General features: G+C 44.8%; 49 protein-coding genes, 2 tRNA genes and 1 pseudogene (2 of these 52 cut by a window edge). 26 read left to right on the top strand and 26 right to left on the bottom strand.

Going from position 1 to position 57,671, the window contains the following annotated elements; all coding sequences use genetic code 11:
* A protein-coding gene (locus ICW03_RS07300; protein ID WP_215346910.1) for a hypothetical protein crosses the window boundary here: on the bottom strand, positions 1–459 show its beginning. 504 nt of this gene lie to the left of the window's left edge; only the first 459 of its 963 coding nucleotides appear in the window; it begins with the start codon at positions 457–459; its stop codon lies off the left edge, out of view.
* Positions 460–486: 27 nt separating this feature from the next.
* On the opposite strand from ICW03_RS07300, the gene ICW03_RS07295 reads away from it, so the two are divergent.
* The 11 genes from ICW03_RS07295 (at position 487) to ICW03_RS07245 (ending at position 14,391) form a co-directional block, all read left to right on the top strand.
* Positions 487–2,337 (top strand): type IV pili methyl-accepting chemotaxis transducer N-terminal domain-containing protein, encoded by a 1,851-nt coding sequence (locus ICW03_RS07295; RefSeq protein ID WP_215346908.1) that lies wholly within the window; start codon positions 487–489, stop codon positions 2,335–2,337.
* A gap of 27 nt (positions 2,338–2,364) precedes the next feature.
* Complete coding sequence (locus tag ICW03_RS07290; protein WP_082784113.1) at positions 2,365–3,030, top strand: response regulator; 666 nt, start codon at positions 2,365–2,367, stop codon at positions 3,028–3,030.
* Positions 3,031–3,156: 126 nt separating this feature from the next.
* On the top strand, positions 3,157–4,419 hold the full coding sequence (locus ICW03_RS07285) for a nitrate/nitrite transporter (protein ID WP_215346906.1): 1,263 nt from the start codon (positions 3,157–3,159) through the stop codon (positions 4,417–4,419).
* A gap of 24 nt (positions 4,420–4,443) precedes the next feature.
* A complete protein-coding gene (locus ICW03_RS07280) occupies positions 4,444–5,826 on the top strand; it encodes a NarK family nitrate/nitrite MFS transporter (protein WP_215346904.1) in 1,383 nt (460 codons plus the stop codon).
* Between the two features lie 19 nt (positions 5,827–5,845).
* Positions 5,846–9,619 (top strand): nitrate reductase subunit alpha, encoded by a 3,774-nt coding sequence (locus ICW03_RS07275; protein WP_215346902.1) that lies wholly within the window; start codon positions 5,846–5,848, stop codon positions 9,617–9,619.
* Between the two features lie 12 nt (positions 9,620–9,631).
* Complete coding sequence (gene narH / locus ICW03_RS07270) at positions 9,632–11,155, top strand: nitrate reductase subunit beta (protein ID WP_215346900.1); 1,524 nt, start codon at positions 9,632–9,634, stop codon at positions 11,153–11,155.
* Positions 11,156–11,164: 9 nt separating this feature from the next.
* On the top strand, positions 11,165–11,842 hold the full coding sequence (narJ, locus tag ICW03_RS07265) for a nitrate reductase molybdenum cofactor assembly chaperone (RefSeq protein ID WP_215346898.1): 678 nt from the start codon (positions 11,165–11,167) through the stop codon (positions 11,840–11,842).
* Positions 11,839–12,540, top strand: a complete 702-nt coding sequence (gene narI, locus ICW03_RS07260) for a respiratory nitrate reductase subunit gamma (protein ID WP_215346896.1) — start codon at positions 11,839–11,841, stop codon at positions 12,538–12,540. Before narJ ends, narI begins: the two co-directional genes overlap by 4 nt.
* Before the next feature lie 14 nt (positions 12,541–12,554).
* Positions 12,555–13,229 carry a carbonic anhydrase gene (locus ICW03_RS07255; RefSeq protein WP_215346894.1) on the top strand — a complete coding sequence of 225 codons (675 nt, stop codon included), beginning with the start codon at positions 12,555–12,557 and terminating at the stop codon, positions 13,227–13,229.
* Positions 13,219–13,809: a nitroreductase gene (locus ICW03_RS07250; RefSeq protein WP_251374372.1), complete on the top strand. Its 591-nt coding sequence runs from the start codon at positions 13,219–13,221 to the stop codon at positions 13,807–13,809. The genes ICW03_RS07255 and ICW03_RS07250 overlap by 11 nt, the downstream gene beginning before the upstream one ends.
* Before the next feature lie 39 nt (positions 13,810–13,848).
* Positions 13,849–14,391 (top strand): HPP family protein, encoded by a 543-nt coding sequence (locus tag ICW03_RS07245; RefSeq protein WP_215346892.1) that lies wholly within the window; start codon positions 13,849–13,851, stop codon positions 14,389–14,391.
* 1,007 nt (positions 14,392–15,398) lie between these two features.
* Here ICW03_RS07245 and ICW03_RS07240 read toward each other — a convergent pair.
* The 5 genes from ICW03_RS07240 to tsaE form a co-directional block, all read right to left on the bottom strand.
* A complete protein-coding gene (locus ICW03_RS07240; protein WP_215346889.1) occupies positions 15,399–15,590 on the bottom strand; it encodes a hypothetical protein in 192 nt (63 codons plus the stop codon).
* Between the two features lie 91 nt (positions 15,591–15,681).
* Positions 15,682–16,785, bottom strand: coding sequence for an HPP family protein (locus ICW03_RS07235; RefSeq protein WP_215346887.1), 1,104 nt, complete (start codon positions 16,783–16,785; stop codon positions 15,682–15,684).
* A gap of 301 nt (positions 16,786–17,086) precedes the next feature.
* A tRNA-Lys gene (locus ICW03_RS07230) sits at positions 17,087–17,162 on the bottom strand.
* Between the two features lie 87 nt (positions 17,163–17,249).
* Positions 17,250–18,608, bottom strand: coding sequence for an N-acetylmuramoyl-L-alanine amidase (locus ICW03_RS07225; RefSeq protein WP_251374371.1), 1,359 nt, complete (start codon positions 18,606–18,608; stop codon positions 17,250–17,252).
* Between the two features lie 9 nt (positions 18,609–18,617).
* Positions 18,618–19,157, bottom strand: coding sequence for a tRNA (adenosine(37)-N6)-threonylcarbamoyltransferase complex ATPase subunit type 1 TsaE (gene tsaE, locus ICW03_RS07220; RefSeq protein ID WP_215346885.1), 540 nt, complete (start codon positions 19,155–19,157; stop codon positions 18,618–18,620).
* Positions 19,158–19,200: 43 nt separating this feature from the next.
* Between tsaE and queG the strand changes: the two genes are divergently transcribed.
* Genes queG through ICW03_RS07205 form a run of 3 tightly spaced genes read left to right on the top strand, consistent with a single transcriptional unit; the run spans position 19,201 to position 21,478 of the window.
* Positions 19,201–20,298 carry a tRNA epoxyqueuosine(34) reductase QueG gene (gene queG / locus ICW03_RS07215; RefSeq protein WP_215346883.1) on the top strand — a complete coding sequence of 366 codons (1,098 nt, stop codon included), beginning with the start codon at positions 19,201–19,203 and terminating at the stop codon, positions 20,296–20,298.
* Positions 20,299–20,324: 26 nt separating this feature from the next.
* Positions 20,325–21,110 (top strand): AzlC family ABC transporter permease, encoded by a 786-nt coding sequence (locus tag ICW03_RS07210; protein WP_215346882.1) that lies wholly within the window; start codon positions 20,325–20,327, stop codon positions 21,108–21,110.
* Entirely contained in the window at positions 21,107–21,478 is a 372-nt protein-coding gene (locus tag ICW03_RS07205) for an AzlD domain-containing protein (protein ID WP_251374370.1), read from the top strand. Before ICW03_RS07210 ends, ICW03_RS07205 begins: the two co-directional genes overlap by 4 nt.
* Positions 21,479–21,482: 4 nt before the next feature.
* On the opposite strand, the gene ICW03_RS07200 is transcribed toward ICW03_RS07205, so the two are convergent.
* Complete coding sequence (locus ICW03_RS07200; protein WP_215346880.1) at positions 21,483–24,575, bottom strand: FAD-binding and (Fe-S)-binding domain-containing protein; 3,093 nt, start codon at positions 24,573–24,575, stop codon at positions 21,483–21,485.
* Positions 24,572–25,270, bottom strand: coding sequence for a GntR family transcriptional regulator (locus ICW03_RS07195; RefSeq protein WP_215346878.1), 699 nt, complete (start codon positions 25,268–25,270; stop codon positions 24,572–24,574). Before ICW03_RS07195 ends, ICW03_RS07200 begins: the two co-directional genes overlap by 4 nt.
* A 207-nt stretch (positions 25,271–25,477) precedes the next feature.
* Between ICW03_RS07195 and ICW03_RS07190 the strand changes: the two genes are divergently transcribed.
* From ICW03_RS07190 to ICW03_RS07180, 3 genes are all read left to right on the top strand, one after another.
* Positions 25,478–26,662 carry an alanine--glyoxylate aminotransferase family protein gene (locus ICW03_RS07190; RefSeq protein WP_215346876.1) on the top strand — a complete coding sequence of 395 codons (1,185 nt, stop codon included), beginning with the start codon at positions 25,478–25,480 and terminating at the stop codon, positions 26,660–26,662.
* A gap of 148 nt (positions 26,663–26,810) precedes the next feature.
* The gene (locus tag ICW03_RS07185) at positions 26,811–27,215 is read left to right on the top strand and encodes a heme-binding protein (protein WP_215350248.1); all 405 of its coding nucleotides are present in this window, start codon (positions 26,811–26,813) and stop codon (positions 27,213–27,215) included.
* 6 nt (positions 27,216–27,221) lie between these two features.
* A complete protein-coding gene (locus tag ICW03_RS07180; protein WP_215346874.1) occupies positions 27,222–28,661 on the top strand; it encodes a DEAD/DEAH box helicase in 1,440 nt (479 codons plus the stop codon).
* Between the two features lie 60 nt (positions 28,662–28,721).
* On the opposite strand, the gene gluQRS is transcribed toward ICW03_RS07180, so the two are convergent.
* Entirely contained in the window at positions 28,722–29,660 is a 939-nt protein-coding gene (gluQRS, locus tag ICW03_RS07175) for a tRNA glutamyl-Q(34) synthetase GluQRS (protein WP_371819863.1), read from the bottom strand.
* A gap of 15 nt (positions 29,661–29,675) precedes the next feature.
* Here gluQRS and dnaE point away from each other — a divergent pair, with 15 nt between their 5' ends.
* Positions 29,676–33,293, top strand: a complete 3,618-nt coding sequence (gene dnaE / locus ICW03_RS07170) for a DNA polymerase III subunit alpha (RefSeq protein ID WP_215346870.1) — start codon at positions 29,676–29,678, stop codon at positions 33,291–33,293.
* Positions 33,294–33,319: 26 nt separating this feature from the next.
* On the opposite strand, the gene ICW03_RS07165 is transcribed toward dnaE, so the two are convergent.
* The 3 genes from ICW03_RS07165 to ICW03_RS07155 are packed head-to-tail and all read right to left on the bottom strand — an operon-like array spanning position 33,320 to position 36,029.
* Positions 33,320–34,477, bottom strand: a complete 1,158-nt coding sequence (locus ICW03_RS07165; RefSeq protein WP_215346868.1) for a glycosyltransferase family 9 protein — start codon at positions 34,475–34,477, stop codon at positions 33,320–33,322.
* A 14-nt stretch (positions 34,478–34,491) separates the two neighbouring features.
* The gene (locus ICW03_RS07160) at positions 34,492–35,271 is read right to left on the bottom strand and encodes a glycosyltransferase family 2 protein (RefSeq protein WP_215346866.1); all 780 of its coding nucleotides are present in this window, start codon (positions 35,269–35,271) and stop codon (positions 34,492–34,494) included.
* Positions 35,268–36,029, bottom strand: coding sequence for a glycosyltransferase family 2 protein (locus tag ICW03_RS07155; RefSeq protein ID WP_215346864.1), 762 nt, complete (start codon positions 36,027–36,029; stop codon positions 35,268–35,270). Before ICW03_RS07155 ends, ICW03_RS07160 begins: the two co-directional genes overlap by 4 nt.
* 10 nt (positions 36,030–36,039) lie before the next feature.
* On the opposite strand from ICW03_RS07155, the gene msbA reads away from it, so the two are divergent.
* A complete protein-coding gene (msbA, locus tag ICW03_RS07150; RefSeq protein WP_215346862.1) occupies positions 36,040–37,803 on the top strand; it encodes a lipid A export permease/ATP-binding protein MsbA in 1,764 nt (587 codons plus the stop codon).
* A gap of 20 nt (positions 37,804–37,823) precedes the next feature.
* Here the strand turns inward: msbA and rng are convergent, their stop codons facing one another.
* From rng to ICW03_RS07110, 8 genes and pseudogenes are all read right to left on the bottom strand, one after another.
* Entirely contained in the window at positions 37,824–39,287 is a 1,464-nt protein-coding gene (rng, locus tag ICW03_RS07145) for a ribonuclease G (RefSeq protein WP_215346860.1), read from the bottom strand.
* On the bottom strand, positions 39,284–39,907 hold the full coding sequence (locus tag ICW03_RS07140) for a nucleoside triphosphate pyrophosphatase (protein WP_215350246.1): 624 nt from the start codon (positions 39,905–39,907) through the stop codon (positions 39,284–39,286). Before ICW03_RS07140 ends, rng begins: the two co-directional genes overlap by 4 nt.
* A 4-nt stretch (positions 39,908–39,911) precedes the next feature.
* Positions 39,912–40,355: a 23S rRNA (pseudouridine(1915)-N(3))-methyltransferase RlmH gene (rlmH, locus tag ICW03_RS07135; RefSeq protein WP_215346858.1), complete on the bottom strand. Its 444-nt coding sequence runs from the start codon at positions 40,353–40,355 to the stop codon at positions 39,912–39,914.
* A gap of 23 nt (positions 40,356–40,378) precedes the next feature.
* A pseudogene (rsfS, locus tag ICW03_RS07130) lies at positions 40,379–40,768 on the bottom strand (ribosome silencing factor); the annotation flags it as partial.
* 45 nt (positions 40,769–40,813) lie between these two features.
* Positions 40,814–41,503, bottom strand: a complete 690-nt coding sequence (nadD, locus tag ICW03_RS07125; protein WP_215346856.1) for a nicotinate (nicotinamide) nucleotide adenylyltransferase — start codon at positions 41,501–41,503, stop codon at positions 40,814–40,816.
* A 10-nt stretch (positions 41,504–41,513) separates the two neighbouring features.
* Entirely contained in the window at positions 41,514–42,425 is a 912-nt protein-coding gene (gene hemF / locus ICW03_RS07120; protein ID WP_215350244.1) for an oxygen-dependent coproporphyrinogen oxidase, read from the bottom strand.
* A gap of 44 nt (positions 42,426–42,469) precedes the next feature.
* Entirely contained in the window at positions 42,470–43,747 is a 1,278-nt protein-coding gene (purD, locus tag ICW03_RS07115; protein WP_215346854.1) for a phosphoribosylamine--glycine ligase, read from the bottom strand.
* A gap of 32 nt (positions 43,748–43,779) precedes the next feature.
* Positions 43,780–44,499, bottom strand: coding sequence for a YebC/PmpR family DNA-binding transcriptional regulator (locus tag ICW03_RS07110; RefSeq protein ID WP_215346852.1), 720 nt, complete (start codon positions 44,497–44,499; stop codon positions 43,780–43,782).
* A 152-nt stretch (positions 44,500–44,651) separates the two neighbouring features.
* Here ICW03_RS07110 and ICW03_RS07105 point away from each other — a divergent pair.
* A tRNA-Leu gene (locus tag ICW03_RS07105) sits at positions 44,652–44,736 on the top strand.
* A gap of 354 nt (positions 44,737–45,090) precedes the next feature.
* Here ICW03_RS07105 and ICW03_RS07100 read toward each other — a convergent pair.
* The 6 genes from ICW03_RS07100 to lptF form a co-directional block, all read right to left on the bottom strand.
* On the bottom strand, positions 45,091–46,062 hold the full coding sequence (locus ICW03_RS07100) for an amidohydrolase family protein (RefSeq protein WP_215346850.1): 972 nt from the start codon (positions 46,060–46,062) through the stop codon (positions 45,091–45,093).
* Positions 46,059–47,369: a lipopolysaccharide assembly protein LapB gene (locus tag ICW03_RS07095; RefSeq protein ID WP_215346848.1), complete on the bottom strand. Its 1,311-nt coding sequence runs from the start codon at positions 47,367–47,369 to the stop codon at positions 46,059–46,061. Before ICW03_RS07095 ends, ICW03_RS07100 begins: the two co-directional genes overlap by 4 nt.
* Positions 47,370–47,452: 83 nt before the next feature.
* The gene (locus ICW03_RS07090; RefSeq protein ID WP_215346846.1) at positions 47,453–48,400 is read right to left on the bottom strand and encodes an amidohydrolase family protein; all 948 of its coding nucleotides are present in this window, start codon (positions 48,398–48,400) and stop codon (positions 47,453–47,455) included.
* Between the two features lie 166 nt (positions 48,401–48,566).
* Positions 48,567–49,508 carry a CysB family HTH-type transcriptional regulator gene (locus ICW03_RS07085; RefSeq protein WP_068323897.1) on the bottom strand — a complete coding sequence of 314 codons (942 nt, stop codon included), beginning with the start codon at positions 49,506–49,508 and terminating at the stop codon, positions 48,567–48,569.
* A 62-nt stretch (positions 49,509–49,570) separates the two neighbouring features.
* Positions 49,571–50,725, bottom strand: coding sequence for an LPS export ABC transporter permease LptG (gene lptG / locus ICW03_RS07080; protein WP_215346844.1), 1,155 nt, complete (start codon positions 50,723–50,725; stop codon positions 49,571–49,573).
* A complete protein-coding gene (gene lptF / locus ICW03_RS07075; RefSeq protein ID WP_215346842.1) occupies positions 50,722–51,837 on the bottom strand; it encodes an LPS export ABC transporter permease LptF in 1,116 nt (371 codons plus the stop codon). Before lptF ends, lptG begins: the two co-directional genes overlap by 4 nt.
* A gap of 163 nt (positions 51,838–52,000) precedes the next feature.
* Between lptF and ICW03_RS07070 the strand changes: the two genes are divergently transcribed.
* The 6 genes from ICW03_RS07070 to ICW03_RS07045 all read left to right on the top strand — a co-directional run.
* On the top strand, positions 52,001–53,605 hold the full coding sequence (locus ICW03_RS07070) for a leucyl aminopeptidase (RefSeq protein ID WP_371819922.1): 1,605 nt from the start codon (positions 52,001–52,003) through the stop codon (positions 53,603–53,605).
* 30 nt (positions 53,606–53,635) lie between these two features.
* Positions 53,636–54,100, top strand: a complete 465-nt coding sequence (locus ICW03_RS07065) for a DNA polymerase III subunit chi (protein WP_215346839.1) — start codon at positions 53,636–53,638, stop codon at positions 54,098–54,100.
* A 5-nt stretch (positions 54,101–54,105) separates the two neighbouring features.
* Positions 54,106–54,894 (top strand): prolipoprotein diacylglyceryl transferase, encoded by a 789-nt coding sequence (gene lgt / locus ICW03_RS07060; RefSeq protein ID WP_215346836.1) that lies wholly within the window; start codon positions 54,106–54,108, stop codon positions 54,892–54,894.
* A 15-nt stretch (positions 54,895–54,909) separates the two neighbouring features.
* Positions 54,910–55,818, top strand: a complete 909-nt coding sequence (locus ICW03_RS07055) for a LysR family transcriptional regulator (RefSeq protein WP_215346834.1) — start codon at positions 54,910–54,912, stop codon at positions 55,816–55,818.
* A gap of 136 nt (positions 55,819–55,954) precedes the next feature.
* Entirely contained in the window at positions 55,955–57,259 is a 1,305-nt protein-coding gene (locus tag ICW03_RS07050) for a malonyl-CoA decarboxylase (protein ID WP_215346832.1), read from the top strand.
* Positions 57,260–57,423: 164 nt separating this feature from the next.
* Positions 57,424–57,671, top strand: partial view of a tripartite tricarboxylate transporter substrate binding protein gene (locus tag ICW03_RS07045; RefSeq protein ID WP_215346831.1) — the 5' end (the start) only. It continues 736 nt past the right edge of the window; the window shows 248 of its 984 coding nt (coding positions 1–248); the start codon lies at positions 57,424–57,426; the stop codon falls past the right edge of the window.

Below are 57,671 nucleotides of genomic sequence, written 5' to 3'. Positions count from 1 at the left end.
AATCGGCAGATAGAGTGCGGGTGTTACTTGATCGCTAGGCATATTACCCATGGACAGTAGGTAAACCACGCGCCAGGCAATGGTGACTTGGATGATGAGTGCAATCGCAGTTAAGGTGTATGCAAATGTTGCGTACTCTGGAAATCTAGGAAAGAGCAAAGCAATGGCAAGCATTGTGCTGATTGGAAAGTAGGCCATCATGGGGCCTAAAACGGGATTTAGAAACTTTTCTTTAATTGCCTTTGGGTAGAAAACCGCCTTAATGCTCCAGAGGGTTGCTAGAAAGCATAGAATAAAGAGGCCAAGACCCAGGAAAAAGCGCTCAATCCAAAAGGTTGAAATTGAGGTGACGTGGGAGTATTTGCTCCAGGTAAATGAAAGACTAAGTAACCCTAAGGACATTCCAAATAGTCCAGGGTGGAGGCGGTGAAGCCAATTAGGTTCTTTGTCTCTTTGCATGATCGCTTTTAGGTATAGTTTTATTAAATGATGAATAGAGAATTTACCCTAAAAAAGAAGCTAACGTTCATTGGCGCTGCGCTGTTGGTGCTGGCCATGATATCGATCAGCTTTACTTTATGGGTAACTTGGAAGCTAGAGGGTGGCGCTGCGGCAATTAATGAGGCTGGCCGTATGCGTATGCAAACATATCAATTGGCTCTTTTGGTCAGCGAAGGCAATAAAGAGGCAGCCTCTAAATTGATTAATAAGTTTGACGATAGCATTATCGCCCTGAAATATGGCGACCCATCAAGACCGCTTTTTGTACCCTGGAATAAAGTCAATCGAATTTATTTTGCCAATATCTCTAGTCAATGGAACGCCATTAAAGCAGATTTAGTGAGTAAAAAATCTGATAGTGTTTCGATTGCACAAGTTGATAATTTTGTCTCCAGTATTGATCGATTTGTTGGTTCAATCGAAGGTGAAGTAGATTACTGGACTAATCTGTTGCATTTATTTCAGTTTGCAATGTTAGCAACTTCACTCATTGCCACTTTATTAATTATGTATGTGGGGTACTCGGTTATTTTGGATCCCGTGGAAAAGTTACGCTTAGGTTTTGAGAGTGTTAAGTCCGGCAAACTCAATACCCGAGTAAAGATTGATGCTCAGGATGAATTTGGTGATTTGGCTACTGGGTTTAATTCAATGACTTCCACCATTAGTGATTTGTATGGTGGTCTTGAAGCTAAGGTGGCGGAGAAGACCTTGCACTTGCAAGAACGCCAAAATCGATTACAAGCTTTATATGATCTAAGTTCGTTTGTATCACGCGAAGATAACCTGGAAAAATTGGCCAAGGGATTTTCCGAGCGCATTATGAGCTTGAGTAATGCTTCTGCTATTGCCATTCGCTGGACTGATGAGGCGAACCGCCGATACTTTTTACTATCTGGCGCAAATCTTCCAAAAACAATTACACATGAAGAGCAGTGTGTAGTTTCAGGAGATTGCTATTGCGGCCAATCTACAGGCCTTAGTGAAGTTCAAGTCGTTACATTTAATCCCAAAACGGAAGCAGAGCGGCATTGTGTGCGAGCTGGCTATAAGACGCTCATTACTGTTCCGATTCTCTTTCAGCAAGATTTGCTAGGTGAGATCGATATTTTTTATTCTGATCCAACAGATTTGGATCAGGATCAAAAGTCATTGTTTGAAACACTTGCCCACCATCTGGCAGGAGCTATGGAGGCTGTGCGTATTAAAGCGATGGAAAAAGAAGCGGCAATATCTGAGGAACGGAGTCTTTTGGCAAGAGAGTTACATGACTCGATTGCCCAATCGTTAGCATTTCTGAAGTTACAAGTGGGCATGCTAAAGGATGAATTGGTTGAGCCGGCCACCACTAAAGCGAAGAAAATTCTTGGCGAGCTAGATGAAGGTTTGCGTGAAAGTTACAGCGATGTTCGGGAGTTGTTGTTGCACTTTAGAACAAGAACAAATACTGAGGATATTGAAACTGCAATTCGAACAACTTTGCAAAAATTTGAGCATCAATCAGACATTCATAGCGAATTAGAGATTCATGGGCAAGGCTTGCCTTTGGCGCCAGATGTTCAAATACAGGTAATGCATGTAATACAAGAAGCTTTATCAAATATCCGCAAGCATTCCAAGGCAAAAAATGTGAAGGTGGTTGTGAACCAGTCACCACAATGGATATTCCAAGTCATAGATGACGGCATTGGCTTTTCCCCGGATGAAATATCGATTGATAGCACGCACGTGGGTATGAGTATTATGAAAGAGCGAGCAATGAAGATTGGCGCTGATCTACAGGTTCAGGCTAATACTCCTGCTGGCGCTAAAGTACTGCTAACATTGCCAGCATAATTTGCCTAAGTGGAAAGGTGTGAGGGTATAAACGTGGAAAAGATTCATATACTGGTCGTTGATGACCATACCTTATTTAGGCGCGGCTTAATTGCTCTGCTTTCGCAGGCGCAAGATTTTGAGGTGATTGGAGAGGCCGGAGACGCCATTGAGGCTATTCGACTTTGCAAAACATTAAAGCCCGATGTTATTTTGTTAGACAACCATTTGCCAGGCGCAAGTGGTATTCAGTCTTTGCCAGACATTTTTCATGCATCCCCTGAGTCAACAGTGATGATGCTCACTGTTAGCGAGGATGAAGGGGATTTAATTCAGGCGCTGCAGAATGGAGCGCAGGGGTATTTGCTCAAAACTAGTGAAAAAGATGATCTACTGTTGGGTATCCGTAGGGCTTTTGCGGGTGAGTCTGTCATTAGTAAAGAGATGACGCACAAGCTCGTGAGCGCCTTTAAGACGAATAAAAAGACAGATGAGCGCCCAGCCAGTTCATCTTTATTGGCGAGTCTTTCCCCTCGAGAGCTTGAAACCGTAAAGCTCATTGCCACTGGGTCAAGTAATAAAGAAATCGCAAGAGAGCTGGGTATTGCTGAAACAACTGTAAAAATTCACGTTCAGCACGTACTTAGAAAACTCAATCTCTCATCGCGTGTCCAAGTTGCTGTTTTTGCGAGCGCAGAGGGCATTACTTCTTAAGTAGTAGTTCTTTAGAGCTATGTCTGTCTATAGACATAGTTCGACTGCTTTTCAAAAGTAGTCTTTTGGGGGATATGCTCGGCATCCTCTAGTTTTGATAATCACTCATGAGATTAGGGGATATTCATGAGTACGACTACCAAAACCAGCAATAAAGCTTATTCAGTCCTGATTGTGAGCACCTTGGCATTCACCGTATGTTTTATGGTGTGGATGATGTTTGGTGTTATTGGCATCCCAATCAAAAAAGCACTCAATCTAAATGCAACCCAATTTGGCTTATTAACGGCTACACCGATTCTGACTGGCTCATTAGTACGTGTGCCCTTAGGAATCTGGACTGATCGCTTCGGCGGTCGCATTGTGATGTTTATTTTGATGCTATCGACTGTTATCCCTATTTGGATGATGGCATATGCGACAGAGTATTGGCACTTTTTGACCATTGGATTATTTGTTGGTTTGGCTGGCGGATCGTTTTCAGTTGGAACGCCTTACGTTGCAAGATGGTTCCCAAAAAATCGTCAAGGCTTTGCAATGGGTGTATATGGCGCTGGTAATTCTGGCGCTGCAGTCAATAAGTTTGTTGCGCCAGCTCTAGTAGTGGCTTTTGGATGGGCAATGGTTCCCCAGGTTTATGCCGCTGTGATGCTCGGGATGGCAATTTTGTTTTGGATGTTTAGCGCGAGCGATCCATCACATTTGGTTTCAAGCAATATTTCTTTTAAAGATCAACTAAAAGCGCTTAAGGATCCGAAGGTACTTCGTTATTGCCAGTATTACAGCATTGTATTTGGTGGCTATGTTGGTTTAAGTCTTTGGATGGTGCAGTACTACGTTGGTGAGTTTGGTTTGGAAATTCGCACTGCAGCGTTATTGGCCGCTTGCTTTTCACTTCCAGGCGGAGTCTTAAGAGCAATTGGCGGCTGGCTTTCAGATAAGTATGGCGCTCACCAAGTGACTTGGTGGGTAATGTGGGTCAGTTGGGTTTGCCTCTTCCTTTTGTCTTATCCGCAAACTGATTTCACGATCCAAACAATCAATGGTCCACAGACCTATCACATTGGTTTAAACATCTACGCCTTCACAACCTTGATGGCGATATTAGGAGTGGCTTGGGCATTTGGTAAAGCCAGCGTTTTCAAATATATCGGTGATGACTATCCAAACAATATTGGAACCATTTCTGGAATTGTGGGTCTAGCAGGTGGATTGGGCGGGTTCATTTTGCCAATCATGTTTGGCGCAATTTTAGATATCACTGGTGTACGTTCTAGCGCATTCATGCTGATGTATGGAGTGGTATGGGTTTCATTGATTTGGATGTATTTGACTGAAGTTCGCAAGACTGAGGTGATGGGTGAGAAATCACTTAAATCCACCCAATAATCATTTAAGAGAGAAAGGCACAAAATGTCCTCTACAGTAATTACCCGTTGGGAACCAGAAAATAAAGATTTTTGGGAATCGACTGGAAAATCAATTGCAAAACGTAACTTGATTATTTCAATTCCGGCATTGACCTTAGCATTTGCTGTATGGATGGTGTGGTCAGTGGTGGTAGTAAACCTCCCGAATGTTGGATTTAAGTTTTCAACCAACCAACTTTTCTGGTTGGCATCATTGCCTGCGCTATGCGGCGCTACGTTACGCATTTTTTATTCGTTTGCCGTTCCTATTTTTGGTGGAAGGCGATGGACTGCCATTTCTACCGCATCGCTTTTGATTCCGGCAATAGGCATTGGGTTTGCAGTTCAAAGCACAGCAACTCCTTATGAGTTCTTTATTACTTTGGCATTACTGTGTGGTTTAGGCGGCGGCAATTTCGCATCTTCAATGGCAAACATTAGTTTTTTCTATCCGAAGGCTCAGAAGGGAACTGCGCTGGGATTAAATGCTGGCCTTGGCAACCTTGGTGTATCGATTGTTCAACTTGTTGTGCCACTGGTAATTACTGCTGGCGTCTTTGGGGCTTTAGGTGGTGAATCTCAAACTGTTATGAAAGCGGGTCAACCAATCCCTATGTGGTTGCAAAACGCCGGATTCATATGGGTGCCCTTTATTGCAGTTTCAGCCATTGCAGCATGGTTTGGCATGAATGACTTAGCGGAAGCAAAAGCTTCATTTGCTGATCAGGCTGTGATCTTTAAGCGTAAACATAATTGGCTAATGTGCTGGTTGTATTTAGGAACCTTCGGTTCTTTCATTGGCTATTCAGCTGGTTTTCCATTGTTAATTAAAAGTCAGTTTCCAGGTGTCAATGCATTGAGTTATGCCTGGCTTGGCCCTTTAGTGGGTGCTTTAGCGCGTCCATTCGGTGGTTGGCTTGCAGATAAATTAGGTGGCGCTCGCGTGACATTCTGGAATTTCATTGCAATGGGCGCTGGCGTTTTTGCCGTCTTGAATTTTTTACCTTCGCAAGGTGCTGGAGGTAATTTTTATGGATTTCTCATTGCGTTCATGCTGCTATTTGCTACATCAGGTATTGGGAATGGCTCAACATTTCGCATGATTCCAGTAATTTTCTTAACTGAGCGTCAGCGTGCCGCCGTAAATAGTCCAGCAGATAAAGAACAGGCAATCCGTGACGCTAATAAAGAAGCTGCTGCTGTATTGGGATTTAGCTCTGCGATTGGCGCATATGGTGGTTTTTTTATTCCAAAGAGCTACGGAACATCCATTGCTGCTACTGGCGGCCCTGAAGCTGCTTTGTATTCCTTCATTGTCTTTTACGTCACATGTACCTTGATTACTTGGTGGTACTACAGCCGTAAAAATGCACCAATGCCTTGCTAAAAGAACTTAAAGGATTGATATGAGCCATTTTTTAGATCGCTTGAAATTTTTATCTACAGATACTGAATCATTTTCAGAGGGACATGGAAAGGTCACTGGTGAAGACCGCACATGGGAAGATGCCTACCGATCACGTTGGCAGCACGATAAGATCGTCCGTTCAACACATGGCACAAACTGTACTGGCTCATGTTCTTGGAAAATTTATGTCAAGGGCGGCATCGTAACTTGGGAAACACAACAAACAGATTACCCTCGTACAAGACCAGACCTTCCTAATCACGAACCACGCGGTTGTGCTCGTGGGGCTAGTTATAGCTGGTACATGTATAGCGCCAATCGCGTGAAGTATCCGATGATTCGTGGCAAGTTGCTAAAACAATGGCGTGAAGTAAGAGCGGTTGCAAAAAGCCCGGTGGATGCCTGGGCTACTTTGGTTGAAAGTGATACCAAAAGAAAAACTTGGCAAGAGATGCGTGGCAAAGGCGGTTTTGTGCGCACGTCTTGGGATGAGGTAAATGAAATCATCGCAGCAGCCAATGTTTACACCATCAAAAAGCATGGCCCAGATCGTATTATTGGTTTCTCACCAATTCCAGCGATGTCAATGGTCAGTTATGCCGCTGGTTCACGCTACTTAAGTTTGATTGGTGGCGTTTGCATGAGCTTTTACGATTGGTATTGCGACTTGCCGCCAGCTAGCCCACAGGTTTGGGGTGAGCAAACTGACGTACCTGAATCGGCTGATTGGTATAACTCTACTTACATCATTGCCTGGGGCTCAAATGTTCCTCAGACGCGAACTCCTGATGCGCACTTTTTCACAGAAGTTCGCTATAAGGGCGCTAAGACAGTAGCAATTACTCCGGACTATGCCGAAGTTTCAAAATTAGCTGATATCTGGATGCACCCAAAGCAAGGAACTGATGCTGCGATCGCAATGGCGATGGGCCATGTGATTTTGAAAGAGTTTTATTTCAATAAGCGCACTGAATATTTTGATGACTATGTGCGTCGCTACACTGATATGCCAAATCTGGTTGTGTTAGAAGAAAAGACGCTTGAAGACGGCAGAACAGTATTGGTACCTGGTCGATATGCTCGCACAAGTGACTTCGAGGGTAATTTAGGTCAAACCAATGGATCTGAGTGGAAAACGGTAGCGTTAGATACTGCTGGCAAGCCTGTAGTTCCATATGGCTCAATTGGTTTTAGATGGGGTCAAGAAGGTCGTAAAGATCAAGGCAAGTGGAATCTTGAGTCCAAAGAAGCGCATCGCGATAACGAGGTAACCCTCAAGTTATCTTTGATGGAGGATCAGGCGATTCATGATGTGGTGCCTGTTGGATTCCCTTACTTTGGCGGTATCGACACACCTCACTTTGATGTTAATAAGCAAAGCGATGTTTTAGTGCGCAATATCCCTGCTAAAAAAATGTCCTTTGTTGAGAATGGAGTTTCAAAAGAAGTTTTTGTAGCAACTGTTTTCGATTTATTGGCTGGCAACTATGGCATTGATAGAGGTTTGGGCGGTGATTGCGCAAAATCATACGATGACAACGTGCCTTATACACCGGCATGGCAAGAATCAATCACTGGCGTTAAACGTGATCAAGTAATCGCCGTTGCACGTCAGTTTGCCGACAACGCTGAGAAGACTAAAGGTAAGTCCATGGTCATTATTGGTGCCGCCATGAACCATTGGTACCACTGTGATATGAACTATCGCGGCATTATCAATATGTTGATGATGTGTGGTTGTATTGGTCAAAGCGGTGGTGGTTGGGCTCACTATGTGGGTCAAGAGAAGCTTCGTCCTCAAACCGGTTGGACTGCTTTGGCGTTTGCCTTAGATTGGATTCGTCCACCACGCCAACAGAACTCTACTAGCTTCTTCTATGCCCATACCGATCAGTGGCGTTATGAAAAATTGGGTATGGAGGAAGTGTTATCTCCTCTAGCGAATAAAGATGACTATAAAGGCAGCATGATTGACTACAACGTTCGTGCAGAGCGAATGGGGTGGTTGCCTTCAGCTCCTCAGCTCAAAACTAATCCTTTGAATGTTGTTAAAGAAGCAATTGCTGCTGGTGAAGATCCAAAGGAATATGCGGTTAAGAGTCTTAAAGCTGGCTCCCTAGAGATGAGTTGCGAGGACCCTGATCACCCAAATAACTGGCCACGCAATATGTTTGTATGGCGTTCAAATATTTTGGGCTCATCAGGTAAGGGCCATGAGTACTTCTTAAAGCACCTATTAGGTACAAGCCATGGAGTGCAGGGCAAGGATTTAGGCAAGGATGAGGCGCGGCCATCTGAGGTTGAGTGGCACGACAAAGCACCAGAAGGCAAGTTGGATTTATTGGTTACGCTTGATTTCCGGATGAGCACCACTTGCTTGTATTCCGATATCGTTTTACCAACGGCTACTTGGTATGAAAAAAATGATTTGAATACCAGTGACATGCATCCATTTATCCATCCTTTATCTACAGCAGTAGATCCTGCATGGGAAGCGCATAGTGACTGGGAAATTTACAAAGGATTTGCTAAAAAGTTCTCCGAAGTATGTGTTGGGCATCTTGGAGTAGAAAAAGAAATTGTTCTCACCCCATTAATGCATGACACCCCTGCAGAATTGGCGCAAGCATTTGATGTGCAGGAGTGGAAAAAAGGCGAATGCGACTTAATCCCAGGAAAAACTGCTCCACAGATGACCGTGGTGGAAAGGGATTATCCAAATACCTTTAATCGATTTACCGCTCTTGGCCCGCTAATGGATAAGGTTGGCAATGGTGGCAAAGGAATTGCCTGGGATACGAAAGTTGAGGTCGAGCAGCTACGTGAGCTTAATGGCAAAGTTGAGCACGGCGAAATGGCGGGAATGGCAAAAATCTCCACAGATATTGATGCTGCTGAAGTGGTTTTAATGCTGGCTCCTGAAACTAACGGGCACGTAGCTGTTAAAGCTTGGGATGCACTTTCAAAAATCACCGGTCGTGAACACGCCCATTTAGCCCTGCATCGCGAAGACGAAAAAATTCGGTTCCGTGATATCCAGGCTCAGCCAAGAAAAATTATTAGCTCGCCTACATGGTCAGGTTTAGAGAGTGAGAAAGTTTCTTATAACGCAGGCTACACCAATGTTCATGAATACATTCCATGGAGAACACTCACTGGTCGTCAGCAGTTTTATCAAGATCACAAGTGGATGAGAGCATTTGGGGAAGGGTTCGTTTCATACAGACCGCCAGTTGACTTGAAGACCATTGGTGAGGTTGAAGGTATTAAGCCAAATGGGAATAAAGAAATTGTGCTTAATTTCATTACACCGCACCAAAAGTGGGGCATTCATTCAACATACAGCGACAACTTGATGATGTTGACTTTAAATCGCGGTGGCCCAGTGGTTTGGTTGAGTGAAGACGATGCTGCAAAAGCAGGCATTGTCGATAACGACTGGGTTGAGTTGTACAACACGAATGGCGCAATTGCAGCTAGAGCAGTGGTAAGTCAACGGGTAAACCCAGGAATGATCATGATGTATCACGCGCAGGAAAAGATTATTAATACTCCTGGATCAGAAATTACGGGTATGCGTGGCGGTATTCATAACTCAGTAACGAGAATTGTTCTCAAGCCTACTCACATGATTGGTGGTTATGCCCAATTAAGTTACGGATTTAACTATTACGGAACGATTGGCACAAATCGCGATGAATTTGTGAAGGTTCGAAAAATGCGAAATATTGATTGGCTTGATAGTGAAAATGCCAACACAGTTCAAGCGTAACGGAGAAATAAGATGAAAATTCGCGCACAAATTGGCATGGTTTTGAACTTGGATAAGTGTATTGGTTGTCACACTTGTTCTGTTACTTGTAAACAAGTTTGGACTAACCGTCCTGGCATGGAATACGCTTGGTTCAATAACGTGGAGTCAAAGCCTGGTATTGGATACCCAAAAAATTGGGAAGACCAAGAGAAGTGGAAGGGTGGTTGGAAACGTAAAAGCAATGGCAAGATTGAACCAAAACAAGGTGGTAGATCCAAGATTTGGATGAATCTCTTTGGAAATCCCAATTTGCCAGAAATTGATGATTACTACGAGCCATTTACATTTGACTATGAGCATCTTCAATCCGCACCAGAATCAAAGGCGGCTCCAACAGCACGACCACGTAGTTTGATTACTGGCAAGCGGATGGAAAAGATTGAATGGGGCCCAAACTGGGAAGAAATTCTTGGTGGCGAATTCGCAAAACGTAGTAAAGACTCCAATTTTGATCAAATGCAAAAAGATGTATGGGGTCAGTTTGAAAATACCTTCATGATGTATATGCCACGGCTTTGTGAGCACTGCCTAAATCCAGCATGTGTAGCATCATGCCCGTCAGGCTCTATATACAAACGCGAAGAAGATGGCATTGTTCTGATAGATCAAGACAAATGTCGTGGCTGGCGTATGTGCGTATCAGCCTGCCCATACAAAAAGATTTATTACAACTGGAAGAGTGGCAAAGCAGAGAAGTGTATTTTCTGCTATCCACGTATCGAGGCTGGTCAACCAACTGTTTGTTCTGAAACTTGTGTTGGGCGTATCCGGTATTTAGGAGTGATGCTGTATGACGCTGATCAAATTGAAAATGCTGCCAGCGTTGAAAATGAAAAGGATCTCTATAACGCTCAGTTAAAAGTATTTTTAGATCCGAATGATCCTGAAGTTCAAAAGCAAGCCTTATTGGATGGCGTTCCACCTTCATGGGTTGAATCGGCCAAGAAAAGCCCTGTATACAAGATGGCGATGGATTGGAAAATTGCATTACCTCTTCACCCGGAATACAGAACCTTGCCGATGGTTTGGTATGTTCCGCCATTGTCTCCGGTAACAGGTGCAGTCGAAGCTGGTTATGTTGGCGTCAATGGACATATTCCTGATGTGAAGCAATTGCGTATACCAGTTCAGTATCTAGCCAATATGTTGACGGCTGGTGATGAAGCGCCGGTCGTGTCTGCTCTTGAGAAGATGTTGGCAATGCGCGCATGGCAACGGGATAAGCATGTAGACGGAACCAGAAATCTAGAAGCTATTAAACAGGCCGGCATATCTGAAGATCAGGTTGAGGATATGTATCAGATTATGGCAATTGCAAACTACGAAGATCGTTTTGTGATTCCAACTTCGCACCGAGAGTACGCTGAAAACACTTTTGATATGAAAGGTGGCTGTGGATTTACTTTCGGTAATGGCTGTTCTGATGGCGACTCTGAATTAAGCTTATTCGGCGGCACAAAACGTCGGACTATTCCAATTAAGCCTGCAGTGTAAGGAGAAAGAATGAAACATTCATTACCTTTAAGAGCGTTATCTAGATTGCTGCAATATCCCGATCAGGAATTGATGGAGCATTTAGCTGAAGTTGCCGAGGCTTTATATGGCATGCCAAAGCTAAGTAAGAAGGTGCATAGCGGTTTGGTAGATTTTGTAAAGAATTTACAAACATCTGATTTATTTGATTCACAAGAAAACTATGTAGAGTGCTTTGATCGCGGCAGAGCAACCTCTTTGCATCTATTTGAGCATGTCCATGGTGACTCACGTGAGCGAGGTCAGGCAATGGTGGATTTGCTGCAAACCTATAAAGAAGGTGGTTTGCAATTAAGCGCCAATGAGTTGCCTGATCATTTATCCATCATTCTTGAGTTTGCTTCAACGCTTCCATTGGACCAGGCTAAGCAATTTATTGGTGAAATGGCTCACATTTTGAATGCAGTGTATTCAACTTTGGTATCTCGTAATAATCAGTATGCATGGCTAATTGCTGCTGCCATTGAGTTTTCAGGTGAAAAGTTCAAGATTGTTGACTTAAAACCTGAAGAAAATTCTATGGATGAGGAGTGGGCGGAGCCACCAGCATTTAGCGGTTGCTCCACGCGAGGTCAATCTAAACCAGGGGAAGCGCAACCAATGCACTTTGTGAAGCGCGCAAAAGAATTAGAGGGAGTTCAGTCATGAGCTATTTAGATACTTTTATTTTTGGAATTTACCCATACATCTGCCTGACAGTTTTTTTTGTAGGTAGCTTGATTCGGTTTGATCGAGACCAATACACCTGGAAAAGCGATTCTAGTCAGCTATTACGTAAAAAACAGTTGCGCATAGGAAGCATCTTTTTTCATGTTGGGGTCTTATTCTTATTTTTCGGCCATTTCTTTGGAATGCTAACGCCGCACTTCTTGTATGAGCCATTCATTACCGCAGGGCAAAAGCAAGTAATGGCTATGGCAACAGGAGGTATTGCTGGAACGTTTGGGTTTATTGGTCTGACGATTCTGTTACATCGTCGTTTAACAGATGATCGTATTCGTGCCACATCTAAGGCTAGCGATATTTTGATTGCTGTCATTTTATGGTTCCAGCTGTTGCTAGGTCTTGCAACTATCCCGCTTTCAGGTCAGCATTTAGATGGCTCAATGATGATGAAATTGGCTGGTTGGGCTCAAGATATCGTTACCTTTAATTCCGGCGCAGTTGCTCTGCTGAGTGGTGTTGATTGGGTATTTAAGTTGCATATGTTTTTGGGTATGACTATCTTTTTAATTTTCCCATTTACTCGCTTAGTGCACATTTGGAGCGGCTTTGCATCTGTAACTTATTTGGTAAGACCATATCAAATAGTGCGTAGTCGCCGCCTCGGTATTGGGCGTAAGTAAGGTTTGGATTGACGATGCCAGATGAGCTATTAGAGCGACTAAGAAAGTTTCGTACAGAATACTTTCCTGCGCATCGTCAAGAGTTTGAATCTCTTATAGAACAAGGGCAATCGCCGAAAACTTTATTTTTAGGTTGCTCTGATTCAAGAATTGTTCCTTACCTGTTAACTGGAACTGGCCCTGGGGATTTATTCATTCTTCGCAATGTTGGGGCCATTGTTCCTCCATATGATGGTTCTTATGGCATTCATGGTACGGCTGCAGGAATTGAATTTGCTGTAATGCAATTGAAAGTTAGCAGAATTGTGGTTTGTGGGCATAGTCATTGTGGGGCGGTAAGGTCTGCTTATGAAGGCGTGCCTAAAGAGGCGATTAACTTAACCGTATGGCTAGACTTAATTAAGGAAGCGCTTTTGCCGGTTAGGCAAACTCCAGAGGCATTAAGGAGGGTGGAGCAACGCTCTATTGTTTTGCAACTTGAGCGGCTTATGGACTACCCCATGGTTCGCGCACAAGTGGAAAAGAAAGAGTTAACTTTACATGGTTGGTATTACGTTATCGAAGATGGCGAAGTTCAAGTTTTTGATGTAACTGCTGGCAAATTTATTCCGGCACATTCTGCAGATAACTGTGGAACAGGCCCCTATTTAGACGATCAATTTGATGGAGAGATCAAGCATGCCAAATAATTCAATGACAGAAATGGCCGCAGCGCTAATTTCTTCGCGTCAGTCATACTTACCTAAACGTTTATTCCAGCCAGGGCCTTCACAAGAGCAGTTGGATTTAATGTTTTCTATGGCTGCTACAGCTCCAGATCACAATCTAACTAGACCTTGGAGGTTTGTAATTTGCCCATTGGAATGCAGGGGGCTGCTGGCTGATGCATTTGCAAAATCACTTGTTGAGCGCGATCCGGATGCCACCGATCAGCAGATTCAAGATGCTATGGTTAAGGCGCATAGAGCGCCGTTGGTGATGTTGGCAATTGTCAATGCCAGGGGAACAGAGTCGGAAGTTCCTCCTAGTGAGCGCATTATTTCAGCGGGTTGTGCTATTCAGAATATTTTTCTGATGGCAAATGCTATGGGGTTTGGTGCCAGCCCTACTAGCGGTAAATCTATGTATATGAAGCCTGTTAGAGATCTGTTTGGCTTAAAAGATCATGAGGATCCCTTATGCTTTATTAATATTGGAACGCCTGATCGAGCAACTCCTGCTAAACCGCGAATGATCCCTACTGAATTTGTTACTACTCTCAAGTATTAGCATTTGTCTTTCCTTTGGGGTATCTGATACATTTCAGGTATGAAGAAAATAGAATGGGAAAGGGTGCGTGCGTATATAAAAAAATGCATCCCACCAGATCCATATGGCTTTAGTTGGCTAGATATCTTAAGAATCTGTTTTGGGCTAGATGTCTTAATTATGGCCGTTGTACTTTTTAATGAATTTGTTGGGCCAGCAGATAAATCAATGGAAATTAATGCTGTTTTTTTGGTAACAGCTTTAATGATCTTATTGATGCCAGCTAGTCCAATGTTTCACCCAAAAACAATTATTGAAGGAAATGTTGTCTCTGCATTACTGGCTTCTGCGAGCATTTATATTTTTCCCGAGTCAAATATTGCAATGGTTTTAAGTGTTTCTGCTTCAGCAGCTGCAATGTATGCATTGAAGTGCTTCCAACCAACAGCTTTAATGCTGGCATTGTTTGTATCAACAGGAAAAATCAATAGTTATTACTTTGCTTTGTATCCTATCTTTGCAGACTCAGTAGTATTGGTTATTACTGCATACCTCTATGGGAAAATTACGAAGCACCCATATCCAGCAGAGTTAGAGGCTTAATAAGCTTAAAAGCAGCGCAACAAATTTAATCTAGATCAAATTTGGTTTTCGTAAATATTGTAAATTTACATATCAGCGCATATATGATTGGAGGAAATGATATGGAGTCGAAAGACACTTGTCCGCTAGACGGTAGTTGGATGCGTGATTCCTGTACCACATACCATAATCAAAAAAATAACGGAACTTTATCTAAGTGCCAACATCGAGATAATTGCGCCAATGCTAGGGTGATTGTTGAATCTGACCTTAACGAGTCAGTGTCAATTTCCAAAAAAGTATTAGTTGACCAAATACCCCATATTTTTAAAGAGCAATCTTGATCTAATAATTTTGATGATGTAAAAAAGCTAGAACTTAAAGTGTCTTTTGGATGATTATTTAAAAATTATTAAATGGATTCAGTTAATCAAACATCAAAAATTTGCCCAAGCTGTCGAGCATTAATCCCGATTGATCGCTTGAAAATGATTACCTCTCGCAGTAGAGGCAGAATCACTAAAACGCTACGTTGTCACAGGTGCATTGAGAAAATAGCACTAGCTAATAAAACTAGAAAATAAGAGGCTAGATCCAACTTAGGAGCGTTACTTAAGTAACCGTTAGAGCGTTACCTACAGAGTCGAACTTTTTCGCAATTAAAAAATACAAAGTGTGCGATTCAATTGCTAGCAGGAAACCCAGTATCTATATGGGTTTGTAGCAAAGACCAACGGATTGATAATTAACGTGTGTCTTTGGTTTGTGGGGCATCGCCCGCAAAGCCTTATTCTATATGGTTGGTCGGGCGAGATTCGAACTCGCGACCAACGGATTAAAAGATTTGTAATTGTATTTAAACAGTAGTTAAGACATTGGCCTAAACCTGCGAAGAAAGTGTCGTGATGTAAGCGGGTGGTCCTTTGGGTCGGATTGGGTCGAGGTGGAGGTCGATTGGTTTCCACATTGTCGTGTTGGAGTGTCCGGAAACGCGACACTTAGCTGTCGGGAAAACCGACAACCTCGATTTAAGTAAATTTACCACCGAGTAGTTTTGTCCATTTTTCTGCGCTAGCTTTAACCAAGGTTGATTGTTTGCTATCAAATCGATAAGTTGGCATTGTTAGCGTTATTACACCCAATAGGCCTTCTGAATTAAAAACAGGCGCTGAAATTCCGGATATTTCTTTCACTCTATTTCCCGATGCTGCTAGAGCCATATCTTTGCGAATTTGCGGTCACCCAATCTGCAATCTGAAGTTAAGCTACAAGTGCCTCATTTCGAGATATTTGACTTTTATGGATTGGTGCTTAGCTAACGTCCTTTGAAAAAAGAGCGCCCAAAAGATCGGATTGGGTGAGCATTCCTATTAGCTTTTCTGATTCATCTGTCACTGGCAAATAATGCATACCTAGATCTGTGAAAGTCTTGGCTAGCTCTGATAAGGGTTGATCTGGCTTTGCAGTCCGGACATTAGTGGACATAATTTCATGCACGTATTTGGAGTTAATCATTCTGGGAATGGTTTGCATGGCGGGATTATGTCGGTCGATAAAAAAGTCCGGAACGGAAACAATGCCAACAAGCAAATTATCTTTTGTTACAACTGGAACGCTTTTGATCCTATGCTTTGCTAGCAGATGCCACGCGTCAGCGACAGAAGCATCTGGATTAATCGTGATGAGATCTCGAGACATAATATCTTTACATAGCAAATGACCCCAATGGCGACGTTGAGCTTGCATTTGAGCTCGTATCATGATTTCTTGAAGATCGCCGGGGTTGATATCTAAGACTTCTCCATATGAAGCTAGGGCGGCATCGAGGTCTTGACGTTGTATGCCCGCTCGTTGACTTGGTAATAGGTCATTTGTGCTGTGCATATTGGGCGCTGGCTTAGGATAGTGTGGATATTTCCTTCCAGCAATTTTATTAAATATGACTGCTAGAGCTAACAGAATGGCGCTATTTAGTAGCACGGGCGATAAAACAAATTGAAATCCGAGCGCGTGAATTGAGCTACCCCCAAGAACTGCGGTCAAAGCAATTGCTCCGCCTGGGGGATGGACGCATCTAAAGAAGAACATGGAGCCTACTGCTAGAGCGCCAGCAAGTGAAATTGCAAAACCGGTATCACCAAATATCCAATAGCAAATTACTCCTGATAGGGCTGATACTGTGTTGCCACCTATGATTGACCAGGGCTGAGCAAGAGGGCTTGCCGGTACGGCAAATAGCAATACTGCTGATGCCCCCATGGGTATGACAAACCAAGGCTGAGTTATTCCCAATGTCCATCGGCAAATGGCTTCAGTACTAAGCAGACCCAATCCTGCGCCTAGAGTGCCTATATATAGTTCTTTGCGGGTTGTTACTAAAGCCCCTGACCACCTTTTGAATAAGTCTGTCAACATAATTGATCTTTGATTTCGATATGAAGATGGGGTAGATTTTAGAGCTTGTTATACGGTTGTGTTGACTTCATTCTGAGCCATGAGTATATGAGTCAGTTTTCCTAAGAAATGACATGATTAAGTGTCGCGAAACGCGACACTTGCAAGTCTCTTGAGTTGCCAATAGTCCAAGATTGTCAACCAGCGCCTCCCATCCTGATCCATAACAACTTCATAGATCGCACATTGTCACCAACAGTTCCAACATTTAACAATCCAAAAAGAAAAAGCCCCTAGATTTCTCTAGAGGCTTTTGTATAACTGGTGGGTCGGGCGAGATTCGAACTCGCGACCAACGGATTAAAAGTCCGCTGCTCTACCGACTGAGCTACCGACCCAGTTAAGCCATAAATTATAGCAAGAAGTTTGTGGGTCATCCCCAGGTCTGTGGGGTCTGCCCGTCAGCCCTTGTAGTTACAAGTGGCTTATGAATTTACCCGTCTAGCGACCGGCGGATTTTTGGAAAAATACTCCTTAATTCCCCTCAAAATTGCCCCTGCAATGCGATCCTGATAGCTGTCATCGTTTAATCGAGCCTCTTCCTGTGGATTGCTAATAAAAGCAGTTTCTACGAGGATCGAGGGAATGTCAGGTGCCTTCAAAACCGCAAAACTAGCTTGTTCTACCTTTGGTTTATGAAGGGTTGCAAATCCACCAATTTGCTTCAAGATGGAATTACCCACCTGCAGAGAGTCTTTGATCTGAGCGGTAGTCGACATATCTAGGAGCAGGTTGGCAACTTGCCTATCTTGTGTCTTGATATTGATACCGCCAATTAAATCAGAAGCATTTTCTTTATTGGCCATCCAGCGTGCGGTTGTACTGCTAGCGCCCATTTGCGAGAGTGCAAATACTGAGGCACCTCTGGCGTTTCTTTCAATAAAGGCATCCGCATGAATGGATACAAATAAATCCGCTTCAACTCGCCTCGCTTTTTGGACTCTGACATGCAGTGGCACAAAGTAGTCACCATCTCTAGTCAAAAAAGGACGCATATAGGCTTCGCCTTCAATCTTATCTTTGAGTCGCTTTGCAATTGCCAGAACAACATTCTTTTCCTTGGATCCCGCCGCACCAATTGCGCCGGGATCTTCACCGCCATGGCCAGGATCAATCGCAATCGTGATCAATCGCTTGTATTTGGCGGGCGCTGGCAATTCTTTGGTTTCGGGTATGGCTTGAGCGACTGGCGCTGCCGGTACTTTAGCAAGCTCTTTTTCCTTCTTGGTAGCAAACTGCGCAATCAGGTCAATTTCTTCATTAGATTTCTCAAGGGCAGTTTCTTTTTTAGCGCTGCCTCTTACTAGGGCCATTAAAGGATCTGGGGGAGTGGTGGGGTACAAATCAAACACCATACGGTAGTTGTACTCGGCTACTGGATCAAGTGTAAAGAGTTGTGGTTTGATTGGCTCTTTTAAGTCAAACACCAAACGTACTATCCCTGGCTGAAATTGCCCCACTCGAACTTGCGAGATATAAGGATCGTTGGGTTTTACTTTAGCTACTAAATCTTTAAGTGTAGGATTGAGTTCCAATCCCTGCACATCAACTACCAAGCGATCTGGATTGGTCAGAATCTGTTGAGTAATAGGCAGTGGAGTATCGGATTCCAGGGTAACGCGGGTATAGTCCTCAGAGGGCCAGACACGTACGCCCAATATCTTGGCACCCCAGGAAATATCAACCTCAGTGAGTAATACAGCAAAACTCAAAAACTTCGCTGAAGTCTTGAGCGTTTGTCTTTTCAAGAGATTGATCTTTGGCTTGATCTTATTGGTGCTCATGTATTACTTCTATTGAATCTCTTTTAATGCTACTAAGCCAGATTGACTCAAGGCATTTATCTTAATAGAGCGTTCATTTTCATCTGCACCGGCAGCAAGCTGAATCTGAATGTCAAAGCCTGGCAAGCTTCCTTCTGATTTTTCTGGCCATTCAATTAAGCAAATGCCTGGCACATCAAAATGTTCTGCAAATCCTGCCTCTTGCCATTCTAAGGGATCGCGCATGCGATACAAATCAAAGTGGTGAACAGTAATCGCCTGTCCTTTTAATTGCAGTGGGTAGGGTTCGCATAGGGTATAGGTGGGACTCTTAACTTTGCCATCATGACCCATAGACTGAATGAGGTATCTGGCAAAGGTCGTTTTTCCAGCCCCCAAATCTCCTTCTAGAGAGATATTGAGATGCGAGCCAGACTGCTTACTTAGAAAGTGCTCAAAACTGGTGGCAAGCTGCTTAGCAAGAGAAGCGGTATCGGCTTCCTGCCTACAATAGAGTTCTATTGCGGTAAGCTGGGTCGCCTTTGTTGTCGTTGCCTGTGTTTGAGCCATTCCCCTAGTTTATTCAATTATTGCGCTACATTCTGTATTCCATATGCCTTTATCTACCAGCCCTCAATCCTTAGACGAGTCCAATCTGCGCAATTGGCTCAATGCCCAGGCTATGGCACTGGGGTTTGATGGTCTGCGGATTACCGATACCCATTTAGGCCCTGCGACTGAGCGCTTGAAGGAGTGGTTGGCTGAAGGTCGTCACGGTCAAATGGAATACATGCAACGCCATGCCGAGATGCGCGCTAATCCGGAGCTTTTGGTCCCTGGCACCGTACGTGTTATTTGTGTGTCGATGAACTATCTGCCGCCCGAGACTGATTTTGATAGTGAGTGGCAACGACTAGGGGACCCTGCTCAAGCGGTGGTATCGATGTATGCCAGAGGGCGTGATTATCACAAGGTGCTGCGTAACCGCTTACAAGAATTTGCTAAATTGATTGAAGAGCGCATCGGAACACTTGGTTACCGCGTGTTTACGGATTCAGCGCCCTTGATGGAAGTCGAGCTTGCGCGTAAAGCAGGCTTAGGTTGGCGCGGCAAACATACACTCTTGCTCAATCGCGAATCTGGTTCTACATTTTTCTTGGGCGAGATCTTAGTAGATGTGCCGCTGCCAATAGATCAAGAGATTGAAGAGCATTGCGGTACCTGTACATCCTGTATCGATATATGTCCTACCCAAGCTATCACCGCTCCATACCAACTTGATGCAAGAAGATGCATCTCTTACTTAACCATTGAAAATCCTGACTCCATTCCTATAGAGTTTCGACAGGCTATGGGTAATCGTGTATATGGCTGTGATGACTGCCAACTCATTTGCCCTTGGAATAAATTTGCCAAACGCACGGAGTTACCAGATTTTGCAAGACGCCATGGATTAGGGCAGGCAACCCTCTTACAGTTATGGTCGTGGACTGAGCAAGAGTTTGAACAACGCCATGAAGGTAGCGCTATTCGCAGAATTGGATTTAGTCGTTGGCGCCGTAACCTGGCCGTCGCAATGGGTAATGCCTTGGCAAATGATGTTGAGAACGAAGCAATTGTTGAGGCTTTAAACGCAGCGCTTCCCGCTGCTGATCCTTTGGTGACTGAACACATTGAGTGGGCCTTAGGACAAAAAACCAAGTCAACATAATTACCCACAAGCTTTACAATTGCCCTATGTCATCGAACGACCAGCCCTATATTGATCCTAGCGAAATTGCGCTAGAAGAGGCTGCTGTACAACGCTTTAAAAATCCAAGTCACGCTTTTTGGTCTGGCATGCGTGATGCAGCTGGTGCGCCTGCAATGGTGCTCTTTGCTGGTATGGTGGGATTTGGGGCGATGGGTAAAACCAATGGATTTGATGTTTGGTTTACCACCTTTACTTCGTTTTTTATGTTCGCATTGCCGGGCCAAGTTGTTTTGCTTGAGATGGCCATTACCGGATCATCAGTACTGGCGATTGCATTAGCGGTTACGCTGACCTCAACACGCTTTATCACCATGACAGTGACACTCTTTCCGCAGTTTCATCAAAAAGATCGCAATCGCAGTCTCTATGCCTCTGTCCATTTGCTGGCCATGACAGCATGGGCTATCTCGATGAGAGAGTTTCATGCGATTGAGATTAAGCATCGCCTTAGTTATTTTGTAGGCTTAGGTTTGTTATGTTGGCTGATCTCCGTGCCTGGAACAATTTTGGGTTACTACTTAGCAGGTATGGTGCCAAAGCCAGTTACTTTGGGTTTGGTATTTATTAATCCATTGTTCTTCTTGCTCACCTTTACCGAAGTAAAGCCCTGGATTAATCGTATTGCACTTTTATTGGGCTGCATCTTTGGCCCTATCTTTTTCATTATTGATCGCGATACCAGTTTGTTAACGGCTGGTTTGGTTGCGGGCACTATGGCTTACTTTATCGATCGCAAGTTCTTGCGCAAAAAAGCGGGAGTGCTTGGATGAGTGGAGCGATGGAGACATTAAGTCATATGAGTGATGCTCTGACAGGATGGGGACTATGGATTGCATTGGTTGGCGCCTGTTTTGGCACTTACTTCTGTCGCGCAATCGGTGTTTTTTTGTCGCAGAGCATTAATCAAGATAGCGAGATCTTTCGCTGGCTTGCTGCGGTGACTTATGCGATGGTTGCTGCACTCACAGTGCGTTTGATTGTGATGCCGCTTGGTCTAATGGCAACAGTTCCTTTATGGATTCGCATCCTGATCTGCACTTTGGCGATTGGTGTGATGATTTCTAAACCCACAAAACGATTGGTTCCAGCCTTATTGACTGGAACCTTGTTAATGGTGGGTTACGGCGTTATACGTTAATTTGCTATAGGTGTGCCGCCAAAATTCTAGCGATATGCACAGCCTCTCTTTGAGTGCCATCCGCAATCTGATGACGACAGCTCGTGCCATCAGCCACCACCCAACTATCTGGCGACTTGCGAATACTAGGCAATAGGCTAGCTTCCGCCATTTGCTTAGATACTTCAATGTGTTCAGCTTCATAACCAAAGCTACCTGCCATACCGCAGCAAGATGATTCAATGAGCTTAGGTTCTGCGTTAGGAATAAGTTTAAGCAATTCCATTGCGGGAGTTACTGCAGCAAATGACTTTTGATGACAGTGACCATGAAACAGTACGGATTTATTAGCTGCTTTCAGATTTAACTTGAGGTTGCCTGCTATCACTTCGATTGCCAAAAATTCTTCTAGCAATTGCGCTTGCTTCGAAACGCTGACAGCGCGTTCGCCAAAGCCCATTACAAGCGCCTCATCTTTTAAGGTGAAGAGGCAGGATGGTTCTAAACCAATAATTGGAATGTGTTTGTCAGCATAGGGTGCAAGATGATCAACCAACTCACCTAAAGTGCTCTTGGCCTTATCAACCATCCCTGCCGCTAAATAGGTTCTGCCACAACAAAACTCTTTAGAACAAGTATTGGTTTGATTTTGATTCTCAATTTGCTGGCTCTTACTTTGACTCTTGCTTTGATTCTTGTTGGGGATATGCACTCGATAGCCCGCAGCCTTGAGTACTTTTAATGCTGCCTGGAGATTTTCATCTTCAAAGTAAGCGTTAAATGTATCGGCTAAAAGCACAACACCCTTACCGTCGGTATTGTTTGCTAATTGTTCTGGAGTGTATTGATAAGAATCTTTTGCTTTCTGATTCCAGAAGGTTTTGCTCTTCCAAATTGGCAAACTTCTTTGTGCTGAGATACCCATGATCCATTCTTGAAGCTTAGCTATTGGTGCAATGTGATTGCGTAGATTGAGAAGACTTGGCAAAAATGGAATATTGCTAATCGTGCTGGCGTATTTAGGTAGATAGGCCACCGCTAGATCTCTGAGTGAGTGACCTACACGTCTCTTGTAAGCGGAGAGAAACTCAATCTTCATCTTAGCCATGTCTACGCCAGTAGGGCATTCACGGCGGCAAGCCTTACAGCTTACGCAAAGCTCCATCACTTCTTTAATAGCATCGCTACCTAGGGGTGAGGATTTATCTTTAATGTCGAGTTGGTTGGAGAGTGCAAGACGTAGCGTATTTGCTCTACCGCGAGTGAGGTGCTTCTCGTCTCTGGTAACGCGATAACTAGGGCACATGACTTCCGCATCAAACTTACGGCAGTGTCCATTGTTATTGCACATCTCTACAGCCTTAGCCAATCCCATTGCTGGATCACCGCCAGTACCAGGTGCAGTTGTTTCTTCTGTGACAGGATCATTTTGCACATTCCATGCTGACCAGTCGAGGGCTGGTTGTAATGGAATGACTTTATAGTTTGGTGGAAATCTAAAGTTGATGGAGTCATCCATCTTAGGCGGATTAACAATCTTGCCTGGATTAAATAATCCCTTTGGATCAAATGCATGTTTGATTTCTGCGAGGGCTTCAGTGATCTTCGGGCCAAACTGCCAAGAAATCCATTCGCCACGGCAAAGGCCATCACCATGTTCGCCGCTATAGGCGCCTTTGTATTTGCGTACTAACGCAGAGGCTTCTTCGGCAACAGCACGCATTTTCTGGGCGCCATCTCTGCGCATATCCAGAATTGGGCGTACGTGCAATGTACCTACGGATGCGTGGGCATACCAAGTGCCACGTGAGCCATATTTAGAAAATACTTCAGTGAGTGCTTGAGTGTAATCCGCCAAACTCTCGAGAGGTACGGCGCAGTCTTCAATAAAGCTCACTGGTTTGCCATCACCTTTGAGGCTCATCATAATGTTCAGGCCTGCTTTGCGCACTTCCCACAGATTCTTTTGTAGAGATGCATCAGGCATAGTCACTACAGAACCTGGCAAGCCCAGATCACTCATGAGTTCTTGCAGGGCTTTGAGCTTATCTAATAGTGGCGCATGCGCTTCACCCGAAAACTCCACCAATAAAATCGCTTCAGGTGTTTGTGCGGTGTGATCGATTAAAGCAGTTTCGATAGTTTTCTTGAAACTTGGGTTGCTGCGTGCCAAATCAATCATCGTGCGATCCACTAGCTCTACAGCAGTAGGGCCGAGTTTCACAATATGCTGAGCACTATCCATTGCTTTATAGAAGCTTGCAAAATTCACAATGCCGAGTACTTTATGTTGAGGCAATGGCGCTAACTTCAGCTTGAGTGACTTGAAATATGCCAGAGTGCCTTCGCTACCCACCAACAAGTGAGCCAGGTTGACGCTGCCATCTTGGGTATACGGTAATTCACTTTGGGGATTGAAGATATCGAGGTTATATCCTGCAACCCGTCTTAATACCTTTGGAAAATGCGCCTCGATCTCGGGTGTGAGGGTATGGGCTAAGCCTTTAACAAAGTCGCCCAACTCTTTAGCAACACCTGAACTGTTAGCGTAATTGCCAAACTGTGCCACTTGGCCATTAGCTAACCACGCATCAATCCCTAAAACGTTGTGGACCATATTGCCGTAAGCAATCGAGCGACTGCCGCAGGAGTTGTTGCCTGCCATACCACCAATCGTTGCTTGTCCAGCAGTCGATACGTCGACCGGATACCAAAGGCCATGTTGCTTCAGTGAGCCATTGAGGTGATCAAGTACGATGCCCGGCTCAACTTCTACATAACCCTTATTCAGATTGAGATCTAAAACGTTTCTGAAATATTTGGTGTTATCAATAACCAGTGCTGCACCAGTAGTTTGGCCGCACTGGCTGGTGCCACCACCACGAGGTAGTACAGGGACACCTAGTTCAGCAGCTATCTGAATGGCGCTGGCAATATCTTGTGCAGTCTTTGGTACAAAGACTGCAACTGGCATCGCTTGATAAATTGAGGCATCAGTTGCATAACGTCCGCGACTTGCGTTATCGGTCATAACATCGCCAGAGGTCTCTTGGCGCAAGCGTTTAGCTAGCTCAGCTTGATCTACCATGAGTTCTTTGAGGTTTAAGGGCTTGTTCATGACTTCACTGTCTCCACATTATTCATTTGTGCAGCTTCTGATTTAAGAAGTTGCACAACTACATCTCGTTTGTTCTTGACGTGCTGCATCATGATCTTGCGCATACGCACTGGATCTCTAGCCTTGAGGGCATCAAGCATTTCTTGATGTTCCTCAACAGCCTTTTCCCATTTCACGCCATCTTGATTGGAGCGAAAGCGTAAGGCTTCAATGCGTGCATTGACTTGTGTGAAGAGTCTAGACAGCACCGGATTATTTGCCGCTTGATTAATCAGATGATGAATACGTAGATTGAGTTTGTAGTAACTCGATAGATCACGGCGAGCGTACGAAGCCATCATTTCATATTGGAGGGCTTCCAACTCTGAGAGGGTAGCGTCGCTAATATTATTGGCGGCTAGCTCCCCAGAAAATCCCTCAAGATCAGCAATCACATCAAAAGTGTGAATTACATCTTCAAGAGTCAGTTGTACTGCGATCGCACCACGATTGGTGATGAGTTCAACCAAGCCATCTGCAGCTAAGCGACGAATCGCTTCACGAATGGGGGTGCGAGAAACATTGAGGCTCTCAGCCAGTTCTCGCTCATTGAGTTTGCAGCCAGGCGCGATTTTTCCTTCCACCAAGAGTGATCTCAACTTCTGGAAGGTAGCCTCATGCAAATTCGGAGAGTTAGGCTGTTCTATGGCTGCCATGCTGGAATCCTCTAGACTCTATATTTGTATACAAAATAAACTATAAGCCATCATAAACTATAAATAGAGGCTTTAAATGGCTATTTTTAGGTTTATTTAAGTAATTTATTTTAAATAATTTGTATACAAAATGGAAAATTAGCCAAATTTGTCATACACTAATGCCAGAAATTACCACCTATAAACACTTTAAAAGTGAGACAAAACATGTTGAAACTTGATAACCACGCATCAGGACGCCATTTCTTGCATATTCCTGGCCCAAGTCCTGTTCCGCCACGCGTATTGCGCGCCATTAGCTATCAAACGATTGATCATCGTGGTCCTGAGTTTGGTGCGTTTGGCCTCAAGGTTTTGGATGGTATTAAAAAGATTTTCAAAACGGAGCAACCCGTCATCATTTATTCCGCATCCGGAACTGGTGCTTGGGAAGGTGCGTTAGTCAACGTTCTCAATCCCGGTGACAAAGTGTTGTTCTATGAAACTGGTCAATTTGCGAACTTGTGGCGCGCACTTGGTAAGCGTCTTGGTTTGGATGTAGAGGTTGTTGGTAAGCCTGGCCAAGATTCGTGGCGCTGGGGTGTTGATGCATCTGTGATTGAAGAGCGTTTACGCAAAGATACTGGTCATGAGATCAAAGCCGTTTGTGTTGTTCATAACGAAACTTCTACTGGCGTGACATCCAACATTGCTGCTGTACGTAAAGCTATTGACTCCTTAAAGCATCCGGCCTTATTGCTCGTTGACAGCGTATCTGGCTTAGGTTCAGCGGATTATGAGCATGACAAGTGGGGCGCTGACGTTACGATTTCTGGCTCCCAAAAAGGTTTGATGTTGCCACCAGGTATTGGCTTTAACGCCTTGTCTCCACGTGCAATCGAAGCTAGTAAAAATAATAAAATACATAAATCGTATTGGGCTTGGGATGAAATTCTTGAATCCAATAAAACAGGTTACTGGCCGACAACTCCGAGCACCAATTTGATGTACGGTTTGCATGAAGCAATGGACATGATGATGGCCGAAGGATTGGATACGATCTTTGCACGTCATCAACGTTTGGCGGCAGCTTGTCGTGAAGCAGTAAACGCTTGGGGCTTAGAAATTCAGTGTCAAGACAAAGATTGCTATTCACCAGTACTCACTTGTATTGCGACACCTGAGGGTATGGATGCGGATGTATTGCGTAAACATGCGCTTGAGAAATTCAACCTCTCATTGGGAACAGGTTTGGGCAAGATCAAAGGCAAGGCATTCCGTATTGGCCATTTGGGCGATTGCAATGAATTGAGCTTGATGGCTGCTTTAAGTGGTGTAGAGATGAGTTTGGGTTCCATGGGCTTTAAACCCAAGGCCAGCGGTGTAGTTGCCGCCCAAGAATTTCTCAAATAGCTCTAAATAATCAATTAGTTGGGTGGAGACAGGGTGTAGCAAGGCTTCTAGACCGGAGTCGGGCTACACCCCTTATAATTCAGGTGCTCTATATAGATAGCACTTTCATCATATAAAACATATTCGAGACAAAGAAAGATTAACCATGTTGGCTACTAAACCGTATTTAACTCAAGCTGATGCTCAGAAGATTTTGGATGCAGCAAACAAACACGCTGCTGCAAACAATTGGGCAGTGACAATTGCCGTTTGTGATGATGGTGGTCATATGTTGGGTTTAATTCGTCGTGATGGTTGCGCTCCTTTGTCTTCTTATATCGCACAAGAAAAAGCGCGTACTGCTGCAATGGGTAAACGCGAGACTCGTGTTTACGAAGAAATTATTAATAACGGTCGCCATGCTTTCTTATCTGCCCCTCACGTATCAGGCATGTTAGAGGGTGGCGTCAATATCGAGGTAAATGGGTTTACCATCGGCGCAGTCGGCGTTTCCGGCGTTAAATCTGCGGAAGATGCTGAGACCGCTAAGGCCGGCATTGCCGCCATCATGTAAGTTACCTTGACAAATACTGCTACTGAAATAAATTCTTCTACAGGGGTTAGCGAAGCCGCTACCCCTAACGCTATAAGTTCCAACCCTCCAGCAACAATTACTTTTGCTGATTTTGGTTTAGATCCAAAAATTCAAAAAGCGGTTCTGGAGCAGGGCTACAACACTCCGACCCCGATTCAAGCGCAGTCGATTCCGCATGTATTGGCGGGAAGCGACCTCATGGGTGCAGCGCAAACGGGTACAGGTAAGACGGCTGCATTTGTATTGCCGATTATTCAAAAGATTTTGCGTCACGCTAGTAATAGCGCGTCACCAGCACGTCATCCAATTCGTGCATTGGTTCTCACGCCAACTCGTGAGCTGGCCGTGCAAGTAGCTGAAAATGCTGCGAACTATTCAAAGCACACTGATCTGCGCGCTGCAGTGGTCTATGGCGGCGTGGATATGAAAGAGCAAGTTGGCATTTTGCGCAATGGCGTAGAGATCCTGATTGCCACTCCTGGTCGTTTGCTTGATCACATTGGGTCTAAAGTTGCCAACCTCTCGCAAGTGGAGATCTTGGTTTTAGACGAAGCCGATCGTATGCTTGACATGGGTTTCTTGCCAGACCTGCAGCGCATTATCGATTTGATTCCAGCACAAAGACAAACCTTATTGTTCTCAGCGACTTTCTCACCAGAAATTAAAAAGCTGGCACAAAGCTATTTGCGTACTCCGGTGACCGTTGAAGTTGCTCGTCAAAATGCCGCAGCCGATACAGTAAAGCAAGTAGTGCACATGGTTTCTTCTGCTGATAAGCAACGTGCAATTGTGAAAGTGCTTGAGGCACGCACTCGCGCCGGCCTATCACGTCAATGCATCATCTTTACTAACAGTCGTTTGGGTTGTGCAAAGTTATCGCGTGCCTTAGAGCGTGATGGTATTAAAGCGGGCGCGATTCATGGCGATAAGAGTCAAGGTGAGCGTACTTTAACTCTGGATGCATTTAAGTCTGGCGCAATCGAAGCATTAGTAGCGACTGACGTAGCTGCTCGTGGCTTAGATATTCCGGACATGCCTTGCGTGATTAATCACGAACTGCCATATAACGCAGAAGACTTTATTCACCGTATCGGTCGTACTGGTCGCGCTGGCAGCAAAGGCGATGCGATTGCCTTAGTTGATGCTAGCGAAAAGCGTTTACTCGACGATATTGAAAAGTTGATGAAGCGTAAATTGGATGTGAAGCCTTTGCCTGAAGGTGCGCCTTCGCAGGCTCGCCCATCATCTAGCAGCTATGGCAGTGCTCCAGCAAAAATGTCTGACCCCTTCTTCTACAAGCCTTACGAGCCATCTGCATCTACAGCCTCCGCTACAGATCCTGCAAAGCCCGAAGAGAAAAAAGTGGGTATTACTCCTGCTAAGCCTGTTGTTGGTGCTTTGCTCGGCGGCTTTAAAAAGAAATAAAAACAATAAATAAAAGCAAGAAATAAGAAATAGGAAATAAAAAAAGAAAGACTAAGTTCTTTAGTTTTTCCATGCACGAGTGGCTGCTAGTAGCCACTCTGCAATCGTAGAGTTCTGGCTATCTGGCAAGTTCTTCAATCCCAAATGTTTAGCAGCTTTACGCAGCTCCATTAGCGAGCGTTTATCATCTTGCGTATTAATTTGTGTTGCCAAGGTTTGCTTGCTGAGTTTTTCTCCATACTCATCAAGGACTAGAGGCAGGTGTAAATACTCTGGCCTCTGATATCCCAACACCTTTTGCAAATAAATTTGTCTTGCAGTATTGCTTAATAAATCTTCGCCACGCACGATATGAGTAATACCTTGCTCTGCATCATCAACTACAACGGCTAGCTGGTAGGTAAATAATCCATCGCTTCTGCGTAGTACAAAATCACCCACTTCCTGATTGAGATTTTGGCTTTGGTGTCCTAGTGCTAAATCCTGAAAATCAACATGGCAATTTGGGGGTAGGGCAATACGCCAAGCTTTCCCCGAATCTTTAAAGTCTTCTGTGAGATTGCTTATTAAATAGGCAGGGCGGCAGGTGCCTGGATAGACCATTTCTTGATTGCGGGGGGTTTCTATTCCGAGGCTGGCTAGGGTGTTCGCAATGGTCTGTCTAGAGCAAGCGCAGGCATACAGGCATTCCAAGTCATTTAAGCGATCTAAAGCCCTCTGGTAAGCCTCTTGGCGCTGAGATTGATAAATGATCTCCTCATCCCAAGAAAGGCCACAGGCGAGCAATTGGGACTGTATTTGCTGGGTTGCTTCGGGGATGCAGCGAGGGGTGTCTAAATCCTCGATTCTGAGGAGCCATTTACCCCCATTTTTACGGGCATCCAGCCAGCTTCCGAGGGCAGCAACCAGGGATCCGGCATGCAATGGGCCGGTAGGGGAAGGGGCAAATCGCCCGCGATAGCCGCTGGCTGGGGATGGAAGGTTTTTAGGTATCGACACAGCTAAAATCATCTCATGGCTTTACCCCGTTTTGTACATCTCCGCGTCCATTCCGAGTTTTCGATTACGGATGGAGTCGTTCGCATTGATGATGCTGTCGCCGCGGCTGTCAAAGATGAGATGGGCGCTCTAGCTATCACGGATTTAAGTAATTTATTTGGTTTGGTGCGTTTTTATACCGCCGCTCGCTCTGGCGGGATTAAACCGATTGCTGGTGCCGACGTTTGGATCAGCAATCCTGCGGATCCAGACCAGCCCCATCGTTTATTACTCTTAGTTCAAAACCATTCTGGTTATCTCAATTTATGTGAGTTGCTCAGTAGAGCCTCTTTAGACAATCAATCGCGCGGTCGTGCTGAAGTGGATTCAGCTTGGTTTAGTGAACCAGCTGCCAAAGCTGAAGATAAAAAAGCCAAGCGGACTTTATCTTATGGATTGATCGCGCTCTCTGGCGCGCGCATGGGTGAAGTAGGGGTAGCATTGCTAGCTGGTCAAGAAGATCAAGCGAAGATTGTTGCTAGACGTTATGAAAAGTTGTTCCCAAACTCTTTTTACATTGAGGTTCAGCGCGGTGGCAATCCACAAGACGAGAAGCAACTACAGCTCGCTTGCCATTTAGCGAGTGAGCTTGATTTACCGGTGGTTGCAACCCACCCAGTGCAGTTCATGCAGAGAAGTGACTTCACGGCGCATGAAGCCCGTGTATGTATTGCTGAAGGCGAATTGCTTGGCAATCCACGTCGCACCAAAAAGTATAATGAAGAGCAATACTTCCTAACCCAAGAGGAGATGGAAAAACGTTTCGCAGACTTGCCAGCAGCACTTGCGAACTCTGTTGAGATTGCTAAACGTTGCAATCTCTCTCTAGTGTTAGGTCAGCCACGCTTACCGGATTTTCCAATACCGCCTGGAATTACTTTGGAAGACTATCTCTTGCAGCAATCTGAGATTGGTCTTAAGCGCCATATGGAGCGCAATTTCCCAGATGTAGAAGAGCGTGAAAAAGAAATGACGCGCTACCAAGAGCGTCTCGTTTTTGAGGTGAAGACGATTTCTCAAATGGGTTTCCCAGGTTATTTTTTGATCGTTGCAGACTTCATTAACTGGGCTAAGAACAATGGCGTACCAGTGGGGCCGGGTCGTGGATCTGGTGCGGGCTCTTTAGTAGCTTACTCACTCGGTATTACTGATTTGGATCCACTACGTTACAACTTACTCTTTGAGCGCTTCCTCAATCCAGAGCGGGTATCGATGCCCGACTTCGATATTGACTTCTGTCAGCACGGTCGTGACCGTGTCATTCAGTACGTGAAGGATAAGTACGGAAAAGATGCGGTAAGTCAGATTGCTACCTTTGGAACGATGGCTGCCAGAGCGGCGATTCGTGACGTGGGGCGCGTACTTGAACAGGGCTATAACTTCGTAGACGGTATTGCTAAGCTCGTTCCTAATAAGCCAGGTCAGTACATGACCATTGAAATGGCGAAGAAGGAAGAGAAACAATTGGCCGAGCGTGAGAAGAATGAAGATGAAGTACGTCAATTGCTTTCTTTAGCGCAGCAGTTAGAAGGCATGACTCGTAACGTCGGTATGCATGCGGGTGGTGTGTTGATTGCCCCCGGACGCCTAACCGATTTTTGCCCTCTCTACACCCAAGAAAGTAAAGATCAAGACAGCAGCTCGGTCATTAGTCAATTTGATAAAGATGACGTAGAAGCCATTGGCTTGGTGAAGTTTGACTTCTTGGGATTAACCACACTCACGATTTTGGCAGCAGCAGAGCGTTGGATTAAAACTTTGCACGCTGATCGCAGAGATTGGAATATCGGCGAGATACCACTCGACGATGAAAAGGCTTTTGATGTTCTCAAGCGTGCCAATACGGTAGCCGTCTTCCAGCTAGAAAGCCGCGGCATGCAAGGTATGCTTCGTGAAGCCAAACCTGACCGCTTTGAAGACATTATTGCCTTGGTGGCTTTATACCGTCCAGGTCCAATGGATTTGATCCCAGACTTTATTGAGCGTAAACACGGTCGCCAAAAAGTGGAGTATCCCGATCCACGTATTGAGCCAGTTCTGCGTGAGACCTACGGCATCATGGTCTACCAAGAGCAGGTAATGCAGATGGCGCAGATGATTGGCGGCTACTCATTAGGTGGCGCCGATATGTTGCGTCGTGCGATGGGTAAGAAAAAGCCTGAAGAGATGGCGCAGCATCGCAAGATCTTTAGTGATGGCGCAAAGGCCGGCGGTATATCTGAAGGTAAAGCCAACGAAATCTATGACTTGATGGAACGCTTTGCGGGCTACGGATTTAATAAGTCCCATGCTGCCGCGTACGCACTCTTGGCATATCAAACGGCCTGGCTCAAAGCGTATTACCCCGCAGAATTTATGGCGGCCAACTTATCGCTCGCGATGGATGACACCGATAAGGTTAAGATTCTGTATGACGATTGCTTGGTGAATAACATTCGAGTGTTCTCACCAGATATCAACACAGGCGTTTATGAGTTCACACCATTGCGTGCACCCGATGCAGCCCCAGACTCCCCAATTAGTCATGTACGTTACGGCATAGGTGCCGTACGCGGCACTGGCGAGGCAGCTATTGAATCCATCGTCAAGGCCCGTGAAACTGGCGGCCCTTTTAAAGACTTATTTGATTTCTGTGCACGTGTGGATCGTCGTCAGGTAAACCGTCGTGCTATTGAGGCTCTGATGCGCGCTGGTGCGTTTGATAGCTTGTATCGTGACTCCATTCCTGCGGGTGGCAATCTGTACGACATTCGCTCAACCTTGCTTGCTTCTTTAGCAAGAGCGATTGAAGCTGCCGAGCAAGCTGAGGCTTCTATTCACCAGGTGAGCTTGTTCGAAGTGGCCGGTGAAGAAAATCGCCATCTACCAGAGCTAGTGCGCGAGCCTATTTGGTCTGAGAAAAAACGTCTTCAAGAAGAGAAGACTGCTTTGGGTCTTTGTTTAACAGGCCACATGTTTGATGCCTATCGTGACGAGACCTCTCACTTCATTCGTCAACCTTTATCAAAAGTTACTGAAGGCAAAGATCAGCTGATCGCTGGCATCATCACTTCAGCACGGATGTTAACTGGTCAGCGCGGTCGTATGATGATTGCGACAATTGATGATGGCACTGCAGCCCTGGAAGTCACTTTGTATAGCGAAGTGTATGAGCCTAATCGCTCATGGCTCAAGGAAGATGAGCTCCTAGTCGCCAAAGTGAACGTGACTCCCGATAAGTTCTCAGGTGGTATGCGTATTGTTTCTGAGGCGGTGATGGACATCACTGGCGCACGTATGCGCTTTGCTCGTAACGTTCACGTATGCATTGATAACGCTATTGATATCAAGATGTTGCGTAGTCAAATCAATCCTTACTTGATGACCAATCGCGTCAGAGATCCTAAATTAGGAGCTGCTGCACCAGCTGCGCCTGGATCAAATGACGGCATGAAGGGTTTGATGCTAACTGCTGCAGTGACAACGAGCGGTGGCGCCTGTTTAATGCAGTTCCCAGAAGAGTTGCGTATCTATCCAGATGATGCTTGCTTGCATAGCTTGAACCAGATTTTGGCATCCAAGCAAAAAGATCCCGTACAAGTTCAGTACCACTAAGAATGTTTTGTAGTGTTGGCGCTAATTTAGTTTGCTAGCGCTTTTTGAATTGCTTCAATCACTTGTTTGGGTTCGAGCAAGTCTAGACACTCACTATAACTATTGGCTTTATCAAGACAGCCTGCTTTACGGCATGGCACGCATTCTCCAGGGCCTTGCAAAATGGTGACATTGCCCACGGTTTGTGTGCGGGCGCGCAATTGATAGGGTTGCTCGCCAATATAGCCATTAGGCCATGGGCCAAAGTTAGTTGGTGGGGTGGCGCCAAAGAGAGTGATGGTTGGGATATTACAAGCTGCTGCTAAATGTGTGATGGAGGTATCAACGCCAATATATAAGGCAGCACTTCGAATGAGGGTACCTGCCTGTGGAATCGATAACTTACCGGCAGCGTTGATGACTTTGCTCTTAATTTCTTCGGCCAATAAAGACATGATGTCGTGATTGAGTTGTACGTCTTGCTTTGCAGGAGAGGCACTCAATACCACCTGAAAGTCTTGTTTAGTTAGGTAAGTAATGAGCTCTTGCCAGTAAGCTAGCGGCCAACGTTTATAAGCGGTTAGCGGTCCTGGGTGTATTACAACATAGGGCTGCTTGAGTTCGCCAGCGATGATAGGTGTCAACGGCTCACCTGCAGGAGGCGTCACTGAGATCGGCTTGGAGAATAAATCTGCAGGATTTTTAAAAAAGGTTTCTAGTAATCGTAGTTTTTCTGAAATGACATGTTGATTAAAGTAATCAACATTCACAGTGTGTATGCAGATGAACTTCTTCCATGCGTTTTTCTTTTCACTTTTGCTGCGTTTGTGTTCGACTACAAAATCTTTGCCTTGAGGATGACCGCCTAAGACACCAACCCTTCTAAATGCGGCTACTAGCCCGTAAAGGTAGGCTCGGTCACTCGGCTGGGTCACTACCGCCAAGTCATAACGCTGAAATATACGATTAAATAGGGAAAGGTATTCTCCAAAGCCCGGGCGGTCGGAGGTCTCTATGACTTCGGCGATATCAGGATTGCCGTGCAACATCTCTAACTTGCCGCGATAGCCTAAAAAATGAAATTCTGCCTCAGGCCACAACTCTCTTGCTTTGCTAATAAGGGGTGTTGTTACCAGCACGTCGCCGATTTGGCGAGTGGCAATGAATAAGACTTTTTTCGGTATGAGTTTGGAGTAAGTAGCCATATTGTTTTGAATGCTTACAGTGCCTTAGCCAAAATCTTTTCACGTACACGCCGCGCATTCTCAGCCGCATTACTTTGATCATGGATTTTATGAAACAGATGCAAGACTTCGGTAGACCAAGAGCCCGATTTGCGAGTGATGCCATGATGCTGTAATCTAAATACAAAGTCGGCATCTTCGTGCCCCCAGCCCGTCATCGTTTCGTCAAAGCCGTTAATGGCTTCAGCATCCGCTTTCCAGCAGGCCATATTGCAGCCTTTAATACGACGCCAAACAAATTTTTTGTAATCACGCCAAGAGCCGTTACCAAGCTTAAATTTGAGGGGCCAGTATTTATTAATACCTCCGTTAAGCCTCTTGCCTATTAAGCCTGAGGAGAATATCTGAAAACTCCACTGCGGCCAGGAGAGCAATTCTTGGGTGAGATTTTCATTGAGAAGAATTCTGCTGCCAGTAACTAAATATCCTTTTTGTGCCAGCTCACGATGTCTTGCCACAAAATCCGGCTGCACGATGCAGTCGCCATCTAAAAATACTAGGTAGTCCCCATGGGCAGCATTAATAGCTTGGTTCAGAATTTTGGTTTTCCGAAAACCTTGATCTTCTTGCCATAGATGCTTTATGGCGGCAGGGTGTGATTCTTTTAAAGAGTCAATCACCTTTTTCGTATTATCGTTAGAGCCATCATCTGCAATGATGATCTCAAAGTTCTTGTCCGTTTGAGTTGCTAGCGATTCCAGACAAAGCTTGAGTGCTTGTGGCCAGTTATAAGTGGCCAGCAAAATCGAAATCATTTACCGGCTTCCTGGTTGAGGTGCCAAAGCTTGATGTAGCGATAGTAGGTGCCTTGACCATTAGATACTGCTAGAGCAAATCCTTGTGCTCCATCTAAGAATCCCGCGCGAATAATGTATGTGCGGATAAACGCCCACACACCATGTAGAACCGCTTTAATGGGGCTGCTCGTTTTGCCTTTAGCAAATGCCTGTTCTGCTGACGCAGTGGAGTAGCGATCGAGCTTTTGCAGAACTTGAGAATAGTTCATGAAGCTGTAATGGAGTAGTGGGTTTTCTAGTTTGGCTACCTGACCATTTGGCATAAGCCGCTCATGGACTAGGTCATCTGAGAAGCGCGCGGTACCGCGCTTAAAAAGACGATCTACATAGTCAGGACTCCAGCCGGAGTGACGAATGAAGCGACCGCAATACCAAGAAAGTCTGGGGATGGCAAAACAGTCCACGTGGGCGCTATGGTGAATTGCCGTCAATATCTCGGATTTGAGAGCTGGGGTTAGTCGTTCGTCTGCGTCTATTGATAAGACCCATTCGCCCGTGGCAAGATCCAGGGCACGGTTCTTTTGGGGGCCAAAACCAGGCCAGTCAGATGGCTGGGATATGGTCGCACCGTGATTTTTGGCTATTTCTAGGGTACGGTCTGAGCTATTGGTATCTACCACCACGATCTGGTGGGCAATCCCCTCCAGGGAGGCCAGACAATCGTCCAAATTGGCCTCTTCATTGCGGGTGATGAGTATGACTGATAAGGTGGGCATAATTCATTATATGAATGCTCAAGACCGTACCGCCTTAAATCGCTTAATTACGTACCTCAAGCCCCATATTGGCTTGATTATCGGGTCTTTACTGGCCATGGCCGTGGTAGCTGCCGCCGAGACCTCCATTCCAGCCTTGATGAAGCCATTATTGGACCGTGGCTTTACCGGTCAACTCAATAGCAAACTTTGGCAGGTGCCAGTTTTCTTGGTAGGCCTAGCTTTAGTCCGCAGTTTGGCGCAATTTCTGTCGAGTTATTTGCTAACCAGAGTGATTAACTCAGTACTCCTGAGGTTGCGTGAGCAAATGTTTCAAACGCTATTGCATGCCAGCACGACATTTTTCCAAAAGAATTCCGCATCCGCCTTAATAAATGGCGTTGTATTTGAAGTGAATAATGTGTTGACTGTAATGGGTGGCATGTTAATCAGCTTGGTGCGGGACTCACTGACCGTAGTTGGATTGATGGGTTACTTAATCTATTTAAATTGGCAATTAACTTTAGTGGTCATGATTATTTTTCCATTGATTGCATTCATCATGAGCAAAATTAATCGCCGCCTCAGATCGCTCAATCGAGAGCAGCAGACGCTTACTAGTGAACTTGCTTACATTGTTGAGGAAGCTGCTGCTGGATACAAGATTGTTAAAGTGCATGGCGCCGAAGAGTATGAAATGAATCGTTTTAAGCAAAAGGCCGAGCGCGCACGTCAGTTTGCCTTGAAGTCTGCTGTGGCGGGTGGCCTCAACCAACCAATTACTCAACTCATTGCCTCTATGGCGTTATCGGTTGTCTTAGTAATCGCTTTAATGCAATCAGCCACCGAGGGCACTACTGTTGGGGGCTTTGCTGCCTTTATTACTGCAATGATGTTGGTGATTTCACCGCTAAAGCATTTGGCAGATATTAATCAGCCACTGCAGCGTGGACTCACTGCTGCAGAAATGATTTTTTCATTAATGGATCAACCATTTGAAGAGGATGAAGATCGTAGACGCAATATGACTCCTCTTGATAAAACAAAGGGCGGAATTCGTTTTGAGAATGTTGGTTTTTCATATGAGCAAGAGGGTGATCATAAAGACGCCTTAATGAATATCAATCTCACTATTAAGCCGGGAGAAGTAGTTGCTTTTGTCGGGCCATCAGGTGGCGGTAAATCCACCTTGGTCAACTTATTACCTCGATTCTATAAACCTACCAGTGGTCATATCCTCTTGGATGACATTCCTTTGGAAGATATTGTGTTGGCTGATGTTCGTCGCCAAATTGCCTTTGTGAGTCAAGACGTTATCCTCTTTAATGATACGATCGCCGCAAACGTTGCCTATGGTGATGGTAAGCAAGGAGGCGTTGATCGCGGCCGTGTCATGGAGGCTTTGGAGGCTGCTAATCTCGGCGCACTGATTAAAGAATTGCCAGAAGGGATTGACTCCTTGATAGGTGATAACGGTAATCGTTTATCTGGTGGGCAGCGCCAGCGCCTTGCAATTGCCCGTGCAATCTATAAAGATGCCCCAATTCTGATCTTGGATGAGGCAACCTCAGCATTGGATTCTGAATCTGAACGTCAGGTCCAGGATGCACTTGAGCGCTTAATGGCTGGCAGAACTACTTTGGTAATTGCTCATCGCTTATCCACTATTGAGCATGCAGATCGTATTGTGGTGTTAGAGCACGGCAAAATTATTGAAAATGGTTCGCACGAGGACTTGATTAAGCAAGATGGACTTTATGCCAACTTGCATCGGATTCAGTTCTCTAACGCCTAAAAATATATCATTTATAGGTATTAGCTCAGAACAATATCGTATTGTTCTTGGCGGAAGCTACCCTCTGCTTGGAGGGTAATTGGTTTCCCAATAAAGTCACCCAATTGCGCCAAGAATTGATTCTCTTCCTCCAAGAAGAGATCAATGACATCAGGTGCAGCCACAATCCTAAATTCTTTTGGATTAAATTGGCGATGCTCTCGCACAATCTCGCGCAAAATCTCGTAGCAAATCGTTTGTGCAGTTTTAACCTCACCCTTGCCAAGGCAGGTAGCACAAGGCTCGCAGGTAATATGAGCTAAGGATTCACGAGTACGTTTGCGAGTCATTTCAACTAAACCTAGAGCTGAAAAATCACTCACCGAGGTGCGAGCATGGTCACGCTCAAGATTGCGTTTGAGTTCATGAAGCACTGATTCTTGATGATCTTTGCCAATCATGTCGATGAAATCAATAATAATGATTCCACCTAGATTGCGTAAGCGCAGTTGTCTTGCAATTGCTTGGGCTGCCTCTAAGTTAGTTTTAAAGACGGTGTCGTCAAGATTGCGTGCGCCGACATAGCTGCCAGTGTTGACATCAATCGTAGTCATAGACTCGGTTTGATCAATCATTAAATAGCCGCCGGACTTGAGGTCAACTCTGCGACCAAGCGCTTTATTAATCTCGGCATCAACATCAAATAAGTCAAAGAGCGCGCGCTCGCCACGATGTAGCGTGAGCTTGCCCAATAGATTGGGCATATAAGAATTAGTAAATGCTTTGAGCTTCTCGAAATTCTCAGCAGAATCCACGCGAATCTGGATTGTTTCCTCTCCGGCAACATCCCGTAATACTCGCTCAGCCAGACTGAGGTCTTGATAAAGCAGTGTGGGCGCGGGATTGTGTTTCATGGCCGCATGGATATTGTCCCAGGTGGTGCGCAGGTAAAGCATGTCGTGCTGCAGTTCAGTGTCCGAGGCATCCTGAGCGCTTGTGCGAACAATAATCCCACCTTTTTCATCGGCGGCCATCAAGCTGGCGAGGCGAGTCTTGATGGCTTCGCGCTCCTCAGGTTGATCGATTCGCTGGGAGACGCCAATATATTTTTCGGTGGCGGTATCGCTGCCTGCGGGAGGAAGGTAAACCAAATTGCGCCCTGCAATACTCAATTGAGTTGTGAGGCGAGCGCCTTTTGTGCCTAAAGGATCTTTGAGTACTTGTACTAAAAGTGTTTGACCTTCAAACAGTAACTTTTCGATTTGGGCTTGAGGATTATTTTGGGTGATGTCTGCTACATGCATAAAAGCAGTACGCTCTAAACCAATTTCGATAAACGCCGATTGCATGCCTGGTAAAACCCGTACTACTTTAGCTAGATAAATGTTGCCCACAATGCCGCGTTGGCGAGTGCGCTCAATTTGTAGCTCCTGAACCGCTCCTTGCTGAATTAAAGCAACTCGCGTTTCTTGCGGAGTGATATTGATCAGTATTTCTTCGTTCATACGCGAGTCAGGCCGGCAATTTTTAGTAATTGTTGGGTTTCATAAAGAGGTAAGCCCATGATACCGCTATAGCTGCCCTGGATAGAGGGAATAAAAGTACCCCCAAGGCCCTGAATGCCATAGGCCCCGGCCTTACCAAAGGGCTCACCACTAGCGATATAGGACTTAATCTGCTCTGGCGATAGATCTGCAAACTGTACTTGTGATACTTGAACTAGCGCTGTGGGTTTTTGTGTGGGATCTATTGCAATAGCCACCGCTGTTAACACCTCATGCACTTTGCCGCTGAGCATATTGAGAATTCGTGCAGCATCTGCCGCATTACTTGGCTTTCCCAAGATTTCACCATCAGGGCTGTTGGGCAGGCTAACCGTAGTATCCGCACAAAGAATCGGAGCCCAAGGTAAATTACTTTTTCGCCAACGAGAGAGTGCCGCCGCACTTTTTGCCAAGGTAACTCTTTCAACATATACACGAGCTTTTTCATAGGGAAGGGGCGTTTCAATACTTTCACTATCCTCATCGGCACTAGGTAAAAGCATTTCAAAGCGAACACCAATTTGCTTTAAGAGCTCTTGACGACGAGGGCTTTGCGAAGCAAGGTAAATAAATGAACGCAAGGAATCACTCACGATGGTAAGGGTGGCCTTGGAGGATAGTCCAAGCTCGATAGAGTTGCTCAACTAGCAATACTCTAGCCATTGCGTGAGGAAAAGTAAGGCTAGAAAGGCGCCACATTGCTTGGGCAGTCGTTTTAAGGCTGTGATCCAAACCGTCTGCGCCACCAATCAAGAAGGTAATATCAAAACCTTCTTGGCGCCAATTTGCTAGCTGAGTGGCTAAATTTTGAGTGGTCTGGTCTTTGCCGCGTTCATCCAAAGCAATCACCCTTGAGCCCTTCGGAATAGCGGCAGCAATCTTTACAGCCTCTTTAGCAGGCGTCAGGTCCGGTTTGATTTCTTTGATTTCAATGCTGCAGTCTGCAGGCATTCTTTTAATGTAGTCATGGGTTGCTGTTGCAACCCAATCAGGCATCTTATGACCAACAGAAACAATGGTGAGGCGCATCGATGCGTTTAACGACGAATTTATTCGTCGTCGTCTTCTGATTCACTGGCTTTGGCAAGACCTTTGCTGCCAGCTAATTTCACACGTACAGGCTTAGCGCCCCACATGCCTTCCAGTTGGTAGTAAGAGCGCAGCATCGGTTGCAAAATATGCACAACGATATCGCCACAATCCACCAATACCCATTCACCGGTTTCCAAACCTTCAATAGAGATCACTTCGCCACCTTTGGCGTTGACCTCTTCTTTAACTGACATTGCTAAAGAGCGGGTTTGACGATTGCTTGAACCAGTCGCAATAATGACCCGGTCAAATAATTCGCTTAACTTGGTTGTATCGTAGACGCGAATATCTTGTGCCTTCACATCTTCTAGGGCATCAATCACGACGCGTTGTAATTTACGTAAGTCCATATATTCTCGAAAATAATTTTTGTATTTAGGGTGATCTTAGCTTGATTATTGATACAAGCCCAGATTTGTAATGATTTCTAGGGTGTGGGTTGGAATTTGCTCAGACGCTATGGTGCTTCTGGAGCTGGATTTAAGGCGATCTCTTAACTCGGTAGAGGATAAGTCGACATTGAGGCTTTCATCGATATATATGAGGCCTGCAGCGCATTTTTCAAGAGCGGCAGCATCCTTTGTTTGATGTTCTTGCAGAAATTGACCCACCTCAGAGCAGATTTGTTCCTTAAGGTCATGGTGAGGTCTAGTTGCTACAGCAAAATTCACGTACTGACTGAGTTTTTCCCAGGAGTTCCAACTGGGTAGCGCAACCAAGGAATCAGCACCCATTAACCAAGTAAGACTAGCATCCACTCCAAATCGCTCACGTAGTGCTTTCACAGTATCAATGGCATAACTTGGACCGGCACGATCTATTTCTATGCGATCAATTCCCACTTGGGTAGGTATCTTTAAATATAAAAACGCACGAGCCAAATCAATCCCAGCAGCTTCAGTTAATCTAAAGCGCATTTCTGCGGAGGTAATGAGGGTGCCTTTTTGCCATGGCTCGCCACTAGGTATAAGTAGAAGCGCATCCAAGTGGAGTAACTTCGCAAAATGCGTTGCTAGTTTGAGGTGGCCAACATGGGGAGGGTCAAATGTACCTCCCAGAATGCCAATTTTTTTAATGGTGCTCAACGATGGATACTCACGCAAGCCAATCGCGTGGCTTCAGGTAGTAGTCATACAGCTTTGCCTCAGGCGTACCAGGCTTGGGCTGCCAGTTGTACCACCACTGAACTACTGGTGGCATTGACATCAAAATAGATTCGGTACGGCCACCAGAGTGCAGGCCAAAGATAGTGCCTCGATCGAAGATGAGGTTGTATTCCACATAGCGGCCACGACGATATTCTTGAAAAGCCTTTTCTTCAGGAGTGAAGCTATCTTGATAACGGCGCTGCACAATCGGCAGGTAAGCATTAATAAATGCATCACCTACTGCGCGAGTCATCGCAAAACTCTTTTCAAAACCAAGTTCATTAAAGTCATCAAAGAAAACTCCACCAATACCACGCGGCTCTTCACGATGCTTTAGGTAGAAGTATTCATCACACCATTTCTTAAAGCGAGGATAGAGTTCTTCTCCAAAAGGATCTAAGGCATCTTTAGCGGTTTGATGAAAGTGTTTGCAGTCCTCATCAGCGCCGTAATAAGGTGTGAGATCAAAGCCACCGCCAAACCACCAAACTGGTTCTTTACCGGGGGCCTGCGCAATAAAGCAGCGCACATTCATATGTGTAGTCGGTACTTTGGGATTATTTGGGTGAAACACCAAAGAGACACCCATTGCTTCAAAGCCACGTCCCGCTACTTCTGGCCGATGATGCGATGCTGAGGGCGGCATTTGATCGCCGCGCACGTGTGAGAAACCTACGCCGCCTTTTTCAAGGATGTTGCCGCCATCCAAGATACAGGTACGACCATAGCCCTTGAGTTTGCTGTCTTCAGGCTTGTGCCATTCATCAGCAACAAAGGCTTTGCCATCCAAAGCACTCATTGCAGTGATGATACGTTCTTGCAATCCTAAAAAGTAATCTTTTAAGGCAGCAATATCAATTTGGGTATGTTGATCTGACAAGGGTGCTCTAACTCGATATCGGTTTACTTAATGGCACGATAGCCAATATCTTTGCGATATTGCATGCCATCGAATTTGATGTGATTGATTGCATCATAGGATTTTTGCTGAGCGCCACGGACGGTATCAGCAAGTCCAACTACGCATAAGACACGTCCACCGGAAGTCACTACCTTGCCATCTTGTAGTTTTGTGCCAGCATGGAAAGTAATTTGATCTTCTGTATCAGCGGGGATGCCGGAAATGACATCGCCAGCACGTGGAGTATCGGGATAGTTATGAGCAGCAAGCACTACGCCTAGAGCGGTGCGGCGATCCCATTCCAGCTCGACCTCATTGAGTGTGCTGTCAACTGCATGATCTAAAGCATTTACAAGATCACTGCGCAGGCGCGCCATGATTGGTTGCGTTTCTGGATCACCCATACGGCAATTAAATTCCAGCGTCTTAATCTTGCCATCAGGCGCGATCATTAAACCTGCATACAAGAAGCCAGTGTAGGGAATGCCATCGGCTTTCATACCATTTACGGTTGGCATGATGACTTCACGTAATGCACGAGCATGAATTTCTGGCGTTACTACTGGAGCAGGGGAATAAGCACCCATACCGCCAGTGTTAGGGCCTTGATCGGCATCAAGCAGTCGTTTGTGATCCTGGCTTGTTGCTAAAGCTAAAACATTCTTACCGTCAACCAAAACAATAAAGCTGGCTTCTTCACCAGTGAGGAATTCTTCAATCACTACACGAGCGCCAGCATTACCTAGTTTGTTATCGGCCAACATCATGTCTACTGCAGCATGCGCTTCTTCAAGACTCATGGCAACGACTACACCTTTACCTGCCGCAAGACCATCAGCCTTGATCACAATCGGCGCACCTTTAGACTCGATATAAGCGTGCGCCTCTAAAGCGCTTGAAAAAGTTTGGTAATCCGCAGTTGGAATGCCGTGACGCTTCATAAAGGCTTTAGAGAAGTCCTTAGAAGATTCTAATTGCGCAGCCAATTGGGTTGGCCCAAAAATCCGCAAGCCATTATTGCGGAACACATCAACGATGCCTGCAGCTAAAGGGGCCTCAGGACCAACTACTGTCAGATGAATTTTCTCACGCTTCGCAAAATCAGCAAGTTCTTGCAATCCGGTGATCGGCAGGTTCTCAATGCCCGCAGCAGTCTGTTTGGCGGTGGCTGTGCCACCATTTCCTGGCGCAACATACACTGTTTGTACTTGTGGGGATTGAGCTAGTTTCCAGGCTAGAGCATGTTCGCGTCCGCCGGATCCGATAAGTAAAATTTTCATAACAAGCTATCTGTAGTAATTAACCAAAAAAATTAAAGCGCAGCGTTTGTAAATACTTCTTGAACGTCATCTAGGTTCTCAAGTGCGTCCAGTAATTTCTGCATGCTTTCTGCTAACTCGCCTTCGAGAGCAATCTCAGTCTCGGGGCGCATTGCAACTGTCGCTAGCTCAGGCTTTAGACCTGCTTTGCTAATAGCATCTTGTACTTTTGAGAAATCTGGAACAGGGCATAGCACTTCCAAGGATCCATCATCATGGGTGATGACATCTTCTGCGCCAGCATCCAATGCAACTTCCATGAGTTGATCTTCGCTGGTGCCAGGAGCAAATAACATTTGGCCGCAGTGTTTGAATAAGAAAGCAACCGAACCCTCGGTACCCATGTTGCCACCATTTTTATTGAATGCATGTCGAACCTCTGCAACGGTACGAGTGCGGTTATCAGTTAAACAATCAACGATGATGGCGGCGCCATTCATACCGTAACCCTCATAACGAATCTCTTCGTAGTTCACGCCTTCAAGGGAGCCAGTGCCGCGCTGAATTGCTCTTTGCACGTTGTCATTAGGCATATTTGAGTCTTTGGCTTTATCAATCGCCAAACGCAAACGCGGGTTGGTAGCAACGTCACCACCACCTAATTTGGCGGCTACGGTAATTTCTTTAATGAGTTTGGTCCAAATCTTGCCGCGCTTCTCGTCCTGACGACCTTTGCGGTGTTGAATATTGGCCCATTTCGAATGGCCGGCCATACGGGTAAGTCCTTTTAATAATTAGGCTAGAAGACCTCATTTTAAGGGGTTCCAGACACAAGGTAGGGGGTATCTGACCATTTTTTGTTACACTCTCATCTCTTAGCAGTAACAAAGTAGCAAAGTAAGCAGAATTTCCACTGCAAACACCTGCCTCGGTGATGGAATTGGTAGACGTGCCGGACTCAAAATCCGGTGCCGCAAGGCGTGGCGGTTCGAGTCCGCCCCGAGGCACCATCTCTTTATATATCCCTATTTGAATCAGCTGTAGACCCATAAGAATCAAGGGTCTAGGATTCATCGTATCAAGAAAATCTGCTCTTGACTGCTATTTGCACCTAACCAGATTGCAGTCATCCTGCTTGATTTTAGGGGCGGGGGAGGTGGAATCAGTCTGGCTAACATAAGCTTTGTACCTCCCTAGCCGAAGACTTTAAAGAGTATCAAGCAATATTCCATAAGGATGAGTTAGGTCATGAAATGCGCCACTCTGGAAAATTAAAGCAAGCTCTAATAGAAGCATCCCATGAGTGATTCTCAGAAGAAGACTAAAGCTAGGCTAGAGTTTCTTAAATGGTTTAGTAAAGCTTGCTATTTCAGGTCCATTACCTTTTGTGCATTTTTATACGCAACCATTTCTATGGTTGCTGGCTTTAGTCTAGACAGAAGTCCATTTCTTATAGCTCCAATGACCTTTTCAAAATCGATGTCATATCGGTAAGTATCACTTCCAACCATAAAACGTGATGGATATGATTCAATTAATTTTATCCACGCTGGATCAGCAAAATTCTCGCCATAAATAGCACGTAATTTTGCATTATCAGACTCTGGGTTTGTATAGTGAAGGGTTGTTCTTGCAGATAAATCACAATATAGATTTGGGTAATTTTTTAATAAATCAGAAACCAAATTTATATTGGTGGTGAGCATGCAGTGTGACAAGATAATTGGAGTTTTGGGATGCTTTTTAGCCAATTGCTTTATCTGAGCAATTGAATCTTCATCATCCTCTGTGTGTATTTGAATGAAACCACCGTTTTTATCTGCAATCGCCATCATTCTCTCGATGGGCGGTGAATCGATGGTAACTTTTCTTCTGAAATTTGGCGATGGATTGGATGCTTTATTATTTAGAATTAACTCGCCAAACCCTTTTATTTTTCCGCTTCTAAATAATTCATCTGCATTTGAAAAAAGATCCTTATAGAAACGATTATTTTCATCCTCAATTGCACTTGGACCAATTTTAAAAAATATTTGAGTTAGTTCTGCTTGCCCGGCAGTAGGTATGTAAGCATTCCCAAGTAGTTCAAGGTATGGATCAGATTCCGTTTGCCATTCCGTTGGACCTACCGCACCAGACCAGCCAATCCCATTTGCTTTCATTTGTTCCACCAACTTAGAGGGGGACACAAATTTGTTTACATGGCGATGAATGTCGGCTATTGGTACAGTTTTAGAGAGCTTGATAGAGTCTTGTGAGGAGTTGTCTGCTAAGGTTGGGGCTATAAATGAGATAAGACCAATAATAAATGCACTTATGAAAAATTTAAGTTTCATTTTTTCTGCTTCCCCTTAATCTCAGATTCAATTTTAGGATCTTTTGGACCGGTGAAATTCATATATCCATCCCAGACCAATGGATCATTGGGGTTACTCTTGTAGGCAATATTTAAATAGTGAAGTGCCTGTTCCTTGCGACCTAATTTATCAAGGTAGCTGGCATAAAGAACAAGGAGTTGAGGATTTGTTGGAAACTTTCGTATTCCTTTGTGGAAAAGTTTCTCGATGTCAGTATTCTTATTATGAGTCTGAAGAAATGAAATGACATCGACATATTGGGATGCCCAAGTAGGATTTAGTTCAATTGTTTTGAGATACTCTGCTTCAGCATCCTGAATCTTGCCCAGACCGGCAAGTGAGTCAGCTAGATTGCTGTGTGGCTGCCAATAATTTGGCAGGAGCTTTACAGCCTTGGATGACCACTCAAATCCCTTTTCATAATCCTTTTGTTCATTGAATAAATAACTTTGAACATTTATAGCCCATGGAAAATTAGGATCTTTTTTAAACATTTGATTTAAATCATCCTGAGCTAAATCAAATTTCTTGCGTTGTATATAGCTAGATGCTCTCTGGAGTAGTGCGTAAATATCATCCCCTGAGTCATCATTTCTCAGTGCTTCATCAATCATTCTCAAGGAATTATCGGTATCCTTGTTCCAGCGGTAATACGATGATGCTGCTAGCGGATCAAGGCTTTCAACGAGCTTTATTGCAGATGCTTTTATTACCTCTGAAATATCACCCTGTTTTTCAATATCAACTAGCAATACATTTTCTGGCAAGCTTCTAATTCTTACTTGGTATGTAGGATTTGAGTCTTTTGTAATGATGGTTATTTCGCCAGAAATACGTGACCTACTAATTCCAAATGTATCCTGAAGTAAATTTTGAATGCTTTTGAAATCAATTGCACCAACCACTGGAAGCGATTGAAGTTTAGAGATTTCATCGCCGGGTAATTTATTTGAAATATTTTTCCTGCCCGGAAGTGATGAGGTTGAAATTTTATGTATTTTTGCAATCTCATCTAAAAGTCGAATAGTTGTGATTTCAGAGGTAAAGCCCTTTTCAGTGAGGGAGATGGGTACTTGTAGTGGTTCTACTTGAATATCTGTAGTGTTGAAGGACTTATAAAGCGTCAAGAACACTACCACCACTATAAAAATAGAGAGCAGTGACATTGACCCCGACTTAATTAAATCAAGGACATTGTTTGTTCTTTCAAATGAAAAATTTAAATTCTTAATTTTGGCTAAGGCTTGGGCTGAGATTTTTCCAGCTTGAGCATTTAATTTCTCCATCCACTGCCCCTATATTTTTTCTGATTTCGGAAATAATAACTTACCTCTATTGCTAAATAGTTGTTCGACTAATTTATAAATAATCAGTAACTTTTCAGAGAAAAGATGCGTATGGCATTCTTATTGGCAATTTTTTCCATGGTTGGAGGTGAAAGGTAGGGTAAAACACTAGCTCTTAATTCATCAATAATTTCAGAATAGGACGCATCAATTCCACAGCAAGGGTCTGAGCCTAGCAATACTTGGTCTGGATATGCTTCCATAAACGTTAACCAATTACTATATAAGCCTGCCGAATCAAAGGCATGCGGTGATCTGGGAATATTGAGTCTATTTACATGTACTGCACCTAAGCTTGATATTTCACAAACAATATTTTTTTGCTTGCCGAGGATCCTAGCAATAGGATCTACATTTTTAGTGCTGAGGCAATGGGATAGGATGGTAGTGGTATTTGGATAATCAGCAGACAAACTCAGAATATCTTTTTCAAAGTCACCATCAAACTCTGCGTGTATTTGAATAAAGCCACCATACCGGTTGGCTATTTCATAAAACTTACGCATTGCAGGATTGTCAGTTCTGATGCTGCGTCGAATTCTTGGCGGTCCACTTGAATGGTTATCAGTGTGAAATTCTCCAAAACCTTTTATTTTTCCTTCCTTTAGTAGTTTCTCTGATCTAATATATAAATCCCTAAAGGTCTCATTTTCGGGATTTATTAATCCGCTACTGCCGTCTTTAAAAAATACCTTAAAGAATTCTGGTTGACCAACTGCTGGAATATATCTACCTTCTAGCTCAGCTTGCACGTCTTCTCTATAGTCACCAACTGCACCGCCCCAAATCACTCCGTTGGCATCCATCATTTCTCGCCACCATTGGGCAGAGCGTGGATTTTGCTGATACGTATGCATGTGTACATCAGCTATAGCTATTGTTTTTGCCAATTCAATAGATTGGGGATTGGGTTGTGCATATCCCAAGGTTGAAATCATTAGAAAGAGAATATTTAAGGCATTTTTGAGCATAGAGTTATTTCTGTGATCTTGTATTTTGCTTAATTGGTGTTGGAAAAAACCAGTTAAAAAGGATGGAATACTCTTCTATTTTTGGTGATCATCCGAGGCACCACTCAAAGACTGATCTATCTTTGAGTGCTCTAATTAGTAGATTTCATTGCGAAAATGCACCTGGTTAGATCTCGTACGTTTCGCTTTCGTTTGACATCGCTTGCTCAACAATCTTCTTTGTAAGAGTGGGTGAGAAGAGTTCGATGAAGGTGTATACAAAAGAGCGTAGGTAGGCTCCTTGCTTTACTCCCAGATGGGTTACGTTATTGCCAAATAAGTGTCCCGCAGGAATGACTTTCAAATTGCGATCTCGATCAGGGTCATACGCATGACCCGCAACAATGCCGATGCCCATACCTGTCTCAACATAAGTCTTAATCACGTCAGCATCAATCGCTTCCAAAATAATGTCGGGCGTGATATTTCTTTGTGCAAAGGCTGCATCAATCTTGCTGCGACCCGCGAAAGCCTTGTCATAGGTAATGATGGGGTACTTAGCGATCTCTTCGAGCGTTAGTGTTGCTTGGTTGAGAAGGGGGTGGCTGAGCGGTACCATCAGTACGTGATGCCACTGATAGCCTGGCAGGGCGAGTACACCCGGAGTGTTTGCAATGCCTTCGGTCGCGATGGCAATGTCTGCGCGATCATGTGTAAGTAACTCCGCGATTTGACCTGGGCTGCCTTGCTGAATACTGACCTTTACCTTCGGAAAGCGTTTAGTAAATTCAGTCAGCACTTTGGGTAGGGCATAACGCGCTTGTGTATGGGTGGTGGCTATTACAAAGCTGCCTTGATCTTGACTAGCAAAATCTTTACCCACTCGTTTTAATGTCTCCACCTCGTCTAGGATGCGCTCGATCGAGCTCAAAATCCGTTTCCCAGGCTCTGTAAGGGATCGTATGCGCTTGCCGTGACGGCGAAAGATTTCTACGCCTAACTCGTCTTCCAATTCGATGATGGCCTTAGATACGCCCGGTTGAGAAGTGAAAAGCGCCTTGGCAGCAGTTGTTAAGTTGAAGTTTTGTCTAACGGCTTCGCGTACAAAGCGGAATTGATGGAGATTCATATGGATTCCTATCTATATATCAACAAAGATATAGGAATCACATTCTAAATTATTTTTGGGTATTAAGCCTTAGAAACCCAGCGCAATCCAATCAGGGCCAATAGGAAATAAAGCAAGGGCGGGGTAAGGGCGGTAATCAACGCTGGCCAAGAACCCAAAAGTCCTACATTTGAGAATAGGGAATTAAAGAGCTGGAAGCTCATGCCTAGCATGATGCCGCCAAATACCTTAATGCCAACACTACCAGCACGCACTTTCAAGTAAGCAAAGGGTAGCGCCAAAGTGAGCATCACGAAAATAGTGAATGGGTAGACCACTTTCTTCCAGAAGGCAATTGAGTGGCGCTGCGCATCTTGTTTGTTATCTCGTAGATGAGAGATAAAGCGACCCAAACTCATAATCGACATTTTTTCCGGACTGATTAAAAGCACGCTCAAAATTTGTGGCGTGACTTCAGATTCCAGAGTAAGAATTGGATGGGTAAAAGTTTGTGCAGAAAAAACAGGATTAAGCGGGTCTGATTGTTTAGTTTCTTTGAAACGTGTTTCTGTCACATCGTTTAGAACCCAGATACCTGTCTCATCAAACTGTCCCGATGCAGCACTGCGAATAGAGAGAAGGTGGTAGGTGTCGTCAAACTCATACATTCGAATATTGCGAATTTCATTATCCTTATCAACCTTACCAACGTTGACATAGCGGACACCGGGGCGAACTGGACCGCTACCATCTTCATCACGTAGGCGATCCTTTACCCAGACGCCGGTTCTAAATTGGGATGAGTAGGCTGACCCAATTGCTTTCATGCGAATCTGATCCGACTTGGCTTCGGAGTAAGGTCCAACCCATTCACTCATAATGAGTGTCAGTGCAATTAATGGAATGGAGATTTTGGTTAAAGTAATGAGACCACGTTTAACATCTAAGCCGGCGATACGCAGAATAGTAAATTCGGACTGACTAGCCAACATCGCAAATACATAAATACTGCCAATTAATCCTGCAATTGGAATGATTTCGGAGATGCGGCTTGGTGCCTTTAGAAGGACGTGAAGTAGTGCCAACGGGAGTGTATAAGCACCATTTACTGAGCCAAGTTCGCTCAAAATATCAAAGAACAAAAATAAAGCCACTAAGGCAAAGAGAATGAAGCCAAAAGCGGAATAGATCAGCTTGGCTAAATAGCGCTCATAGATGAAGGGAAAGAGTAGCTTCATTTTTTAGCAATTGAGGCGGGCAATTGGCGGAGCCACCACTTCAGTGAAGGGTTGATGCGATTACGAATTAAGACTGTCGCAATCATAAGGGCAAGCAAGTGTATTGGCCAGATGGCTGCAAAAACACTAACCTTACCTTGCGATACAAAATTTTGTGTCAGGTTCAATAGATTGCTATAAATCAGATAAATTAATACCGCGTAGAACATGGCAGTGTAGTTGCCAAGACGCGGATTTACATAAGCAAGTGGTATGGCGATTAGCACTAAACCTAAAGCCATTAATGGCAAACCAATGCGCCAGAGTAACTCAGCGCGATTGGCATTGGCTGCAGCTGGATTGGGATCATTAAGTAACTCAGTAAGCGTTTTCTCACGATCACGTGGCGCGGGAGCTAATGCATCCTTGCTGCGAATCTTCGTGCTGTATTCGTTAAATTCGAGAATTCTAAAATCAGGCTGGTTTGGTTGCCCTTCATAGCGCCGGCCGTTATGGAGTACGACTGATTTTCCCCCGCCTTCAGAGTTTTGAATAAAGCCAGTAGATGACACTGCAATACTCAGGCGTCCATTCTTAGTATCGGCTACGAAGATATTTTTCACTTCACTTTTATCTACGTCAAGCTCTTCAATAAAGAAAACGCGTTCCGCCTTTGCAGACTCTTTAAATTGCCCAGCGCTGACCATCGATACATCATCGCGTTGTTGAAAACGCTGGCTAATTAAAGTGGATTCTCGATTCGCCCACGGCCAAACAAACAGAGCAAGCAATGCAATGACAATGATGAGTGGTGTAGCAAATTGCAAAATAGGGCGTATGAGATTGGTGATACTTAGGCCGCTTGCAAACCAAACGATCATTTCTGAATCTTTGTACCAGCGTACTAAAACAATGAGGGTTGCCACGAATAAGGAGACCGTCAAAAGAACGGCAAGATAGCCTAGAGTAGCAAGGGCAATTAAAACGAGTGCATCCTCGGGATTCACTGCGCCATTCGCGGCATAACCCAAAATGCGGATAACCAAGGTTGTCACCATGATGGTGACTAAGACCAAAAAGACCCCGCCAGTCGTAAAACTGAGTTCGCGGCGGAGGGCCTGTTTAAAAATCATGAGAAATAAGGTCTTGGATTTATGGGGTTATTGATGTTGTAAATGGCTTATATTGCTAGTGACAAGGGAGACTATTCTCATGTCGGAGGATAATGGATAAACGTCCCGGATTAGCAATTTCCTCTCTTTTGAATCGACCAAAATACCGTAATAGATTATGACAATTCAATTTAGCACCAAGATTTTCCCTCAAGCCGACCTACAGAGCCCAAAACTCCAGAAATCTAGCCTCAAATCCTTGCTGGGCCACAACACTGACTGTTTAGTTTTAGCCTACTCAAAAGCGGATTTTGATAGTTTCTCAGGGGCCAAAGGGGCCAAGGCCAAATCAGGCTTTTTATCAGAGTTAGATCTCTTACTTGGAGGTTCGGTCAATCACGCGAATATCGTTGGGGATTTGGATCCCAAGCAGGCGTCTGTGTGCATGTTGCGATCAGAAAAATCCTGGGCTGCAAGTAGCATTAAAGCAAAACGCATATTACTAGTTGCTTTGGGTGATATTCATCTTGCAAGTGAACGTAGTTTGACAACTTATTCCAAAGTTGCTCGTGCGGCTTTGAAAGTGCTGAGCGGTGGATCAATTGAAGGGGCCCTTTGGTTTACTCCGAGCTTTGCACTTGCGCATAAAGCAGACTTCATTGCTGAAGAGGTGCGACTTACTGTGCAATATGCTGGTGATCAAGCTTATCGCTTTGGTGTTCGTCAGCCTGCCATGAAATTTAAAGCCAAAGATAAGGCGGATACGTTTAAGCAATTGGTCTTTGCTGGTACTGATGATTGTGCAAAAGAATTAAAAGCTGCTGTAGAGCAGGGCGTAGCCATGGTTGAGGGAATGAACTTGGCAAAAGACTTGGGTAATCTTCCGCCCAATGTCTGCACGCCAACTTACCTAGGAAAGACTGCGCAGGGCTTAAGTAAGAAGGCTGGCTTGAAAGTCGAAGTACTTGGGCGCAAACAGATTGAGGCTTTAGGAATGGGGTCATTTCTATCAGTTGCTCAAGGCTCCGATACTCCGCCACAATTTATTGTGATGCGCCATCAAGGCGGTAAAGCGGGCGAGGCTCCGATTGTCTTGGTTGGCAAAGGAATTACTTTTGATACTGGCGGCATTTCACTTAAGCCAGGCGAAGCTATGGATGAGATGAAGTACGACATGTGTGGTGCTGCATCGGTGATCGGCACTATGTACTCGGTTTCTTTAATGAAGCTAAAGAAGAATGTTATTGGTGTCATTCCTACTTGTGAAAATATGCCATCAGGTCAAGCAACGCGACCGGGCGATATTGTGAAGAGTATGTCTGGACAGACGATTGAGATTCTCAATACTGATGCAGAAGGTCGTCTCATTTTGTGCGATGCCTTAACTTATGTTGAGCGCTTTAAGCCTGCAGCAGTGATTGATATCGCCACCTTAACTGGCGCTTGCATCATTGCCTTAGGTCACGTGCATAGCGGTTTATTTTCTGATGACGAAGGTTTAGTGAGTGAGCTCACAAGGGCGGGCCATGCTTCTTTGGATACTGTATGGCGCTTGCCTTTAGACGCTGCCTATCATGAGCAACTCAAATCCAATTTTGCGGATGTCGCCAATATTGGTGGTCGTCCGGCGGGCAGCGTAACTGCAGCCTGTTTCTTGTCACGCTTTACAGAGAAATATAAATGGGCTCACTTGGATATTGCTGGAACTGCTTGGAAGAGTGGTGCTGCTAAGGGTTCCACTGGTCGCCCGGTCCCCTTGTTGGTGAACTTCTTGCTTGAGCGTAAGTAAGTATTTTGCAAATCTTTGGATAAATGCTGAATGGCTCGAATCGATTTTCATAGCAACGTGAATGACAAGCTGGAATACGCCTGTCGTTTAACACGCAAGATTTGGAGTGCCACGCCTGAAGGCGAGCCCGTTCGTAATATTGTGATGGTGGGGGAGAGGGCTGACCTCCAAAAGTTAAATGATCTTTTGTGGGCATTTAGCAGTACTGATTTTTTGCCGCACTGTTTTATCGAAGATGAAGCCGCAGCAGAAACGCCAATTGTCTTGACTGATGACTTTGCTAGCGCAGCTTTAAACAATGTACCCCATGCGGATGTGATGATTCACCTGGGTATGCGCATGCCTGCTGACGTGCCAACTCTAGTTGCTCGCTTCCCCAGGATTGTTGAGGTGGTTACTGTGAATGAAGCTGAGCGTTTAGCTGGGCGCGAACGCTATAAAGCCTATCGAGATTTGGGTCACGAGCTGTATAACTTTGATCAATCCAAAAGTTAATACTCATGTTGATTCATCCTCAGTTTGACCCTGCAGCGATTCGTTTAGGATCTTTTGCGATTCACTGGTATGGCTTGATGTATTTGATGGCCTTTGTACAGTTTTTGCTCTTGGGACGCTTACGCATTCGAGCACCTCGTTATCAGGCTTTGGGCTGGACCTATAAAGATCTAGAGGATCTGCTCTTTGCGGGCGTTCTCGGGGTTGTACTTGGAGGACGCTTAGGCTACACCTTGTTTTACATGCCTGGTTTTTACTTGGCTAACCCTTTAAGTATTTTCAAAATCTGGGAAGGTGGCATGTCTTTTCATGGTGGCTTGCTAGGAGTGCTTGCTGCGCTTTACTGGTTTGCCAAAAAACATAAGACCACTTTCTTTGTCGTCAGTGATTTAGTAGCACCACTCGTTCCCTTTGGCCTAGCTTTTGGTCGACTAGGTAACTTTATTAACGGCGAGCTCTGGGGTAGACCTACCGATTTACCTTGGGCGATGGTATTCCCATTGGTTGATTCTGTGCCACGTCACCCCTCGCAAATTTATCAAATGTTAGGCGAGGGTGTTTTACTCGGTATTGCACTCTGGATTTATGCGAGTAAACCAAGACGTGTGGGGCAGGTGTCTGGATTCTTCTTATTGGGCTATGGAATTTGTCGATTTTTGGCGGAGTATGCGCGTGAGCCAGATGCATTCCTTGGTCTGCTTGGTTTAGGTTTATCGATGGGGCAATGGTTATGTGTACCAATGATCCTATTTGGTATCTACTTAATGACCGCATTTAAGTCTAAAAGTATTTAAAACCCATCGCCCTATATGCTGAATGAAGAACTGACGCTGCGTAAGTTAGAAATACTTTGTTCTTTTGTGCGAACGGGCAGCCTTTCTCGAACTGCAGAAGAGTTGCACTTAAGTTCAGTCAGTATTCATAAGGCCTTACATTCTCTTGAATCGGGCATTGGTTGCCCTCTATTTATTAAGGAGGGTCGCCAATTAAAGGCCTTGCCTGCGGCAATTTATTTGGCTGAAGCAAGTAACGATCTATTGTCTGATGTAGATCGCATTCTTAAAAAGACGAGAGCAAAGGCTGGGGTTGAAAGTGGGCAAATTCGTCTTGGCTCCATGTACTCTCTAACTGCCAACATCATCCCCCGCATGATCATGGGTACCAAAATTCGTAGACCTGATTTAGATATTGATTTATTTCTTGGGTCTAATGAAGAGTTAATGAAGCGTTTGACCGAGGGCAGTATTGATGCCGTTGTCATTGCTGTCCCGGCCCAAGGCTTGCCCGAAGGCGTTCAGGTCGTTTCACTTTTTGAGGATCAGTTATTTCTGGCCTCCTCAAAGGGTAGTAAGCCAGCCGCGGCCAATATTGATTTGTCCGAATATCAACATGAGAAATTTCTCACCCTTCAAGATGGCTTTGCCACCACTTCCGGTTTTTATGAAGCCTTTCAATTAGCCGGTTTTAAACCTAATGTGGTCATGAAGGTTGGCGACATCTTTTCACTCATGAATATGGTCTCTGGTGAGTTGGGACATTCTCTATTGCCAGGTAGGGTAAGGGCTCTGATGGGCGATGCCATTGAATTTACCCCTCTGTTACCCAAGTACCAGGTAATTCAGCGAATTGGTCTAATGTATCTTCAGGCTAATGAATCTAATCCTAATATTTTGGCTTTAGCGGCTGAAACCCGCATGTTGCATCGCAATAACCCCTGATTAACCCTTATATTTTTCGTAATTCATTAACCTTAGGTTAATGAATTATCATTTCGCTTAATTGATTTTGCCTACCTCGGGTAATAAATTGAACTCGACCAAATTTTTGTCGATTTTCTTTTTTTGAAAAGATTACATGCTCGAAAAGTTAGCAAAAGCTCGCAACCTGTCAAAGGCAAATAACGCCATTAAGCGCTTGATTTCTGAGCGAGGCGAATCTAATGCAGTCAGCATGGCAGATGATGTTGTAAACAACTATCGCAAACTGGCAAAAGATCAGCATATTCCTTTCTTTACTTACTTATTTGAGAAGTTAAACCCCCAGGTAGATGCTGTTCTGAAAGCGGCACAAAATTTTGCTGCTGAATCTACCGCCCGCAATTACATTCAATTACAAAAAGTTTCAGAATCTCCTAGGCAAGAATTATTTCGCCGCTTAAATCGCGCTGGCCATGGAACTGCCGCTGTAGTGCAAATGCGTCGAGACCTTTTGCAAATCTTGGATAAGAAGCCAGAGCTCGCAGCGGTCGATTTTGATATGCGCCATCTCTTGTCATCTTGGTTTAATCCAGGATTTTTGAAGATGCATCGAGTTGACTGGAAATCACCTGCAGAAGTTTTGGAAAAGTTGATTCAGCACGAAGCAGTGCATGCCATTGATGGCTGGGATGATTTGCGTCGCCGCCTGCAGCCTGATCGCCGTTGTTTTGCCTTCTTCCATCCACAGCTCCCCAGTGAGCCTTTGATCTTTGTGGAAGTGGCGTTGTTGCCGGAGATCCCAACTGTTATTACACCCTTGGTTGATAAGAAGGCCGAGACAGTAGATCAGCCAGCACAATACAAAGTAGCAGCGTTCTATTCAATTAGTAACTGTGAGCCAGGCCTGCGTGGCGTATCAATGGGTAACTTCTTGATTAAGCGTGTTGCAGAACAGTTGCATGCTGAGTTTCCTGGAATCAAAACCTTTGTCACCTTATCGCCAATTCCTGGATTTATGGATTGGGTATCTGCCGGTGCTAATTTGGGTGAAGATGTCCCTGCAGAGAGATTGAAGCCAAACTTACGGGCGGCTCGTGACCAGGCATTAGCAAATCTAAAGTTAGATGCGCAGTCATGGACAGAAAAATTAAGCGCTGGATGGCATCCCGATTTGGCATCACCAAAAGAGCAAGAGTCCTTACTCTGTTTAGCCTCCATTTATTTGGGTCTGGGCTCAACCGGGCGCAATGGCAATCCAGTTGCTAAATTCCATTTGGGTAACGGTGCTAAGTTGCATTTAGTAAATTGGGCAGGAGATTTATCCCGCAAAGGATTGCGTCAGTCAGCTGGCTTGATGGTGAACTATCTCTATGACCTGGGTAATGTCGAAGAAAATCACGAGAAATTTGCCAACGGCGAGATTGTCTATTCAAGATCAGTGGGGCGCTTGATGGCGCCGTAATAAGGAGTTGAGGAGGGGATACCCTAAGGCAGAGTCCAAAGAGATTCGCTTTAGGGTCTAATAAGCGAACTGGGCGTAAAGATCCAGAAAGTAGTATGGTGAGCGATTACGCGGTATTAACAATGAACATAGTCATGAAATCGTGGCAAGTGGAGGAGATAAAGATGTTTAATCAATTTAGCCTTTCGGCAATGATCAAGAAGGCAGCTTTTATTGTTTGTGCTGCCCCTTTGGTGGTGATGGCACAAGAGTGGCCCACTAAGCCAATTACTTTTGTTGTGCCTTTCCCTGCGGGTGGTGGAACTGATGCATTTGCTAGACCTTTGGCGACTCAACTGACCAAGCAATTGGGTAAGCAAATCATTATCGATAACCGTGGTGGCGCTGGTGGAACTTTGGGCGCCTCTATCGC

Origin of the sequence: Polynucleobacter sp. MWH-Aus1W21 (genome assembly GCF_018687275.1) — a bacterium.
Lineage (GTDB): Bacteria > Pseudomonadota > Gammaproteobacteria > Burkholderiales > Burkholderiaceae > Polynucleobacter.
Note: the sequence above shows the minus strand (reverse complement) of the source record. Positions and strands in the feature narration are given on the sequence as shown.

Coding starts and splice junctions, on each gene's coding strand:
- ICW03_RS07210 (WP_215346882.1), top strand. CDS start 20,325: ATGTCATCGAACGACCAGCCCTATATTGATCCTAGCGAAATTGCGCTA.
- ICW03_RS07110 (WP_215346852.1), bottom strand. CDS start 44,499: ATGGCCGGCCATTCGAAATGGGCCAATATTCAACACCGCAAAGGTCGT.
- ICW03_RS07165 (WP_215346868.1), bottom strand. CDS start 34,477: ATGGCTACTTACTCCAAACTCATACCGAAAAAAGTCTTATTCATTGCC.
- ICW03_RS07280 (WP_215346904.1), top strand. CDS start 4,444: ATGTCCTCTACAGTAATTACCCGTTGGGAACCAGAAAATAAAGATTTT.
- rlmH (WP_215346858.1), bottom strand. CDS start 40,355: ATGCGCCTCACCATTGTTTCTGTTGGTCATAAGATGCCTGATTGGGTT.
- tsaE (WP_215346885.1), bottom strand. CDS start 19,157: ATGGCTCAAACACAGGCAACGACAACAAAGGCGACCCAGCTTACCGCA.
- ICW03_RS07200 (WP_215346880.1), bottom strand. CDS start 24,575: ATGAACAAGCCCTTAAACCTCAAAGAACTCATGGTAGATCAAGCTGAG.
- ICW03_RS07205 (WP_251374370.1), top strand. CDS start 21,107: ATGAGTGGAGCGATGGAGACATTAAGTCATATGAGTGATGCTCTGACA.
- ICW03_RS07240 (WP_215346889.1), bottom strand. CDS start 15,590: ATGGCTCTAGCAGCATCGGGAAATAGAGTGAAAGAAATATCCGGAATT.
- ICW03_RS07050 (WP_215346832.1), top strand. CDS start 55,955: ATGCTCGAAAAGTTAGCAAAAGCTCGCAACCTGTCAAAGGCAAATAAC.
- purD (WP_215346854.1), bottom strand. CDS start 43,747: ATGAAAATTTTACTTATCGGATCCGGCGGACGCGAACATGCTCTAGCC.
- ICW03_RS07160 (WP_215346866.1), bottom strand. CDS start 35,271: ATGATTTCGATTTTGCTGGCCACTTATAACTGGCCACAAGCACTCAAG.
- rng (WP_215346860.1), bottom strand. CDS start 39,287: ATGAACGAAGAAATACTGATCAATATCACTCCGCAAGAAACGCGAGTT.
- ICW03_RS07055 (WP_215346834.1), top strand. CDS start 54,910: ATGCTGAATGAAGAACTGACGCTGCGTAAGTTAGAAATACTTTGTTCT.
- ICW03_RS07065 (WP_215346839.1), top strand. CDS start 53,636: ATGGCTCGAATCGATTTTCATAGCAACGTGAATGACAAGCTGGAATAC.
- dnaE (WP_215346870.1), top strand. CDS start 29,676: ATGGCTTTACCCCGTTTTGTACATCTCCGCGTCCATTCCGAGTTTTCG.
- ICW03_RS07225 (WP_251374371.1), bottom strand. CDS start 18,608: ATGAGCACCAATAAGATCAAGCCAAAGATCAATCTCTTGAAAAGACAA.
- ICW03_RS07275 (WP_215346902.1), top strand. CDS start 5,846: ATGAGCCATTTTTTAGATCGCTTGAAATTTTTATCTACAGATACTGAA.
- narJ (WP_215346898.1), top strand. CDS start 11,165: ATGAAACATTCATTACCTTTAAGAGCGTTATCTAGATTGCTGCAATAT.
- ICW03_RS07250 (WP_251374372.1), top strand. CDS start 13,219: ATGCCAAATAATTCAATGACAGAAATGGCCGCAGCGCTAATTTCTTCG.
- ICW03_RS07100 (WP_215346850.1), bottom strand. CDS start 46,062: ATGAAACTTAAATTTTTCATAAGTGCATTTATTATTGGTCTTATCTCA.
- msbA (WP_215346862.1), top strand. CDS start 36,040: ATGAATGCTCAAGACCGTACCGCCTTAAATCGCTTAATTACGTACCTC.
- ICW03_RS07155 (WP_215346864.1), bottom strand. CDS start 36,029: ATGCCCACCTTATCAGTCATACTCATCACCCGCAATGAAGAGGCCAAT.
- ICW03_RS07295 (WP_215346908.1), top strand. CDS start 487: ATGATGAATAGAGAATTTACCCTAAAAAAGAAGCTAACGTTCATTGGC.
- lgt (WP_215346836.1), top strand. CDS start 54,106: ATGTTGATTCATCCTCAGTTTGACCCTGCAGCGATTCGTTTAGGATCT.
- ICW03_RS07085 (WP_068323897.1), bottom strand. CDS start 49,508: ATGAATCTCCATCAATTCCGCTTTGTACGCGAAGCCGTTAGACAAAAC.
- queG (WP_215346883.1), top strand. CDS start 19,201: ATGCCTTTATCTACCAGCCCTCAATCCTTAGACGAGTCCAATCTGCGC.
- ICW03_RS07095 (WP_215346848.1), bottom strand. CDS start 47,369: ATGGAGAAATTAAATGCTCAAGCTGGAAAAATCTCAGCCCAAGCCTTA.
- lptG (WP_215346844.1), bottom strand. CDS start 50,725: ATGAAGCTACTCTTTCCCTTCATCTATGAGCGCTATTTAGCCAAGCTG.
- ICW03_RS07235 (WP_215346887.1), bottom strand. CDS start 16,785: ATGTTGACAGACTTATTCAAAAGGTGGTCAGGGGCTTTAGTAACAACC.
- narI (WP_215346896.1), top strand. CDS start 11,839: ATGAGCTATTTAGATACTTTTATTTTTGGAATTTACCCATACATCTGC.
- ICW03_RS07255 (WP_215346894.1), top strand. CDS start 12,555: ATGCCAGATGAGCTATTAGAGCGACTAAGAAAGTTTCGTACAGAATAC.
- ICW03_RS07090 (WP_215346846.1), bottom strand. CDS start 48,400: ATGCTCAAAAATGCCTTAAATATTCTCTTTCTAATGATTTCAACCTTG.
- lptF (WP_215346842.1), bottom strand. CDS start 51,837: ATGATTTTTAAACAGGCCCTCCGCCGCGAACTCAGTTTTACGACTGGC.
- ICW03_RS07285 (WP_215346906.1), top strand. CDS start 3,157: ATGAGTACGACTACCAAAACCAGCAATAAAGCTTATTCAGTCCTGATT.
- ICW03_RS07245 (WP_215346892.1), top strand. CDS start 13,849: ATGAAGAAAATAGAATGGGAAAGGGTGCGTGCGTATATAAAAAAATGC.
- ICW03_RS07195 (WP_215346878.1), bottom strand. CDS start 25,270: ATGGCAGCCATAGAACAGCCTAACTCTCCGAATTTGCATGAGGCTACC.
- narH (WP_215346900.1), top strand. CDS start 9,632: ATGAAAATTCGCGCACAAATTGGCATGGTTTTGAACTTGGATAAGTGT.
- ICW03_RS07190 (WP_215346876.1), top strand. CDS start 25,478: ATGTTGAAACTTGATAACCACGCATCAGGACGCCATTTCTTGCATATT.